This is a genomic window from Chromohalobacter moromii (assembly GCF_023091865.1).
In the GTDB taxonomy this organism is placed as follows: Bacteria; Pseudomonadota; Gammaproteobacteria; order Pseudomonadales; family Halomonadaceae; genus Chromohalobacter; species Chromohalobacter moromii.
The window spans coordinates 1,382,303-1,429,734 of the sequence record NZ_JAHXDI010000001.1 but is presented as its reverse complement, the minus strand read 5'-3'; the positions used below and the strand labels follow the sequence as shown (position 1 = coordinate 1,429,734).

42 protein-coding genes and 1 tRNA gene (1 of these 43 cut by a window edge) are annotated in these 47,432 nt (G+C 58.7%); 22 read left to right on the top strand and 21 right to left on the bottom strand.

Annotated elements, in window-relative coordinates; all coding sequences use genetic code 11:
- Positions 1-408: 408 nt before the first annotated feature.
- Positions 409-1,680, top strand: a complete 1,272-nt coding sequence (locus tag KZO83_RS06370) for an ATP-binding protein (protein ID WP_179000197.1) — start codon at positions 409-411, stop codon at positions 1,678-1,680.
- Between the two features lie 17 nt (positions 1,681-1,697).
- Positions 1,698-2,237 carry a response regulator transcription factor gene (locus KZO83_RS06365; protein WP_075368720.1) on the top strand — a complete coding sequence of 180 codons (540 nt, stop codon included), beginning with the start codon at positions 1,698-1,700 and terminating at the stop codon, positions 2,235-2,237.
- A 12-nt stretch (positions 2,238-2,249) separates the two neighbouring features.
- Here the strand turns inward: KZO83_RS06365 and KZO83_RS06360 are convergent, their stop codons facing one another.
- The gene (locus KZO83_RS06360) at positions 2,250-3,026 is read right to left on the bottom strand and encodes a 3-hydroxybutyrate dehydrogenase (protein ID WP_247620156.1); all 777 of its coding nucleotides are present in this window, start codon (positions 3,024-3,026) and stop codon (positions 2,250-2,252) included.
- Positions 3,027-3,181: 155 nt separating this feature from the next.
- Here KZO83_RS06360 and KZO83_RS06355 point away from each other — a divergent pair, with 155 nt between their 5' ends.
- From KZO83_RS06355 to KZO83_RS06345, 3 genes are all read left to right on the top strand, one after another.
- On the top strand, positions 3,182-4,015 hold the full coding sequence (locus KZO83_RS06355; protein WP_247620155.1) for an inositol monophosphatase family protein: 834 nt from the start codon (positions 3,182-3,184) through the stop codon (positions 4,013-4,015).
- Between the two features lie 122 nt (positions 4,016-4,137).
- The gene (locus KZO83_RS06350; RefSeq protein ID WP_075368723.1) at positions 4,138-4,410 is read left to right on the top strand and encodes a GrxA family glutaredoxin; all 273 of its coding nucleotides are present in this window, start codon (positions 4,138-4,140) and stop codon (positions 4,408-4,410) included.
- A 153-nt stretch (positions 4,411-4,563) separates the two neighbouring features.
- Positions 4,564-5,325, top strand: a complete 762-nt coding sequence (locus KZO83_RS06345) for a VOC family protein (RefSeq protein ID WP_179000200.1) — start codon at positions 4,564-4,566, stop codon at positions 5,323-5,325.
- Here the strand turns inward: KZO83_RS06345 and KZO83_RS06340 are convergent.
- Entirely contained in the window at positions 5,322-6,668 is a 1,347-nt protein-coding gene (locus KZO83_RS06340; RefSeq protein WP_179000201.1) for an MFS transporter, read from the bottom strand. The genes KZO83_RS06345 and KZO83_RS06340 overlap by 4 nt on opposite strands.
- Positions 6,669-7,149: 481 nt before the next feature.
- Here KZO83_RS06340 and KZO83_RS06335 point away from each other — a divergent pair, with 481 nt between their 5' ends.
- From KZO83_RS06335 to KZO83_RS06315, 5 genes are all read left to right on the top strand, one after another.
- Positions 7,150-9,099, top strand: a complete 1,950-nt coding sequence (locus KZO83_RS06335) for an acetoacetate--CoA ligase (protein WP_247620154.1) — start codon at positions 7,150-7,152, stop codon at positions 9,097-9,099.
- Between the two features lie 85 nt (positions 9,100-9,184).
- On the top strand, positions 9,185-10,072 hold the full coding sequence (locus KZO83_RS06330; RefSeq protein WP_247620153.1) for an acyltransferase: 888 nt from the start codon (positions 9,185-9,187) through the stop codon (positions 10,070-10,072).
- The gene (locus KZO83_RS06325) at positions 10,003-10,929 is read left to right on the top strand and encodes a LysM peptidoglycan-binding domain-containing protein (protein ID WP_247620152.1); all 927 of its coding nucleotides are present in this window, start codon (positions 10,003-10,005) and stop codon (positions 10,927-10,929) included. The genes KZO83_RS06330 and KZO83_RS06325 overlap by 70 nt, the downstream gene beginning before the upstream one ends.
- Positions 10,930-11,060: 131 nt before the next feature.
- Complete coding sequence (locus KZO83_RS06320) at positions 11,061-12,218, top strand: glycosyltransferase family 4 protein (RefSeq protein WP_247620151.1); 1,158 nt, start codon at positions 11,061-11,063, stop codon at positions 12,216-12,218.
- Complete coding sequence (locus KZO83_RS06315) at positions 12,190-12,756, top strand: phosphatase PAP2 family protein (RefSeq protein WP_247620150.1); 567 nt, start codon at positions 12,190-12,192, stop codon at positions 12,754-12,756. Before KZO83_RS06320 ends, KZO83_RS06315 begins: the two co-directional genes overlap by 29 nt.
- A 63-nt stretch (positions 12,757-12,819) precedes the next feature.
- Here KZO83_RS06315 and gcvT read toward each other — a convergent pair whose 3' ends face one another.
- Positions 12,820-13,935, bottom strand: a complete 1,116-nt coding sequence (gene gcvT, locus KZO83_RS06310) for a glycine cleavage system aminomethyltransferase GcvT (protein ID WP_179000207.1) — start codon at positions 13,933-13,935, stop codon at positions 12,820-12,822.
- Between the two features lie 55 nt (positions 13,936-13,990).
- Entirely contained in the window at positions 13,991-15,376 is a 1,386-nt protein-coding gene (locus KZO83_RS06305; RefSeq protein ID WP_179000208.1) for an alanine/glycine:cation symporter family protein, read from the bottom strand.
- A 575-nt stretch (positions 15,377-15,951) separates the two neighbouring features.
- On the opposite strand from KZO83_RS06305, the gene gcvH reads away from it, so the two are divergent.
- Together gcvH and gcvP are read left to right on the top strand one after the other, a co-directional pair.
- Positions 15,952-16,347 carry a glycine cleavage system protein GcvH gene (gcvH, locus tag KZO83_RS06300; RefSeq protein ID WP_179000209.1) on the top strand — a complete coding sequence of 132 codons (396 nt, stop codon included), beginning with the start codon at positions 15,952-15,954 and terminating at the stop codon, positions 16,345-16,347.
- Between the two features lie 107 nt (positions 16,348-16,454).
- Entirely contained in the window at positions 16,455-19,355 is a 2,901-nt protein-coding gene (gene gcvP, locus KZO83_RS06295) for an aminomethyl-transferring glycine dehydrogenase (RefSeq protein ID WP_247620149.1), read from the top strand.
- A gap of 101 nt (positions 19,356-19,456) precedes the next feature.
- On the opposite strand, the gene KZO83_RS06290 is transcribed toward gcvP, so the two are convergent.
- Positions 19,457-20,380, bottom strand: coding sequence for a LysR family transcriptional regulator (locus tag KZO83_RS06290; protein WP_040243441.1), 924 nt, complete (start codon positions 20,378-20,380; stop codon positions 19,457-19,459).
- 301 nt (positions 20,381-20,681) lie between these two features.
- On the opposite strand from KZO83_RS06290, the gene ppnN reads away from it, so the two are divergent.
- Complete coding sequence (gene ppnN / locus KZO83_RS06285) at positions 20,682-22,046, top strand: nucleotide 5'-monophosphate nucleosidase PpnN (protein WP_179000211.1); 1,365 nt, start codon at positions 20,682-20,684, stop codon at positions 22,044-22,046.
- 193 nt (positions 22,047-22,239) lie between these two features.
- Positions 22,240-23,373, top strand: a complete 1,134-nt coding sequence (locus KZO83_RS06280) for an alkene reductase (protein ID WP_247620148.1) — start codon at positions 22,240-22,242, stop codon at positions 23,371-23,373.
- A 485-nt stretch (positions 23,374-23,858) separates the two neighbouring features.
- On the opposite strand, the gene KZO83_RS06275 is transcribed toward KZO83_RS06280, so the two are convergent.
- The 11 genes from KZO83_RS06275 to KZO83_RS06225 form a co-directional block, all read right to left on the bottom strand.
- Entirely contained in the window at positions 23,859-24,320 is a 462-nt protein-coding gene (locus KZO83_RS06275) for a flavodoxin domain-containing protein (RefSeq protein ID WP_179000214.1), read from the bottom strand.
- 163 nt (positions 24,321-24,483) lie between these two features.
- A complete protein-coding gene (gene ihfA / locus KZO83_RS06270; RefSeq protein WP_040243453.1) occupies positions 24,484-24,792 on the bottom strand; it encodes an integration host factor subunit alpha in 309 nt (102 codons plus the stop codon).
- A 28-nt stretch (positions 24,793-24,820) separates the two neighbouring features.
- Positions 24,821-27,202, bottom strand: a complete 2,382-nt coding sequence (gene pheT / locus KZO83_RS06265; protein ID WP_247620147.1) for a phenylalanine--tRNA ligase subunit beta — start codon at positions 27,200-27,202, stop codon at positions 24,821-24,823.
- 26 nt (positions 27,203-27,228) lie between these two features.
- Positions 27,229-28,248: a phenylalanine--tRNA ligase subunit alpha gene (pheS, locus tag KZO83_RS06260; protein ID WP_075368738.1), complete on the bottom strand. Its 1,020-nt coding sequence runs from the start codon at positions 28,246-28,248 to the stop codon at positions 27,229-27,231.
- 147 nt (positions 28,249-28,395) lie between these two features.
- A complete protein-coding gene (gene rplT, locus KZO83_RS06255) occupies positions 28,396-28,749 on the bottom strand; it encodes a 50S ribosomal protein L20 (protein WP_040243460.1) in 354 nt (117 codons plus the stop codon).
- A gap of 52 nt (positions 28,750-28,801) precedes the next feature.
- Positions 28,802-28,996 (bottom strand): 50S ribosomal protein L35, encoded by a 195-nt coding sequence (gene rpmI, locus KZO83_RS06250; RefSeq protein WP_040243463.1) that lies wholly within the window; start codon positions 28,994-28,996, stop codon positions 28,802-28,804.
- Between the two features lie 82 nt (positions 28,997-29,078).
- Positions 29,079-29,618, bottom strand: coding sequence for a translation initiation factor IF-3 (gene infC / locus KZO83_RS06245; RefSeq protein WP_257125275.1), 540 nt, complete (start codon positions 29,616-29,618; stop codon positions 29,079-29,081).
- A 37-nt stretch (positions 29,619-29,655) separates the two neighbouring features.
- Positions 29,656-31,551 (bottom strand): threonine--tRNA ligase, encoded by a 1,896-nt coding sequence (gene thrS, locus KZO83_RS06240; RefSeq protein WP_247620146.1) that lies wholly within the window; start codon positions 31,549-31,551, stop codon positions 29,656-29,658.
- 271 nt (positions 31,552-31,822) lie between these two features.
- A complete protein-coding gene (locus KZO83_RS06235; RefSeq protein WP_040243469.1) occupies positions 31,823-32,704 on the bottom strand; it encodes an OmpA family protein in 882 nt (293 codons plus the stop codon).
- Positions 32,705-32,968: 264 nt separating this feature from the next.
- Positions 32,969-34,120, bottom strand: coding sequence for an amidohydrolase (locus KZO83_RS06230; RefSeq protein ID WP_052445071.1), 1,152 nt, complete (start codon positions 34,118-34,120; stop codon positions 32,969-32,971).
- A 21-nt stretch (positions 34,121-34,141) separates the two neighbouring features.
- The gene (locus tag KZO83_RS06225) at positions 34,142-34,609 is read right to left on the bottom strand and encodes a DUF2489 domain-containing protein (protein WP_247620145.1); all 468 of its coding nucleotides are present in this window, start codon (positions 34,607-34,609) and stop codon (positions 34,142-34,144) included.
- Between the two features lie 200 nt (positions 34,610-34,809).
- Here KZO83_RS06225 and KZO83_RS06220 point away from each other — a divergent pair, with 200 nt between their 5' ends.
- Positions 34,810-36,255 carry an SLC13 family permease gene (locus KZO83_RS06220; protein WP_247620144.1) on the top strand — a complete coding sequence of 482 codons (1,446 nt, stop codon included), beginning with the start codon at positions 34,810-34,812 and terminating at the stop codon, positions 36,253-36,255.
- Positions 36,256-36,379: 124 nt separating this feature from the next.
- Here the strand turns inward: KZO83_RS06220 and KZO83_RS06215 are convergent, their stop codons facing one another.
- Together KZO83_RS06215 and KZO83_RS06210 are read right to left on the bottom strand one after the other, a co-directional pair.
- A complete protein-coding gene (locus KZO83_RS06215; RefSeq protein ID WP_247620189.1) occupies positions 36,380-37,108 on the bottom strand; it encodes an LrgB family protein in 729 nt (242 codons plus the stop codon).
- Between the two features lie 2 nt (positions 37,109-37,110).
- Positions 37,111-37,494, bottom strand: coding sequence for a CidA/LrgA family protein (locus KZO83_RS06210; protein WP_247620143.1), 384 nt, complete (start codon positions 37,492-37,494; stop codon positions 37,111-37,113).
- A 248-nt stretch (positions 37,495-37,742) separates the two neighbouring features.
- On the opposite strand from KZO83_RS06210, the gene KZO83_RS06205 reads away from it, so the two are divergent.
- Positions 37,743-37,819 (top strand) — tRNA-Pro (locus KZO83_RS06205).
- A gap of 143 nt (positions 37,820-37,962) precedes the next feature.
- A complete protein-coding gene (locus KZO83_RS06200; protein ID WP_179000141.1) occupies positions 37,963-38,166 on the top strand; it encodes a hypothetical protein in 204 nt (67 codons plus the stop codon).
- 93 nt (positions 38,167-38,259) lie between these two features.
- On the opposite strand, the gene KZO83_RS16350 is transcribed toward KZO83_RS06200, so the two are convergent.
- The 3 genes from KZO83_RS16350 to KZO83_RS06190 form a co-directional block, all read right to left on the bottom strand.
- Complete coding sequence (locus KZO83_RS16350; RefSeq protein ID WP_261505544.1) at positions 38,260-38,394, bottom strand: hypothetical protein; 135 nt, start codon at positions 38,392-38,394, stop codon at positions 38,260-38,262.
- Between the two features lie 93 nt (positions 38,395-38,487).
- A complete protein-coding gene (locus tag KZO83_RS06195) occupies positions 38,488-38,919 on the bottom strand; it encodes a hypothetical protein (protein WP_179000142.1) in 432 nt (143 codons plus the stop codon).
- The gene (locus tag KZO83_RS06190; protein WP_247620142.1) at positions 38,916-39,602 is read right to left on the bottom strand and encodes a TetR/AcrR family transcriptional regulator; all 687 of its coding nucleotides are present in this window, start codon (positions 39,600-39,602) and stop codon (positions 38,916-38,918) included. Before KZO83_RS06190 ends, KZO83_RS06195 begins: the two co-directional genes overlap by 4 nt.
- 246 nt (positions 39,603-39,848) lie before the next feature.
- On the opposite strand from KZO83_RS06190, the gene xdhA reads away from it, so the two are divergent.
- The 5 genes from xdhA to KZO83_RS06165 all read left to right on the top strand — a co-directional run.
- Positions 39,849-41,291: a xanthine dehydrogenase small subunit gene (xdhA, locus tag KZO83_RS06185; protein WP_247620141.1), complete on the top strand. Its 1,443-nt coding sequence runs from the start codon at positions 39,849-39,851 to the stop codon at positions 41,289-41,291.
- Positions 41,275-43,698 carry a xanthine dehydrogenase molybdopterin binding subunit gene (gene xdhB, locus KZO83_RS06180; protein WP_247620140.1) on the top strand — a complete coding sequence of 808 codons (2,424 nt, stop codon included), beginning with the start codon at positions 41,275-41,277 and terminating at the stop codon, positions 43,696-43,698. The genes xdhA and xdhB overlap by 17 nt, the downstream gene beginning before the upstream one ends.
- Complete coding sequence (gene xdhC, locus KZO83_RS06175; RefSeq protein WP_247620139.1) at positions 43,695-44,561, top strand: xanthine dehydrogenase accessory protein XdhC; 867 nt, start codon at positions 43,695-43,697, stop codon at positions 44,559-44,561. The genes xdhB and xdhC overlap by 4 nt, the downstream gene beginning before the upstream one ends.
- Before the next feature lie 52 nt (positions 44,562-44,613).
- Positions 44,614-45,939, top strand: coding sequence for a guanine deaminase (gene guaD, locus KZO83_RS06170; RefSeq protein WP_247620138.1), 1,326 nt, complete (start codon positions 44,614-44,616; stop codon positions 45,937-45,939).
- A gap of 170 nt (positions 45,940-46,109) precedes the next feature.
- Positions 46,110-47,432 carry the 5' portion of a uracil-xanthine permease family protein gene (locus tag KZO83_RS06165; RefSeq protein ID WP_247620137.1) on the top strand. 60 nt of this gene lie beyond the right edge of the window, so 1,323 of the gene's 1,383 nt are visible here — the first part of the coding sequence; it begins with the start codon at positions 46,110-46,112; the stop codon falls past the right edge of the window.

The following is a 47,432-nucleotide window of genomic DNA, read 5'->3' as shown; positions in this document are numbered from 1 at the left end:
CATTCTACCGAAAGCGCCGTGATTGTCAAGGCGTTAGCCGAGGTGACAATCGCTGATAGCGGCCGATGCGACGGCGATATCAGAGGCCTTTCGAGGTGCGGCGCATTTTACCGAAACCGGCGTCACTGTCAAGCGAGAAAGCCGCCCGAAGGCTTGAAATTCTCAAGCAAGTCAGTCACTTGCGCTACCTCTCCACCGCTGGCCACGAGGTCCGTCGCCGGCAGCGGATGCGTACTTTACGGATCCACCGTCGCGAACGCAAGGGGTTTTCGTAGAGCGTAGAGATAGCCCCTACCCACTATTTCATATCGTGCAGACTGGGGTGCGGCATTATCACCCTCCCCGTTCGGCTGTCGCGCTTTCATCAATCAGTTATCATACCGTTCGTATCGCACGCCGGGAGCCTCCATGCATCAGCCCTTACCCCTATCCACCCCCAACCGTAACCTGGTGCGACTGACCATCGTGCGCGGCATCACATGGACCGGTTTTCTAGGGGCGATCATTTTCGGGATAGAAGTACTGAGCTTTCAGTTACATGTAATGCCCGTCATCTTGGTCATCATTGCAATGGGGTTGGTTAACGTCGCCACCTGGTGGCGACTGGGACGCCCCAGGGCCGTGACTGATATCGAATATCTCGTACATCTATTGATAGATGTGCTTGGCTTGAGCCTCTTGTTTTACTATACGGGCGGCTCCACCAACCCCTTCATTACCTATTATCTCGTCCCGGTCACCATCGCTGCAGCAACACTCCCCTGGCGTTTCGCCTGGATCATCGCCGCCGCCTCCTTGGCCAGTTACACCGCCATGATGCTGTTTTACGAGCCTGTCCCACAGCTAAGCAACGGCTTCGTGGGCACCGGTATTCGCTTGCATATCATTGGCATGTGGCTGAACTTCAGCCTATCCGCTGGTCTCGTGACATTCTTCATCTTCAAGATGGCACACGCATTGCGGCGGCGCGACCTCACGCTCTCGCGTACCCGCGAGACAGCCTTGCGCAATGAACAGGTACTCGCCGTGGCAACGCAGGCCGCGGGTACTGCCCATGAACTGGGAACGCCGCTATCCACTATGGCAGTGCTACTCAGCGAGATGCGGCAAGAAGCACGCGACAATACACCACTCGTGGAGGACATCGATTTATTGCGGCAGCAAGTCGATACCTGCAAGGCGCGGCTCCAGACTCTCGTGGCCAATGCCGACAGAAGACGTCTGGCCAAGCCAGAGATAGCCGCAGCCGAGACGTGGTTAAGCGATGTCCTGCAACGCTGGCTGGTGTTGCGACCTGACGTAAGCCATCGGATCGATATACAAGGCAAGCGCGGCACTCCTTATATTGCTACCGATACCACGCTCGAACAGGCGCTCATGAACCTGCTCAACAACGCCGCCGACGCCAATCCCATGGATATTTCCATCTTGCTCGACTGGACGCAGGATGACGTCATCATCGACATCCGCGACCATGGGCCCGGAGTCTCGATGAACATCGCCGACCAGTTGGGCGAAACCTTCATTTCAACCAAGAGCAAAGGCATGGGAATCGGCTTGTTTCTGACCCACGCCACCATCAACCGGTTTGGCGGCGGCGTCAGCCTCTACAATCACGAAGAAGGCGGCACGCTTACCGAGGTCAAGTTGCCACGGGCGACGGCAGACAATCCTGCTTGAAAGCGACGGAGAACATCATGTCAGCAGATGCTGAACGGCTATTGATCATCGACGATGACGAACAGTTTTGCTTTGTAATGGCACGCGCCATGCGCCGGCGAGGGTTCGAGGTTACGACCGCCATGACCGAAGAGGAAGCGTTGGCCAGCGTGCGGCAAGCGCCACCTCACATGGCAACGCTCGACTTGAAGCTCGAACACTCTTCGGGACTCAAGCTACTGCCTGAGTTGCTGGCGCTTGCTCCGTCATGTCGTGTGGTCGTGCTGACCGGTTATTCGAGCATCGCAACCGCTGTGGAGGCGATCAAACTAGGCGCCGTCAATTATCTGTGCAAGCCAGCCGACGCCGACGAGATACTGACGTCTCTGGAACGAGAAGGCGGCGACCCCGATATCGACATCGCCGACAGTCCGCCTTCCGTGAACCGGGTGACTTGGGAGCATATCCAGAAGGTGCTCCAGGAGCACGATGGCAATATCTCCGCAACCGCACGCGCACTGGGCATGCACCGTCGGACGCTACAGCGAAAACTGCAAAAGCGCCCCGTGAGACGCTAGTCGATATATGTATTACTGCGCGGTCCATCCCAGATCCATGCTCCAGCATGCCCCGGTCACCGCGCCGGCCTGTTCAGATGCCAGATAGCTGACCAACGCCGCCACTTCGTCGGGTTCGATGAGGCGTTTGATGGCGGCGTTTTTCAGCATGACCTCTTCTATAACCTGCTGCTCATCCATGCCATTGAGACGCGCCTGATCCGCAATCTGGCGTTCCACCAAAGGCGTGCGCACATAGGCCGGGCAAAGCGCATTGACCGTTATGCCTGCCGCACCACCCTCCAGAGCCGCCGTGCGCGTCAGACCCACCAAACCATGCTTGGCACTGACATACCCCACTTTGCCCGGCGATGCGACACTAGCATGGATCGATGCCATGTTAACGATCCGCCCCCACTGACCTTGACGCATATGGGGCCATACCGCCTGCGTCAGCAAGAACGGAGCCGTCAACATGAGGTCGATGATCTGATGCCATTTTGCTTCGGGGAAATCTTCCAGTGCCTCAACGTGCTGAATGCCCGCGTTATTAACCAGTATATCGACATGTCCGAAACGCTTGATGGTCTCCGCCACCGAGCCACGACAAGCCTCCGGGTCGGTAAGATCCGCTTGGTAGAAGACGGCCCCCGCAGCTTCTGCGATATCCAAGCCTTGCGGATTGGCATCCACCGCCAACACTTGCAATCCCTCTTGGCAGAACTGTTTGACTACCGCTTCGCCGATACCGCTGGAACTGCCGGTCACGATCGCGACACGCGGATGACCCAGTGTGGAAGGGGCTACCATGGCTCTCTCCTCGATAACGAGACGAACGATGCTAAGCATAAGACGTGAATTGCGAGGTATGCCAGCACGGCGAATCACTTACGCCAACCGGCAGGCCTGTTAGACTGAAGCTACCATTGAGCACTGGTAGCAACGCATTGACTCGAGGAGACTGCATGGAGCCTTCCCAACGGCTTGCCGAAGCCGAGCGTATCGCACGTCTAGCAGGAGAGCGCATCGTAGCGGCACGCGAGTCGCAAGCGTTTCAACAACGCTACAAAAGCGGTGACGAACTCGTAACGGATGCCGATGTCGAAATCGACCGGCTCATTGCTTCCGAGCTCGATGCTCATTTTCAGGACGATGCGCGCCTCACGGAGGAAATCTCTCCAGACCGCGATGTGCTCGAAGACAACGACGCCGTATGGATCGTTGATCCCATCGATGGCACGGTGAACTTTGCGTATGGACATCCCCATGTAGCGGTGTCCATCGCTTGGGCATCGGAGGGGAAGCTACGCTTGGGAGTCGTGCATGCACCCTTTCTAGGAGAAACGTTTACGGCACTACGCGGAGAAGGCGCCTGGCTAAACGGTGAGCCCATTCAGGCCAGCAATGCGAGCGAATTGTCACGCAGCTTGGTTGCTACGGGTTTCCCCTATCGCCGTGATGCACGCGCCCCTTTATTCCGCCGTCTTGCTGGCGTGCTCGCCAGTTGTCGCGACATACGCCGCAACGGATCGGCCGCACTGGATCTATGCCACGTCGCATGCGGCCGTCTCGATGCATATTATGAAAGCGTCTCACCCTGGGATTTTGCCGCTGGCTTGTTGGTCGCGCGTGAAGCAGGCGCCAAGACAGGGCATCTCTATCAGTGCCCCGATCGCATCCCGCCAGAGCTGTATGGAGAAAACATACTGGTGGGCGCGCCGGGCATATACAACGCACTAAACGATATCCTCTTGAAAGCCGACGAAGGCCGGCTTGACGAGATCGAAGCACAAAACTGATTTGCCATAGAGCACCCCAATAGCGTGCGTAGCAAGACTCTATTGGCACCTCATGAGCAATTCCGGAACAATGACATCATAAATTTCATGACATACAAATCCCTTAACTCAAGGAGTCCCCTATGTTGACGGTGATTTTCGGCCGCCCTGGCTGCCCTTTCTGCGTACGTGCCAAGGAGCTCGCCGAACAGCTGAGTGAAGCACGCGACGATTTCGGCTTCCGTTATATCGACATTCACGAAGAAGGCATCACCAAAGCCGATATGGAAAAAACCATCGGCAAGCCGGTTGAAACGGTCCCGCAGATCTTCATCGACCATACTCACATCGGTGGCTTCACTGAGTTCGATCAGCACGTTCGCGATAATGAATTGATGCCAGCGACTCAAAGCTAACGGTCCCTTAGCGCCAACCCACCAGCATGGTGTTGGCGCTGCCCATCTCTTACACCCTCTTCAAATACACGATCGAGCGTTGAATCCGCATCCGCCTACGCAATGAGAAAGCACTATACTGAGTGCATTGCGACAGGAGGCGAGGTGTCAGTCATGCAACGCGATGAATTCCTGCAGCAACTTTGGCTGGACTATATCCATTGTCATCCCGATATAGGGGCTCTATCGCTCTGGCCGCTTGAGAACCGCGCCGAGTATTGCGTGCTGGTGACACTCAACCGACCGCCTTACCAAGCACAGCGCTTGCTACCAGCGCTTTATCATTTCGGTTATCGGCGCGTTGGTCACCACGCCATGGCTGACCGAGGCATACTGGCCAATGTGCTAAGTCCAGGTAATGACGATGCATGGATTGTGCTCATCGAGCTGCAACTGGACACACTGACACAAGTGCCTCGCCAGCATCTGGAAGCGCTCATCAACCGATCTCATCCTCAAGACGGCCAAGGCCAGAACCTTCTTTCCCGCGGCCGCCCCTGGCCAATGCCCGATTGGCCGACTTACCAACAATTGCATGAAGCCCACCCACTCGCCGCCTGGCTGGCCATCATGGGCCCTCGTATGCATCACGTGGGCTTCGATTGTCAGCGGTTAGGACACGATATCGCCGAATATGCCGACGTGATTACCGAAGCGGGACTGAAACCGGGAAGTCAGACACTTCTCCCCATCTCCCCGCTACTCGACTACCGTTACTATGCGTGCTGTACGCAGCGTGCTGTCTTCGCCGCCGGTGATGAGCATCGCGTCACCACCGGAGGCCTTGCGCTCGTACAAAAGCGGCTTTCCGGCACCCGCGAGCGCGCGGCAGAACTCTTGTTACCACAACACACGCGCTGTGAACTCAGTGCCTAAAATTGCGCCTCTTCTTCGGCTTCCGGTCGTGGCTCACTATTGTCATACGCCGCCCAGTCGTCTTCGTAGGATGGTTCGAAATCGAGCTCGAATTGCTGAGGCTCGAAACGTGGATCCATCTCACTGAGATAATGCGTCGACTCCACCATGGGCACTGCTGCCACATAAGGCTCTTGCTCTACTTCTGGAGCAACCCCCTTATAACTATAGAGCCTCACCATGACGAACATCGCCAAGGCCAGCGCCGCGCCTCCCAAAAACAGCCACAACCCATCCGGGCCGGTCACTTCCATGATCACAGAGGCGCTATAAGGCCCGACGACCGAGCCGATGCCATACCAGATCAACAGCTTGGCATTGGCCTGAATGGTTTCCTCGGGCTCGAGCCAGTCGTTAGTGTGCGACAGGCTCAAAGAATACAGCGTATGCAGCATCGCAGTATGGAAGCAGGCCACCACGAGCAACACCCAGAAGTCGAAGCGAGCCGCTACCGAAATCATGGCACCGGATACCGCCATTACCAAGGCCATGCATAAGATCACCTTGCGGCGATCAAGTCGGTCGGAAATGCGCCCCAGTGTCCACTGCGCCACCAGCGCCACCAAGGTCGTAATAGCCATGAACTGTGCCGTTTGCGAGGTCGAAAGGCCGATTTCTTGCCCGTAGTAGGGCGTCATCGCAAAAAAGGACTGAACCATCAGCCCCGCCGTGAAGGCGCTGACCAACCCAACCGGTGCACGGCGATACAATTCTCGCAGCGAGATCTTGCTGGAAACCTCATGCGACGAGCGTGTCGGGCCATGTATCCGGTAAATCGACAATGGCACCAGCGATAGCGTAAACAGGATTCCCGAGATCGAAAACAGCACGAATGTCGCCGGATCGGCAACATTGAGCAGCCACTGGCCGACTGCCAGAGACGAGGTCGAAATGACCAAGTACCACCCCAGCACGCGCCCCCGGTTATCATTCGTCGACTCCCCCGAAACCCACGACTCCATGACCATCAGCAAACCCGCAGTCGCTGCCCCACCGAACAGGCGCCACACCAACCATGCCCAGGGATCCACCCATAATCCATGCAGCATCGCCGTCACCGCCAGCACGGCCGCACAAGCCGCAAAGACGCGAATATGCCCCACCGAGCGGATACGCTTCTCGATCAGATAACTGCCAATCACGAAACCCAACGAGAAGCTCGACATCAACAAGCCCGCCATCTGTGAGGGAAACCCCTCCAGCGACATGCGCACCCCAAGCAAGGTCATGATCAGGCCATGGCCGAGCAAGAAACTGATTTCACTGAGAAATAGAATGGGCAGGGTTGCGGGCAAGCTGCGCAAATCGACCTCCTGGCGATAGTGACATATGGGTTCGGCATGCCTCTCTTAGACACGCCCTGGCAATGCGTCGGGCAAGCCTACTAGTCTACCTGCTAGCGCGCATGACGACATCCACTCCCGTATCTAGCGCTGACCTACGTCCAGCATAGAAGGTCAGATATGCCCCTTTCAGGGGATGAGAAAAATCATCCACAAAAACTGTGGATAACGCTGTGCATGAGCGACGTCGAAGACGCCTTTTCGGCTTGTCGTTTCCCACCTCGCCTTGGATTGGTCAGATTTTCATCATCCCACTGTCATCATGATGCCAAATACATATGCCTCGCTATAACACTCCCCCTTTCGTCGAGTGGACAGCGCGCTACTGACTTGTTTTTAATAGCAACATGGTGCAATGCAACATCGTCGCGCGGCTCCTGCACGCCGCTCCATGTGATGTCGACCTGAAAACAGATGGCGTCATAGATGACTCGGAGGTCACATGACCACGCCCCTTTGGGAGCCGTCGACGACGGCCGTACAAAGCACGCAAATGTATGCGCTGATGCAGCGCATCGACCGCGAGCACGGCACATCGCTGACCGACTACGAGGCATTGCATGCCTGGAGCGTCGAGCACCTGGACGCTTTCTGGGAACTCTTGTGGGATGAGTTCGACATCGTCGCCGAACGGCGTGGCGATGACGTTCTGGTACGTCCCGATGCCATGCCCGGTGCGCGCTGGTTTCCGCAAGCACGTTTGAATTATGCCGCCAACATGTTGCACCGGCGTGACGAACATCCCGCCTTGATCGTTCGCGATGAACGCCTGCGGCGACGCGTCATCAGCTATGCCGAGTTATACGATAATGTCGCTAGACTGGCCCACGCACTCAAGGCTAGCGGCGTCACGGAAGGCGATCGTGTCGCCGGCTTCGTCCCTAATAGTGAACACGCCATCATCGCCTTGCTTGCCTCGGCCAGCCTCGGCGCAGTGTGGTCTTCCTGCTCGCCGGAATTCGGATTCAACGGCGTATTGGATCGCTTTGGGCAAATCGCCCCTAAAGTATTGATCGCCACCGATGGTTATACCTGGAACGGCAAGGCCATCGACACTCGAGAGCGCGTCGCCGATATTGCCAATGCCATAGACTCGCTCAAGCATGTCGTAGTCTTCCCGTTCCTCGAAGACGCTCCGGCTCTCGATGATATCCCTCGCGCCATCGCCTGGGCCGACTACCTGGATAACGATGCCAGCGAAATCGATTTCCAGGCACTGCCCTTCGAGCACCCGCTTTACATTCTCTATTCCTCGGGCACCACAGGTGTCCCCAAATGCATCATTCACTCGGCAGGCGGTACCCTGCTGCAGCATCTTAAAGAGCATCGTCTGCATACCGATATCGACGCCGACGATATCTTTTTCTATTACACCACCTGTGGCTGGATGATGTGGAACTGGCTGGTGTCCGGGCTTGGCTCCGGTGCCACGCTATTACTCTACGATGGCTCACCGTTTGCGCCACACCCCGACACCTTATGGCAAATCGCCAGCAATGAGGGCGTCACCGTCTTCGGCACCAGTGCAAAGTACCTCTCGGCCTGTGAAAAGGAAGGTTTGGCGCCCGGCAAGCAAGTCGACCTGTCATCGCTACGCGCGCTACTTTCCACCGGCTCGGCATTGCCCCATGAGTCGTTCGATTACGTCTATGACGAGATCAAGCGCGACCTCATGCTGGCCTCGATCTCAGGGGGAACGGATATCGTGTCCTGCTTCGCGCTCGGGTGTCCGATTCGTCCTGTCTATCGGGGCGAACTGCAATGTCGCGGGCTCGGCATGGCTGTCGACGTTTTCGATGACTACGGACAAAGCGTCACTGGCAACAAGGGCGAACTCGTCTGTAAACGTCCCTTCCCTTGCATGCCCACCGGTTTCTGGAACGATCCTGATGGGGAGCGGTATCGCGAGGCTTACTTTTCGACCTTTCCGGGTATCTGGGCACATGGCGACTACGCCGAACTGACACCCCACGGCGGTGTCATCATCCACGGGCGCTCGGATGCCGTCCTCAACCCCGGTGGCGTGCGTATCGGCACCGCCGAGATCTACCGGCAAGTCGAAAAGGTAGACGGTGTGCTCGAATCGCTATGCATCGGCCAAGCCTGGCAGAACGACGTGCGCGTGGTGCTCTTCGTCCGCATGCGCCCCCACGTCGCCCTCGACGAAGCCAAAAGCGACGAAATCCGGCGCATGGTACGCCTGCATACGACCCCGCGGCACGTGCCTGCCAAGATCATCGCGGTGGAGGATATCCCCCGCACGCTGTCGGGCAAGATCGTCGAAATCGCCGTGCGCAACGTCGTCCATGGCGAACCCGTCAAGAATCGTGATGCGCTAGCCAACCCCGAAGCTCTGGAGCTTTTCGTCGATCTCCCAGCGCTCGCCGAATGATACGCACGCCACCGCCTTGTCCGAGACTGGGCAGCCGCCATACGATCCAGTAGCATAAGTCGCCAAGTCATTGAAGGAGAACGGCATGGCGACCCTCAAGGGGCTGACAAGCGTGCTGTTGTTGATCGCTAATACGCTTTTCTGGGGCGTGCCGCTTTATCTACTGACGCTCCTCAAGCTCATGACGCCAACGCGGCGTTTGCGCCTACGTGTTCTGGCGGGACTCAACGCCATCGCTCTGGCCTGGATCGCCACCAATAACTGGTGGATTCGTCATTGGGTCAAGCCAAACATCACCGCGAACTTACCCGAGGGGTTGTCTCCCAGCCAGTGGTGGCTGGTCATCGCCAATCACCGTAGTTGGACGGATATCTTCGTCATGCAGTACGTGCTGTACGGACGGACCTCGATGCCCAAGTTCTTTCTCAAGCGAGAGCTGATCTTCGTGCCCATCATTGGCCTCGCCTGGTGGGCGCTTGAGTTCCCCTTCATGCGTCGCTATGCACGCAGCGAGCTTACCCATCGACCACAGTTGGCAGAACGCGATCGCCGCGCGACGCAGCGCATGTGCGAGCGTGCGCGGGAAATGCCGATGACGATCTACAATTTCGTCGAAGGCACGCGCTTCACCCCCACCAAGCGTGATCTGCAAGCGAGTCCGTTTCGGCATCTGCTGCGCCCCAAGGCGGGCGGCACTGCGCAGGTCATACGTCTAATGGGTGATCGTCTGAGCGGCATTCTCGACGTCACGCTTCATTATCGCCATGCGGCCCCGAGCTTTTGGCATTTTCTTTGCGGTCGCGACCTCCCCATACACATGGACGCACGTCGACTCAACGTGCCCGCCTGGATGGGCAATGGCGACTATCATCTGGACCCGCATTACAAGGAACGCTTCCATTCATGGCTGAACGCGCTATGGGAGGAAAAGGATCGTGCGCTCGAATCGTTCCCTTCCTCCTCTTTGTCTTGATCCTCGCCGGCTGCGCTGGCGGGCCTGGCGCCGGCGGCTATCGTGGCGGCAACATCGCTGGTAATTGGGTCTCCATCCAACGCGGCGACACGCTCGGACAAATCGCCAAGCAAGCAGGCGTCCCGTTGCTGCGCTTGCAACGGTTCAATCCGGGCGTCGATGCGCGCCGACTGGCCATCGGGCAGCGCATCCTGGTGCCCACCCATCGCGAACGCGCCCCCGGTAGCGGTCCTTATCGCTATCAGGTCCGTCCAGGAGACACTTATTCAAGTATCGCCCAGCGCTTTGGCAGCACTGCGCAGCGCTTGCAAACAGCGAACCCCGAGTTTTCAGCCAACGCCCTGAATGTGGGACAACTGCTCAAGGTGCCGTTAGGAGGCTCTGCCCGTACCACCACCGCCTCAGCGAACCAGGCCTCGTCTACGGCGTCCAAGTCCGCCGCGCGCAGTCGCACCCTTCCCGACCCAGGAGCGCTGCCCGATAGCGCTCAAACATGGCATTGGCCACTCAAACAATATGAAATAGCGCGTGCCTATGGCACCGATGCGCGCGGCACCCTACAGCCGATGTTGCTCTCGACCTCCGCGAACACCCAGGCACTTGCCGTTGCCGACGGCACCGTTCGCTTTGCCGATAGTATGCGGCAACTGGGACGGGTGGTGATCATTCACCACCGCGACAATATGCAAAGTGTCTATGCATTATGCCAGCGCCTACTCGTCGAAGATGGCGATAAGGTAAAACAAGGCACGCCCGTTTGCGATGTAGGGTATCGACACGACACAGGTCGTCACGACCTGTTATTCGATGTCCGCCATGGCGGGAAACCCGTGGATCCCAAACAGGTGCTACGCTAGACAAGCAATACCAGCCCTATCAACAACACGGTAATCCCGGTTGACGACATCGTATCGTCACGATGATGTCTCACTGCTGTCATCAGGATACTTGAACCTAGCACTGTCTTGATATGCCACGGAGGTGCATCATGCGAGTCGCACTGGTCAGTGAAACCTGGGCACCCGAGATCAACGGTGTGGCGCATACGCTGGACCGCCTGGCCCATCATCTCGTCACGCGTAACGTCAACCTGCAGCTAGTGCGCCCTCGGCCCCGGCAAGGCGGCCGAGAAGGTCGCGCCGAGCGTGACATGCAAGTTCGTGCATTTTCCCTTCCGGGTTACGCCGATGTGAATGTCGGCTTGCCCGCCTGGCGACGCTTGTCGCGCTTGTGGCGAGAGTCACGCCCAGATGTTGTCTATATCGCGACTGAAGGTCCTTTGGGCTGGGCGGCGCTGGCCACGGCGCGTCACTTATCGATTCCTGTCGTGGGCGGTTTCCACACCAATTTCGACCAGTACGCGGCAAGCTATCACTTGCGGTGGGCCAGCGGCATCGTGGGTGCCGGCTTGCGCTACTTCCACAACCGCTGCCAGATGACGCTCGTGCCCACGCGCGCCCAGGCCGAACGTTTACATCGGCGTGGCTTTCAGCGTGTCAACGTATTGGGGCGCGGCATCGACGCTCAGCATTTTTCTCCGACCCGGCGCGACACTAACCTAAGAGCTCAATGGGGCGTCGATGGCGACCAGCCCGTCATCCTCTACGCGGGACGCTTGGCCGCCGAGAAGAACACGTCGTTGCTCGTACGCACGTTGCGCGTAATGCAAGAAGAATACCCAACGCTACGCGCTGTGTTAGTGGGTGACGGCCCCGAAAGGCAGCACCTGGAGCGCCAGCTTCCCGAGGCAATTTTCACCGGTTTTCTAAGCGGTGAAGCCTTGGCCCGCCACTACGCCAGCGCCGATATGTTCCTATTCCCATCGCACTCGGAGACATACGGTAATGTGGTCCCCGAAGCCATGGCCAGTGGCCTGCCTGTCGTCGCGTTCGACCAGGCGGCCGCCAGCGAATTGATTGCGGATGGACGCGAGGGTCGCTTGATAGAGGCGATGGACGATGATGCATTTGTACGGGCCGCCGTGGACCTTTGCCGGCATCGGAATGCTCGAGTCCGCTCAGGTGTCGCAGCAAGAGAGAAAGTAGTCGACCAGGGATGGCATGTCATCGGCGAACACTTCTTGACGTATTTGATCATGGCGACTCAGGAGACCCCGCATGCGATCTCGTCCCCCGGTCACGTTTGAGCGCCTGGACTCTCTCGAATGGCAGCTCTGTCAGCGCATCGCCCGGCTCAGCCAGCGACGATTGATACACGGCTTGTTCCGGTTTTGCAGCCGTATCGGTGACTGGCCGGCCTGGGTGGCCTTGGCATTGATGCAACCGATCATATATGGACGCGAAGGCTGGCACCTAACACTGCTTTGGGGATTATGTGCTGCGTTTGGCGCCCTCTTTTACCGCCTAGTCAAGACGCGCCTCTGCCGTGAACGCCCCTATATCACGTTCTCGAGTATCCCATGCACCATGCCACCCTTGGATCGTTACAGCTTTCCCAGCGGGCATACTTTGCACGCCGTCATGTTCTCCACGTTTACGGCAGCGACGTCGCCCTGGTTACTCATCGTCGTCCTTCCCCTTACGGGGCTAATTGCCGCCTCACGGGTCATCCTTGGCTTGCATTACCTCAGCGACGTCATCGCAGGTGCATTATTGGGGTTCGTGATCGCCCAAATGGGGCTTTGGGGAGCGACTTACGGGCAATGGCTGCCTGCTTTGGACTAAATGGCAAAATAAAAAACCTCGAGTTTTACTCGAGGTTTGAAGGTCACAGCATAAACGGAAGATTTAACCGCGATAGTACTTGGCCTGAACGAACGGCATTCGCGACACCTGCATAGGCAAACGCTTACCACGGACATCGGCATAAAGCGTCGTTTCCAACGCCGCGAATTCGATATCGACATACCCCATGGCGACCGGCTTACCCAGGGTCGGGCCGAAGCTTCCCGATGTCACGCAGCCCACATGACTATCTTCAGCGTTATAAAGCTGAGTGCCTTCTCGCACCGGCGCTCGCCCTTCCCCCAGTAGACCGACACGCTTACGAGCAATCCGTTTGGTATCGATCTGGGGCAGAATGACATCTGCTCCCGGGAACCCTCCTTCTCGTTCGCCCCCGATGCGCCGGGATTTGCCCACGGCCCAGATAAGGCTCGCCTCAGCGGGCGTCGTCTGAGCATCCAGGTCATGCCCATACAAGCACAGCCCGGCTTCCAACCGCAGTGAGTCGCGTGCTCCCAGGCCAATGGGCTCGACTTCGGCCTGCTCTAGCAACCACGTCGCCAGACGTTCGGCAGCGTTTACGGGCACGGATATCTCGAAGCCGTCCTCGCCCGTATAACCGCTGCGGCTGATCCACAATTGAGTATCAAGCGCCTCGAATTGGCCATGATGCATGAAGACTAGGTCACAGGCCTCGGGACACAAGCGCGCCATGACGTCTTTGGCTTGTGGGCCTTGCAACGCCAGCAAGGCGCGGTCAAGCACTTCTACCTGATGCTCGGCGTCGAGCCCGGTACGCAGATGCGCCACGTCCTGGTCCTTACAAGCCGCATTGACGACGAGATATAAATCCTCGCCGCGATTGACGATCATCAGGTCATCGAGCAGACCGCCTTCATGGCCGGTAAAAAGCGCATAACGCTGCATGCCTGCCGGTAATCCGATGATATCTGCCGGCACTAGCGTTTCGATGGCACGCGCCGGTGACGGTCCCGAAACAATGAGCTGCCCCATGTGCGATACGTCGAATAAGCCGCAGGCATGGCGGGTATGCTCATGTTCTTTTTTGACACCCAAGGCATATTGCACCGGCATGCTGTAACCGGCAAAGGGCACCATCTTTGCCCCGCGCGAGACGTGCACGTCATGCAACGGCGTATGGTGAAGGTCGTCGGACATCGTCGCTTCCTCGTCGTTATCCGTGAAGGGGCGACGATGGTCGCCCCAAGACAGTTCAGCGTTTATCGTCCAAGTCTTCGCCCGGCAAGACGGTCTTGCCGGCAAAGTGATCATTGGTGAGTTTGAAAACCACCGGCGACAGCAGGGCCAGCGCGATCAGATTGGGGATCGCCATCATGGCATTGAAGACGCTGGCCATCAGCCAGACAAATTCCAGCGGCGCGACGGCGCCGACGAGTATCGCCAGGATATAAACCACCCGGTAGACCTTGATCGAGGCGACGCCGAATAGATACTCGAAGCACTTTTCACCATAAAAGGCCCAGCCGAGAATGGTCGTGAAGGCGAACACTGCCAACGCGAAGGATACGACATACTGGCCGATGCCCGGAAGCGCGCCATCAAAGGCCATCGCGGTCAACGCAGCGCCAGTCTCACCGGATGTCCACTCGGTGCTGGTCAAGATTGCCAACGCAGTAACCGAGCACACGATGATGGTATCGATGAACGTCCCCAGCATTGCCACCAGTCCTTGGCGAACCGGATTCTTGGTCTGCGCCGCGGCATGGGCGATCGGCGCACTGCCCAACCCTGCTTCATTGGAAAACACGCCTCGCGCCACGCCAAATTGAATCGCCTTGGCCACGGCGGCACCCGCAAATCCACCTGCGGCAGATATCGGCGTAAAGGCATGCCCGAAAATTAGCCCCAGCGCAGCACCGACATGATCGATATTGATGACCAGCACCAGCAAACCACAGACGATATAAGCAATCGCCATGACCGGCACCAGCTTGCCAGCCACCTTGGCAATACGCTTGATGCCGCCGAGAATCACGGCACCTGCCAGCAACATGATGATCATCCCGGTCAGCCAATGCGGCATCCCCAGTGACTCACTAAGGCCATCGGCGACCGAATTGGATTGCACGGTATTGCCGATCCCGAAAGCAGCAACAGCACCGAAAAACGCAAACAAGCCCCCCAGCCAGGCCCATTTCTTGCCCAGCCCATTGCGGATGTAATACATCGGCCCACCGACGTGGTCGCCCGCCGCATCGACTTCACGATAACGAACCGCCAGCACCGCCTCGGAAAATTTAGTAGCCATACCTACTAGTGCCGTGATCCACATCCAGAACACGGCGCCCGGCCCCCCCAGGAAGATGGCAGTGGCGACACCCGCGATATTACCGGTGCCAACGGTGGCCGAAAGCGATGTCATCAGCGCATTGAAGGGGGAAATCTCCCCCTCATCCTCATCGCCTTTTTCGGCTTTACGTCCTTTCCAGAGAAGGCTGAAGCCCGCTCCCAGTTTGCGAATGGGCAGCAACTTGAGCCCCAGTTGCAGATATACTCCCACCCCCAGCAACAGGATGAGCATCAAGGGGCCCCATACAACATCATTGATGGCGCTGAATACCGCATTGAGTGTTTCCACGAGATGTCCTCCCAGACATTTGTTGTTATCCAGCGCAGTGCCTGCACTGTCATCGACGGCGTTAGCTCAAGAAGATAACCGCCAAAACCCTCTTGACTTTAGCGGATCAGCTTGGCATTTCTCCATACCCGTAAAGCAAAGTAGTGCTTCAGCCATTATGGACAGAAATCTCGTCACTTACGCGCGTGGCCACGCCAGCAAGACACGAGCACAACAAGTTTCTTATTAGAAACGAAGGCTAATCGCTGTCCCCCAGCTTGGCAACCGATGGACATCCTTCCTTCCGACCTCTAAACAGCAGACTGGCATCCGCATTTTCGATACGCGTGGAGAGCCCCATCGCCAGCAAGCTTATCAAAGCAGGACGTCGCGACTGTGGTGAGCCCCCATAGCCCAAGCTTATAAGCAGTATGGCTTTTTGCTGGACGCTCGCCGGTATCCTGTCCACCCTTACTAGGCGGTCGAGCCGAATGGCATGAAGAAATGCATGATGACGATGCCAAGGGCGAACCAATGAGGCATAATGGCACTCATATTCCCCAAATCAGAAAATCTTTTCGTATAGGAAAATCACGATGAGCCACATCCCTGCCAATCTTCGCTATACCGACAGCCATGAATGGGTCCTCGACAACAATGACGGCACCGTCACGATCGGTATCACCGATCACGCTCAGGAATCCCTGGGCGACGTCGTCTTCGTCGAGCTACCCGACACGGGCCGACAACTCGACGCTGGTGAAGAATTCGGTGTCATCGAATCCGTCAAGGCCGCCTCCGACCTATACCTTCCGTTGAGCGGTGAAGTCGTCGCCGTTAACGAGTCGCTGGAGGATTCTCCTGAAGCCGTCAACGAGCACCCCTACGAAGACGGCTGGATCATCAAGCTCAAACTCGCCGAGCCCGACGCGCTCGACGCACTGCTCGATGCCACTGCGTATGACGCACTCGTCAGCGCCGAGGAAGGCTGACGCGTCTCGCACGTTGCACTTGTCCTGTTCTGCCGGCGACATCTTCGTTACATGTCGCCGCTTCGTGTCGAATCGGGCTCGACCGCCCGCCAACGCTTGAGGGTTTCATGGCAAACGACAACCGCAGCCTGGCCGAATTGGCCAATCACGACGACTTCTTGACGCGCCATAATGGGCCTGACGGGGACGATGTTCAGCACATGCTGGCGACCTTGGGTCTTCCCGACACCGAGTCGCTGATCGCCAAGACGCTTCCTGGCGATATTCGCCTGGAACGCAACCTGTCGCTCGAAGAGCCGCGTGGCGAAGCGGAAGCGCTTACCTATCTCAAGCAGTTGGCACGCCAGAACAAGACCTTCAAGAACTACATCGGTCAAGGCTATTATCCCACGCATCTACCAGCCGTCATCCAGCGCAACGTACTGGAGAATCCCGGTTGGTACACCGCTTACACGCCTTATCAGCCGGAAATCGCCCAGGGGCGCCTGGAAGGACTACTGAACTTCCAGCAAGTGGTCATGGATTTGACCGGTATGCCGATCGCCAACGCGTCCCTGCTCGACGAGGCGACGGCTGCCGCTGAAGCCATGGCCCTGTGCCGGCGCGCCAACAAGAAGGCCAAGACCGAGCGCTTCTTCGTGGCAGACGATGTGCTACCTCAGACGCTCGATGTCCTGCGTACCCGTGCCGCCTATTTCGGTTTCGAGCTCATTATCGCGCCCGCCGAGACTCTGGCCGATCACGATGTTTTCGGCGCATTACTGCAATACCCGGGAGCCACCGGACAAGTACGCGATATCAAGGCGCAACTCGAAGCAGCCCAGCAACGGCGCATCATGACCTGCGTCGCGACTGACCTGATGAGCCTGGTACTGCTCAAGGAACCCGGTGCGCTGGGCGCCGACATCGTCGTGGGCAGCTCCCAGCGTTTTGGTGTTCCCATGGGCTACGGTGGCCCGCATGCGGCGTTTTTCGCCGCTAGCGACGCCCTCAAGCGTTCACTCCCCGGGCGCATCATCGGCGTTTCCAGGGACAGCCGTGGCCAACGTGCCTTGCGCATGGCCATGCAGACGCGCGAGCAGCATATCCGCCGCGAGAAAGCGACCTCCAATATCTGTACCGCTCAGGCATTGCTCGCCAACATCGCTGGCTTCTATGCGGTCTATCACGGTGCCGAAGGGCTGCGCACCATCGCCACGCGGATCCATCGCCTCACGACCATTCTCGCTGAGGGACTCAAGCGTCACGGCGTGAAACTCGCGCACGAAAGCTGGTTCGATACACTCACGCTGGTCGGTCTCGATCACGGCCAGGTACATGGCCGCAGCCTGGCGCACGAAATCAACCTACGCTACGACACCAATGGTCATATCGGCATCAGCCTCGACGAGACCACTACGGCAGCGGACGTCGTCACGCTGTTCGACGTATTGCTGGGAGACGAGCATGGGTTGTCGGTACGCGAGCTCGATCGTCACGTCCACACACAGGGCATGACCGGCATCCCCGACGCTTGCGCGCGGGAAAGCGATTTCCTCACCCACCCCACATTCCAGCGTTATCGCAGCGAAACCGAGATGCTGCGTTACCTAAAGCGTCTCGAAAATAAGGATCTATCGCTTACACACGCCATGATCCCCTTGGGCTCATGCACCATGAAACTCAATGCCACCAGTGAGATGATCCCCATCAGCTGGCCGGAATTCGCCAATATCCATCCCTTCGCGCCGCAGGACCAGGTCGCCGGCTACAAGCAGATGATCGATGAGCTCTCGGCATTTCTCGTCGAGATCACTGGCTATGACACGATTTCCATGCAGCCCAACTCCGGCGCACAGGGCGAATATGCGGGCCTGGTTGCCATTCGGCGCTATCAGAAGTCACAAGGCCAGGGCCATCGCGATATCTGCCTGATCCCGAGCTCGGCCCACGGCACCAACCCGGCCTCTGCCGCCATGGCACAGATGAAAGTCGTCGTCGTCGAATGCGATAACGATGGCAACATCGATATCGACGACCTGCGCAGCAAGGCCGAAAAGCACCGCGAGGTGCTATCGGCGATCATGCTCACCTACCCATCGACGCACGGCGTGTTCGAAGAAAGCGTCAGCGAAGCCTGCCGTATCGTGCACGACAACGGTGGCCAGGTTTATATCGACGGGGCTAACATGAACGCCCAGGTCGGACTCTGCCGACCGGGTGATTTCGGGGGTGACGTTTCGCACCTCAATCTGCACAAGACATTCTGTATTCCGCATGGCGGTGGCGGTCCCGGAATGGGGCCGATTGGTGTCAAAGCGCATCTAGCCGCGTTCGTGCCCAACCACGTCATCACGCCTCTGCCGGGTGTCGAAACGGATTCCGGCGCGGTCTCGGCAGCGGCCTACGGCTCGGCGTCGATCCTGCCGATCTCCTGGGCCTATATCAAGATGATGGGCGGGCGCGGCATGAAACTCGCCACGGAGCTGGCGATACTCAACGCCAACTACATCGCCAAGCGTCTCGAAGCGCACTACCCCGTGCTTTATAAAGGACGCAACGGCACCGTCGCTCATGAATGCATCTTGGATGTCCGCTCTCTCAAGACGGCTTCCGGCATCAGCGAGGAAGATATCGCCAAGCGCTTGATGGATTACGGCTTCCATGCTCCGACGATGTCCTTCCCCGTGGCCGGCACCTTGATGGTCGAGCCGACCGAATCGGAATCGCGCTATGAAATCGATCGCTTCTGCGATGCCATGATCGCCATTCGTGACGAAATCCGGCGCGTGGAAACCGGTGAATGGCCAGCGGATAACAATCCCTTGTCCATGGCGCCACATACACAAGCGGACCTGATGGCAGACGACTGGGAACGGCCGTATTCACGTGAACTGGGCGCCTTCCCCACCGAGGCCACCAAAGCCGCCAAGTATTGGCCGACGGTCAATCGCGTCGACAATGTTCATGGCGACCGCAACCTCATCTGCAGTTGCCCGCCCATCGAGGCATATCGTGATGGCGACTGAGCTCGATTAGCGCCCACGACGCCATACGCAAAAAGGCCCCACCAAGGCAAACCTTGAGGGGCCCTTTTCAGGCGCGATGGTCACGCTCGAGGCGTCTAACGTCAGGCGTCTTCCTCGAGAGGCGGTGCCTCGGCGTAACCATAGAGCACATTGCGGCGCTGCAACCGAAACTCACCAAGCAGTTGCTCGTAACGGCGTGGCATCTCGACGCCGCGCTTGGTGACGACATACAGCGTTTCGTATACCGACTCCGTCACAGGCAGTTCCTTGACCTGACGCTGCCAAGGCGACGTCTCGAGTACAGTCCGGGGGATCACGGTAAAGCCCAAACCACGCGCCACCGCATCCAGCACCATGCTGATCTCGTTGGAAAAGCCCTGCTGTGGAAAGTGGCTCATCGAGCGAAACTCGCCGGCAAAATTGCGCCGCAACAGCAAGCTGGCGTTGTTGATGCCATCGGAATAGTTCATGAAGCCCAGCGCCATGAGTTCGCTGATCGTGGTGCCGGCGAAGTCCGCAGGGACGACCAGGCATAGTGGCTCTTGGTGCCAGGGCTCGAAATTGAGATCGGGATGCTTGGTAATGTCGGTGACGATGCCCACATCAAAACGCCCAGCCAGCACCGCATCGACGATCTCACCATTGAAGGCGAAATCATAGGTGACCGTCAGGCCCGGGTGCATCTGCTGATACCCCAGAATGAACGGATAAAACATCAACCCCACGCTACCCGGCGATGCCACGCGGCATTCCCCGGTATCCGGCGAGTCATTGTCCAGCGAGTGACGAAACTGTTCATGCTCGGCAAACAGCTTGACGGAATAGTCATAGGCACGCCGGCCCGCCTCGGTCAGCGTGAAACGGCGTCCGTGCCGCTGCAGCAAGGATTTGTCGAGATAGCGTTCCAGCTTACGTATATGTTGACTGACTCCGGGCTGAGTCATTTCCAGCTTGCGCGCGGTATGCGTGAAGCTACCCGTTTCGACAAGCGTGATAAAAGTACGAAAATATTGCGCGTTGAACATGAAGTGAGGGTCCACCGGCTGGCGTTTCGGGGCAGCTGCTTATGTGTCGAAGCCATGACACGATCAACGAAGGTTAGCGTGGCAATAACCGTGGCTTCGGTGGTTGTGATAACGACATCATAGCAAATTATGCTACACCTCACATCGCTGCGTGGCTGAAGATCGCGTGTTAGCATCGAAACATGAATCAGCTCCCAGCTCGTGTCGTGACCGAGTCAGATGCAAAGCGCGCCAGTGGCGTTCGGCACGACGCCCCATATGGAGCTTCCTCCGGCTTTCGGGCCGCCACAAGGATGCGTCAATGCCCCAGAAACTTTCTACCATCATCTCTCCCGAAGGGAGCCTGGAAGTCCTCTCGCAGCAAGAGGTCAACCGCCTGCGTGACACCTCCGCCAACGGCCTGCACGACTTATTGCGACGCTGCTCACTGGCCGTGCTCAACTGCGGCAACCCTACCGATGACAGCCGTGCGCTCATGCAGGCGCATCACGACTTCGAGATCGAAGTATTGCAGCAGGACCGCGGCATTCGTCTCAAGCTCGACAACGCACCGCACAGCGCTTTCGTCGATGGCCAAATGATCCGCGGGATTCGCGAGCACCTTTCCGCCGTGCTACGCGATATCGTCTACGTTCATAACGAAATCCAGCACACGCCCAAGTTCGACCTTCAGCGTGGAGATGGCATCACCAACGCCGTTTTCCATATCCTACGCAACGCCGGGACGCTAAAGTCGGCGCGCGAACCCAGCCTAGTGGTGTGCTGGGGCGGCCATTCCATCACCCGTGAGGAATACGATTACAGCAAGGACGTGGGCTATCACCTAGGACTCCGCGATCTCGACATCTGCACGGGATGCGGCCCCGGCGCCATGAAAGGTCCCATGAAGGGCGCCAACGTCGCACATGCCAAGCAGCGTCGTCACAATGGCCGTTATCTAGGTATTTCCGAACCCGGCATCATTGCCGCCGAATCGCCCAATCCCATCGTCAATGAACTAGTGATCATGCCCGACATCGAGAAGCGCCTCGAGGCCTTCGTGCGGGCCGGTCATGGCATCGTGATCTTCCCTGGCGGCGTGGGAACTGCCGAGGAAATCCTCTATTTGCTGGGCATTCTTCTACACCCAGACAACGCCGACGTCCCCTTCCCGGTCATCTTTACCGGCCCCCGCGACAGCGCCGACTACTTCAAGCGCATCGATGAGTTTCTGGCCTTCACCCTCGGAGAAAAGGCCCGTGAACGCTATCAGATCATCATTGACGACCCCACCGAGGTCGGTCGTGCCATGCGCCGAGGCGTGGACGACGTGGGCGCGTTTCGGCGCAGTCAGAACGACGCGTTCTATTTCAACTGGCGCCTCAACGTGGATGCCGGCTTTCAATTGCCTTTCGAACCCACCCACGAAAGCATGGTCGAGCTTGCCTTGCATCGCGAGCAGCCCGTCCATGAACTCGCGGCCAACCTGCGGCGCGCGTTTTCGGGCATCGTCGCCGGCAACGTCAAGGAAGAAGGTATTCGCGCCATCGAGGAGCGCGGCCCCTTCCATTTGCATGCCGAGCCGGAACTGATGGCACATCTCGACGCGCTCTTGACCTCATTCGTCGCCCAGGAACGCATGAAATTGCCGGGCAGTGAGTACGTCCCCTGTTATACGCTGGGCTGAGCGTCGACAAACGACAAAACCTTGCATGCAGGAAATGGCGCTTGACGCTAGATAACCTTTGCTTATGGGCTTGATCGTCTCATGCAATTGTTAAAAGGCTAACAGTCCTCTAGACTTTCGAACGTACGCGAGCCCCGTCCTGTGGCTCGCGTCTTCGTTTCCATTCACCGCCTGCCCGAAAGGAGAGCATCGCATGGCTTCACTCTTCGAATCCTTCGATCTCAATGGTACGCGCTTGAACAACCGCATCGTGATGGCCCCCATGACGCGTTCACGTGCGCCCGAGGACATCCCAACCGAGATGGGCGCCCTCTATTACCGCCAACGTGCCAGCGCCGGGCTGATCATCTCCGAAGGCACCCCCATTTCGCGGCAGGGTCAAGGCTATCTCTACAATCCCGGGATTTTTGGCCCCGACCAACTGGCCGGCTGGGCCAAAGCCACGCGCGCCGTGCACGAGCGCGGCGGTATTTTCTTCGCCCAGATCTGGCACGTGGGGCGCGTTTCCCATACCACAGTGCAGGTTGCAGGTGCGTCACCTGTCGGCCCCAGCGACAAACAAGGTGGCATGGCCTTTGGCTATAACGACAACGGTCAGCCAGATATGCTCAACGCTAGCCAGCCTCGGCGTCTCGATACTCATGAAGTACACGATATCGTGCGTGACTTCGCCCAAGCGGCGGTCAATTCCCGCGATGTCGGCTTCGATGGTGTCGAAATTCACGGTGCCAACGGCTATCTCTTCGAGCAATTCCTCAACCCAGAAGTCAACGACCGGAACGACGAATACGGCGGATCGCGCGAAAATCGCTGCCGTCTGTTGCTCGAGGTCATCGATGAAGTCAGCAAGATGATTGGCGCACGGCGCGTTGGGGTTCGCCTGTCACCGTTCGGCACGCTGTTCGACATGCCGGAATACGATGATAACGGCGAAACCTATCTCCACCTGGCACGCGAATTCAACAAACGCGGTCTTGCTTACGTGCATCTGCACGATCAGGGCGGACAAGGCATGCCCCCGATGCCGCGCGATTATCTGCGCCAGTTCCGTGATGTGTATAAGGGCAACCTGCTGCTCGCCGGCAACCTCGATCAGGCAGAAGCTGAAAAACTGGTGAATGAAGGCACCATCGATCTTCCGGTGTTCGGTCGTTATTTCACCTCGAACCCCGACCTGGTCGAGCGGATGCAAAACGGCTGGCCGTTGGCGGACTTCGATGCCAATACGTTCTATGGTGGCGATGCGCGCGGCTACGTGGATTTCCCTACCTATCCCGAGGAACAAGCACGCCTGGCGCGCGAAGAGATGATTCGCGAAAAGTCCTGACAGCGGCTAGAGCGTACTATCGAAACGAAAACCCCCGATCCACAGGACCGGGGGTTTCGCGTTCAAACCGAGCGCGACTCAAGATTCGGCACGGCGCGCAAAGAAGACTCACCGACGAGAACGCCAGCCTGTCGAGATAGCGTGAAGAAGCAAGCCGACCGTGGCACCATGCGACAACACGGTCGCCCACTCGGCCCGAGAGCTTGCAAGGCCATAGTACCACGTGGTCATCACCACACCACCGATCACGAATGACATGGCCAACCACTTGAGTCGTATCGGAAGCAGACGACGCTGGCTCGCGGTCATAAGTCGCCAATAGGCGACGATGACGACAGCCAACCCCACGGCAACCATGCCCAACAAACCACTGTGGGTGTCATAACCCCCTAGTTGATAGCGCGGCCAAGAGCACAGTGTTACGAGCAGAAGCCCAACCATGACGCTCAAGCGTGCAGCAGAGGGTGACGTCGTAGTCTCGTTCGTCACGTGGCCTGCAACCCTTGCTCGTCGATCCATGATTCGACCCAAGGAATGGCGGCATCATCGGCCATGAAAGTCTCCATGGCGTCGATTTCCAAACGCTCGCCCAAGCGTTGAGCTCCCAGATCTTCCAGCAAGGCATCCAGCGACCGACCCGCACCGCAGAACGTCTCACCATAGGAGCTATCTCCCAGGGCAATCAGCCCATAGCGACACTGGTTTAGCGCGGGCGGCGATTCACGGAGATCACGCGCGAAGGGCACGAAATTACCGGGAAAATCACCGCTACCGGTGGTGGAAACGCAGAATAAGGCGAGATCGGGTAAGGGATCGAGATCGCTTAGGGTCGGTTGCTCTACGATCGCCACTTCATAGCCCACTTGCTCGAAAAGCGGCGCCACCTGCTCGGCAACGTCCAGAGCACCACCGTACATGGTGCCTACGAAGATTTTGATGCTTGGCATGCAGTTCAGTCGTCGATTTAACGGTAAAGTGTGCGCGCCATGTTAGCACATGCATGACACGTCGTTAGCGTCTGGAAATGAAGATGAACGACACAATCCCGAGCACTCGCAAGTGCCCGAGATACCCGAGATTGTGACATTGCATGGGCAGAACGCTGCGGCGTCAGTGAATGACATCCGCGTCGTCGAAATCCTCGACCCGCGCCTTGAGCTTCTGTCCAGGGCGGAACGTCACCACACGACGCGCCGAAATCGGAATTTCTTCGCCGGTTTTGGGATTGCGCCCCGGACGTTCACGCTTGTCGCGCAAATCGAAATTTCCGAATCCGGACAGTTTAACCTGCTCGTTTTCGCGTAGGCAGCTGCGAATTTCTTCAAAGAAGGCTTCGACCATCGACTTTGCTTCGCGCTTGGAAAAACCCAGCTCAGCATGTAGATGTTCGGCCAAATCCGCTTTGGTCAGCGCCCCCATGCTCTCATCCTCGTAACGGCTAATGGGATTAACTCCTCAAGACCGCCGCGAAGCGCATTTTTGCCTCGCCGACGATGGCATCGACTAACTGATTGATTTCATCGTCATTCAGCGTGCGCGAAGGATGCTGCCAGGTCAAGCCCAAGGCAAGACTCTTGTGGCCTTTTTCGATGCCCTCGCCTTGATAGACATCGAAAAGTCGCATGTCGACCAGCCATTCCCCGGCCTGTTCACGCATGACATCCATCAAGGCCATGACCGGCACATCGTCACTCACGACCAAGGCGAGATCGCGACGCACATCCGGATGACGCGACAAGGGGGCGAAAGCCGGTAGATTACCTTGAGTCAGTGCCTCCAACTCCAGCTCGAATACAAAAGCATTGGTCTTGATACCCAAACTGGCACGCACCCCGGGATGCAAGGCACCTACCCAGCCCACATGACGGTCGTTACACAAAATCCGAGCCGTCTGACCGGGATGCATGCCCGGGTGCTCGCCGGCATCGAAACGCCATGCATCAGGCTGCTGAGTCAACGCCATCAGGCTTTCCAGATCTCCCTTGAGGTCGAAGAAGTCGACACTCTCGCGAGAAGAAGACCACCCTTCCGGTTGTCTCGGTCCACACACGATGCCACCGAGCATCGCCACCTGCTCAAGATCATCCAGCTCGCCACGGAACACGAGCCCCGTTTCGAACAGCCGGATACGCGCTTGCTGACGGTTGAGGTTGTGGCTCAACGCCTTGACCAGCCCAGGTAGTAAGCTCGCCCGCATGACCGACATATCGGATGAGATGGGATTGGCCAGATACGGTGCCACCGCCCCTGGAGTCAGCGCCTCTTGCAGCTCGGGCGCGACGAAGCTATAGGTAATCGCTTCTTGATAACCGCGTGCCACCAAGTGTCGACGCAGACGCGACAGGGGCTGGCGTGCCTCGTTGGAGGCACTCAACTTCAAGCGCGCGGAAGGTCGCCGTACGGGGACTTGGTCGTAGCCATGAATACGCGCCAACTCTTCGATGAGGTCTTCTTCCAGCGCAATATCGAAACGCCAGCTAGGCACCGTCACCCGCCAACCCGAGTCGATGGTGGATACACGCATGCCAAGACGCGACAGGATATCCACGACATCGTCACCGGCCATGACCAAGGCCAAGCATTGATCGAGACGCTCACGACGCAAGACAACGTCACGGCCTAGCGGCAAATGATCAGGGCTCATGATATCGGTCACGGGGCCCGGCTCACCCCCGACAATGCTCAACAACAGCTGCGTGGCCCGCTCGATGGCAATCTGCGCCAATTGCGGATCGACGCCGCGCTCGAAACGATGCGACGCATCGGTATGCAGGCCATAAGAACGCGCCTGCCCCGCCACCGCCAGTGGCGAAAAGAACGCCGACTCTAGAAAAATATCCCGCGTCGAGGCATTTACGCCGGAGGACTCGCCGCCCATGACTCCGGCAATCGCCAACGGTTGCTTCGCGTCGGCGATCACCAGAGTGCCCTCGCGCAGGGTAATTTGCTGTCCATCGAGCAACGTCAAGCGCTCTCCGTCTTGGGCTTCGCGAACCACGACGGCGTCATTCAAGTTTGCCAAGTCGAAGGCATGCATCGGCTGTCCGAGTTCGAGCATCACGTAATTGGTGACATCGACGATCGGGTCGATCGCGCGAACGCCGCTGCGACGCAGACGCTCGGACATCCATAGCGGTGTGCTCGCCGAGACATCGACACCCCGAATGATGCGCCCCGCATAACGCGGGCATTTCGCTGGGGACTCGACATGTACCGGAAACGACGCTTGATGCGACGCCGGAACCATATCGGTATCCGGCTCCGTTACCGGTAGACGGCTCAACACGCCCACTTCACGCGCCAGCCCTTTGAGGCTCAAGCAATCGCCACGGTTGGGCGTCAGATCCACTTCGATGGCATGATCGTCAAGCGCCAGCCACTCGCGCAGAGACGCACCGATGGGCGCCTCGCCAGATAACACCCAAATGCCGGCCGAGGTGCCTTCTTCCAGCTCGAGCTCAGACGCGGAGCAAATCATGCCACGCGATTCCACACCGCGTAGCTTGGCTTTCTTGATCTTGAAATCGCCGGGAAGCGTTGCATTCACCCGGGCGAAAGGTACCTTCTGCCCAACCGCTACGTTAGGAGCACCACATACCACCTGTACCGGTTCATCGCCACCATCATTGACCTGGCAGACATTAAGCTTGTCGGCACTGGGATGAGGCTCTTTAGCGACCACCTCAGCGACGACGACACCTTCAAAGTCGCCCGCTACGGCCTCGATAGCGTCGACTTCCAGCCCGGCCATCGTGATCCGGTCAGCAAGCGCCTGCGTCGTGAGTTCGGGCGACACCCAATCGCGCAACCATGTTTCGGAAAATCTCATGTTTCTTCCTGTGTCCTAGTCGCAGATCAGCCGAACTGGCGCAAGAAGCGCAAGTCGTTCTCAAAAAATAGCCGCAGGTCATTGACGCCATATCGCAGCATGGTCAAGCGCTCCGCCCCCATGCCGAAGGCAAATCCTGTATAACGCTCGGCGTCGATCCCCGAATGCCGAAAGACTTCAGGATGGACCATGCCGCAACCCATGACTTCCAGCCAGCCACTATGAGAACAAACGCGACAGCCTTCACCACCGCACATCACGCACTGAATATCGACCTCAGCAGAGGGCTCGGTGAAGGGAAAGTAAGACGGCCGAAAGCGTACGGAAAGCGCCTCACGTTCGAAGAAAGCCTTGAGAAAATCTTCGATGGTGCCCTTGAGATCAGCGAAGCTAACGCCTTCATCGACCAGCAAGCCTTCCACCTGATGGAACATCGGTGTATGCGTTAGATCGGAGTCGCTACGGTATACACGGCCCGGGCAGACGATGCGGATTGGCGGCGCTTGCTCTTTCATAGTACGCACCTGCACCGGTGACGTATGCGTACGCAACAACCGCGAAGCATCGAAATAGAAGGTGTCGGCCATGCCTCGCGCCGGATGATGCGCGGGAATGTTGAGTGCTTCGAAATTATGATAATCGTCTTCGATTTCGGGGCCCACGGCTACATCGAACCCAATATGCGCGAATAACGATTCGATACGTTCAAGCGTACGCGTCACTGGGTGTAAACCGCCCGTCGGCTCGCCACGGCCAGGCAGGGTCACGTCGATGCGCTCTCGTGCCAAGCGCGCATCGAGCTCGGCATCTTTAAGCGTCTGCTTACGCGCCTCGAGCTCGCCCGATAATGTCTGCTTGGCCTCGTTGATCCGCTCACCCGCCTTGGGCCGTTCCTCCGGCGGCAGTTGACCAAGACCTTTGAGAAGCGCGGTAATTTCGCCCTTCTTGCCCAGAAAATGCACTCGAACCTCGTCGAGCGCCTGGACATCCTGCGCGCTCTCGATGGCGGCGCGAGCCTCGGCGACCAGTTGTGGGAGGTGGTCCATCCGTCTAGCTCCGATGCTAAGTGCCCATGATAGACCATCGCATATGAAGTGATGATCCAGACAAAAAAACAGGGGAAGAGCGGCTGCTCTCCCCCTGCGGCTTCATGCGCATGATGAGACACTCATAAAGAACGTCTCACCCGGCCATTACTGAGCAGCCTTGGCCTTGTCGACGATCGCGGCAAAGGCAGACTTTTCATGGACGGCGAGATCGGCCAGCACTTTGCGATCGATCTCGATGCCGGACTTCTTCAGACCGGCGATGAAGCGGCTATAGGACAGACCGTTGGCACGAGATGCCGCATTTATACGCGCGATCCACAGCGCACGGAACTGACGCTTGCGCTGACGACGGTCACGATAGGCGTACTGACCAGCCTTGATGACCGCCTGTTTGGCAACGCGAAATACGCGCGAACGAGCGCCGTAATAGCCTTTGGCCTGCTTCAGAATCTTCTTGTGCCGACGACGAGCGACGACACCACGCTTAACACGAGTCATGGCTTACTCCTGACTTTTAAAATCGACAACCTGTACTTTTGAATACAAGTACTTAGAGGTTCGGCAGCATGCGTTGAACCAGTTGCTTGTCGGCATCATGAATCTGCTTCATGCCGCGCAGCTGACGCTTACGCTTGGTCGACTTCTTGGTCAGGATGTGACTGCGGAAGGACTGCTTGTGCTTGAAGCCATGGGCAGTCTTCTTGAAGCGCTTCGCAGCGCCACTGTTACTCTTGATTTTCGGCATGAGGGAAAACTCCACTCGGTTTCTTCAGAAAACCCGGGGCCGGCAGTCGGCGGTGCCGACTGCCCGTTCAACTGCCAACGGATCACTTCTTTTTGGGCGCCAAGATCATGATCATCTGACGGCCTTCCATCTTGGGGAAAGACTCGACAGACGCCATGTCTTCGAGGTCAGCCGCTATCCGTTCCATCAGCTTGCGACCGATGTCCTGGTGCGCCATTTCACGACCTCGAAAACGTAGCGTGACCTTACCCTTGTCGCCCGCTTCGAGGAAACGAATCAGGTTTTTCAACTTCACCTGATAGTCGCCCTCGTCAGTACCGGGCCGGAATTTTACTTCCTTGACCTGGATCTGCTTGGTTTTCTTCTTCTGAGCAGCTTTTTGCTTTTTCTGCTCGAAGATGAATTTGCCGTAATCCATGATCTTGCAAACGATCGGGTCGGCATTGGAAATCTGTACGAGGTCCATACCCTCCGCTTCGGCACGCTCCAAGGCATCGCTGGTCGGCACGATACCAAGCTGTTCACCGTCGCTGGCGATCAAGCGAACTTGATCTTCGGTAATCCGCTCGTTCATTGGTGGGCGCTTTTCCTGTGGGCGCCCTCTTGGGTTGCTTCTCTTGATGGTTCCGTCTCCACTTTTGCCTTGGAAGATGTCGCTATTACCGCTCGGCCTGCACCTTGTCGATGAAAGCGTCCACCGTCATACTGCCTAGGTCTTCGCCGCCGCGCGTACGCACAGCTACCGAGTCGGCCTCGACTTCCTTATCCCCAACCACAAGGAGATAGGGGACCTTCTGCAACGTATGTTCGCGAATTTTAAAGCCGATCTTCTCATTCCTCAAGTCTGTCTTGACACGCAGACCGAGTTTCTGCAAACGCAGCGACACCGATTCGGCGTGATCGCGCTGGGCATCCGTGATATTCAGGACCACTGCTTGCAGAGGCGAAAGCCACAACGGCATGGCCCCCGCGTAGTGTTCGATGAGGATGCCAATGAAACGCTCCATTGATCCCACGATAGCGCGATGCAGCATGACCGGTGCCTGACGAGACCCATCTTCGGCCACATATTGCGCCCCCAGACGAGTCGGCATCATGAAATCGACCTGCATCGTGCCAACCTGCCACTCGCGCCCCAGGCAATCACGCATATGATATTCGATTTTAGGTCCGTAGAAAGCCCCTTCACCCGGAAGTTCTTCCCACTGCACGTCACAGCGCCCTAAAGCGGTACGCAACGCTTCTTCGGCTCGATCCCAATTCTCGTCGCTCCCCAGACGCTTCTCAGGACGTAACGCAATTTTGACGGCAATATCATCGAAGCCGAAATCCCGATAGACCTCCAAAGCCTGGCGATGGAAGGCTGTCACTTCAGACTCGACCTGAGTCTCGGTGCAGAACACATGGCCATCGTCCTGGGTAAAGGCGCGAACACGCATGATGCCATGCAAGGCGCCAGAAGGCTCGTTGCGATGGCAACCACCGAACTCGCCATAACGCACCGGGAGCTCGCGATAGCTGCGCAGGCCGGAATTGAAGACTTGCACATGCCCGGGGCAGTTCATCGGCTTGAGCGCATACTCGCGCTTTTCCGATTCGGTGAAGAACATGTTGTCGGCGTAATTATCCCAGTGACCGGACTTCTGCCACAGCGAAACATCCATGATCTGCGGACAACGAATCTCTTGATACCCACTGTCCTTGTAGACCTTGCGCATGTATTGCTCGACGGTCTGCCAGAGCGTCCAGCCTCGTGGATGCCAGAATACCATGCCCGGCGCCTCTTCCTGCATGTGAAAGAAGTCGAGCTTGCGAGCCAACTTACGATGATCTCGCTTCTCGGCTTCCTCCAAGCGCTGGAGGTAAGTCTTCAACGCTTTTTTGTCTGGCCAGGCCGTACCGTAGATGCGCGTCAACATCGGCTTGGTGGCATCACCTCGCCAATAGGCACCCGCCAGCTTGGTAAGCTTGAATGCTTTCAAGTGCCGCGTATTCGGGACATGCGGCCCACGGCACATATCGATGTATTCTTCATGGTGATAGAGACGAACGATCTCACCATCGGCAATACCTTCGACGATTTCCTGCTTGTAGGGTTCATCACGCTCAGCGAAAGTCGCCAGGGCCTGCTCTTTCGTCACATACTCACGTACGACATCGTATTCACGCTCGATAAGCGTCTTCATACGCTTATCGAGCGCTTCGAGATCGTCCGGCGAGATTGACTGTCCGAAATCGATATCGTAATAAAACCCATCATCCACGACCGGCCCAATCGCCATTTTAGCGTCGGGATAAAGCTGCTTGACGGCATGCCCCAGAAGATGGGCGCAGGAATGGCGAATAATTTCCACCCCTTCATGGTCGCGCGCCGTCAGGATACTGACCTCGGCGTCACGCTCTATCAGGTCGGCTGCATCGACGGCAACGCCATCGATCTTTCCCGCCACACAGGCCTTGGCAAGACCTGTGCCGATGGATTCGGCGAGCTGCATGACGGTCAAGGATGAATCAAACGTTTTCTGACTGCCATCAGGCAGGGTCACGATGGGCATGCGAGGTCGTTCCTTATATTCAGTGGTGGCCCATACCAGGGACCACATGAAACGATGAAGATGAAAAGCAATGAGAGAAGTATCGGCTTACTTCTCCTTGCGCATCATACGCCTGCGGCCCCGCGACTGAGATGAAAGGCAACACAAACGCATGAAACGATGAACCGTGCACACTAGCAAGCCCGCGAAATGCCGTCCAGTCGTGCCTGCGGTACAAATAAAAAGGGGCGCCCGAAGGCGCCCCTTTCTTCGATCATGAACTGAGCAATCGTTACTCTTGCTCGCCCATTTCAACGCGACGGTTTTCAGCGCGGCCTTCAGCCGTCTCGTTGGTGGCGATCGGATCCTGCTCGCCATAACCCATGGTGGTGATGTTATCGCCATCCACACCTTGGGACACCAAGTAATCCTTCACGGAGTCGGCACGACGCTGAGAAAGATCCTTGTTATAGGAAGCGCTACCGACGGAATCGGTATAGCCTTCCAGGCGAACATTGACGCTCTCGTTGGCAGCCAGCTTATCGGCAATACCGTCGAGAATGGCTTCCGCATCGCTAGTGAGCGTGGCGGAGTCGAACTCGAAGTTCACGTCATGCAGAACCAAGTCTGCCGGGCAGCCCAGCGCATTGACTTCTTCGCCTGCCGGTGTGTTGGGGCACTGGTCTTGGTAGTCCGGAACGCCGTCACCGTCGCTATCTAGCGGGCAGCCCTGAGCGTTGACGTCGACACCAGCCGGTGTTCCCGGGCATTCGTCTTTATAGTCCGGAACGCCATCCCCATCACTATCAAGCGGGCAACCCTGCGCGTCTACCGCAACGCCAGCCGGCGTATTGGGGCACTGATCGCGGTCATCGGGAACGCCATCGCCATCGCTGTCCACTACCTTGTCGGAATAATCAGCGCAAAGCAAAGCTCCTGCCGTCGCACCGCCGACGCCACCAAGGGCAGCACCGGTATCTTCGTCCGAGTCACTGCTCGACGCATAGCCAATGCCACCGCCGATCAAGCCGCCGGCCAGGCCACAGACGAAAGGTGACTTGTACCATGCTTGATCATCGGAATGAGACATGGACTGAGAACCCGAAGTGGCACAGCCTGAAAGGCCGACCATCATCGCGGAACCGAGCAGCAAGCCAGTCGTAGATTTTTTCATATGTAAGACTCCTTCTTAACACAGCGCTAGTCGTAACGGGACGTTACCCAGCGGGGTCCGAGTATAGAAGCGGTTCCCGGTGGGAGAAAGACTTTTCGCCCTTCTCTCATCAAAAAAGAAAGCACAAAGCCTTTCGTTTAGCCAGTGCTTTACCTTCTACCAGCGCTTCTACCAATGAATGCCCCTTCATCATTATGCATTATCGGAATTGATGCAAACCCAAATGAACGGATGAGAGTCTGGTGTCTCATCCTTGTACAACTATCATTCACCACCCTGGTAGCGCCTAACCAGGCGTTCGAACAAATCGATACCCGGGGTCAACATGGCATCCGGGAAATCGTAGCTGGGATGATGCAAAGGATGGCATTGCTCGCCACTGCCCAAGGTCAACAATGCCCCCTCGCCTTGTGCCGCGAGCCATCCAAAGTCTTCCGACCAGCGATGAGCTGCGGACAACTCACGAAGCGGTAATGCCAAGGCACTCGCTTCCTCACGTATCGCCTCGACGGCCAGCGGATGATTGTGAGTTGCCTGAAAGACATCGCACCAATCGATTTCGATTCCGAGATCGTCCTCTTCGGCTTCGACTCGGGCCAGCGATACGGCCGCTTCCGCCAGCGCACGCATCATCGCATCATCCTCAGTGCGCAAAGTAGCCATCACCTCTGCCTGCCCCGGCGACGTGCCAAAAGCAACTTCCCCCAGCCGCGCATGAATCAATGTCACCATGACCAGCCCTTGATCGTCTGGCAACTGCTGCGGCAGACGTTTCAATCCCTGCAGAATCCGGCACATTGCCAAAGCCGGATTACGCCCCTGCTCAGGATGCGCCGCATGCGTACATAACCCATTGAGACGTATGATCAACCCTCGTGAGGCGCACGTGAACGCCCCCGCCCGTACTGACACCTCACCTAACGGTTCACCTGGCAAGTTATGCAGCGCGAAAACATGATCGGGGGCGATTTCCTCGAAACGTGACGACTCGACGACTCCCCGTGCGCCCCGCCCGGTCTCCTCGGAGGGCTGAAACAATAATATCGTTTCACCACGTTCAGGTGGCTTTTCCGACAAACGCTGCGCAAGCCCAAGCAATGTCGCCATATGGCCATCGTGACCGCAGCTATGCGCCACGTGTTCGCATTTCGACCGCCATGCCACCTCCGCGGTCTCGCCGATGGGAAGCGCATCGAGCTCGGCACGAAACATGACTCGTGGCCCGGGGCATTCAGCAGCAAAAATTCCCGCTACGCCATGGCCTCCCAAGCCAGTCACGATACGCGTCGCCCCCGCCTCCTCAAGCCATTCGACGATGCGTCGCGCCGTAGCGACTTCTTGCCCGGACAACTCCGGCTCAGCGTGCAAACGCCGGCGAATTTCCGTGGGGTCAAGCGACATAAATCGATCTCCCATGCCCTTCTCCTACGTCATGGTTCACTGCAAGCCTGCCGGCCACTCGCTCTTGAGTACCAGAACCTTCTGCGCCGCCTCATGGAGCGCCGTATAACGCTCTTCTTGTAGCGCTATCCGCTCGCGGTCCTCCGCAAAGCGCTGTTTTGCCGACAAGTCTTGGCGAGAGGAATGGGTGTGCAGATGCTCCGTACGCCGATAAACCTCGGCAAAGACCTTGAAATCTTCGCGCTCAAGCAGCGCGGGATCGATGATATCGAGCAGTACCTTACAGCGCAGCGCCCCTTCCACCAGGTCGACTTGGTCCCCTAGCATCGCCGTCGCGATCGCTTCGAGGCTCTCGAGACAATTGCGATGAGCTCGCTCGAGTTCCTCACGGCGTGCCACTTCACGGCGCTGCACTTCCCGCCATAATCGCCATGCATATCCCACCAAACCAGCGACGACCAGCACCGCCAACACCACCAAGCTCCAGCCCACCACTACGGACATGGTCGCACCTCTATCGAATACGTTTAATTAATCGGCAACGAGCGCGGACATTACCGAGCTTGCCGCGTTGCAACAAGCCATGCGGGCAAGGACGCACAAACGGCTTAGACCAATGACTAAGCCACCAAGCATTAATACTTTAGTAGCATCACAAATATCATAAGCCAATTAATCATTCGCCACCTTCAAGGAGGCAGTCCATGAGCGAGACTACTCACGACACCCGCGGCCTCAGCGCCGCGCAAATCGGCCTATGGCTGGGGCCATTATGGGTCATTCTATGCCTGGTGGTGCCCGCGCCAGCCTCCATGTCGTCACCGGCATGGGCGTGCGTCGGCTTTGCATTGCTGATGGCCACATGGTGGGCCACGGAGGCCATTCCCATCCCCGCGACCTCGTTGCTGCCCATGGTGCTGGCCCCCTTACTGGGCATCGACGAACTCGATGCCGTGGCGGCCAATTACGCCGACCCTATCATCTATCTCTTCCTAGGGGGCTTCTTACTGGGCATCGCGATGCAGCGCTGGAATCTGCATAGACGCATCGCCTTGAAGGTTCTCAGTATCGTCGGCCAGAAACCGCGGCAGCAAATTGCGGGATTCATGATCGCCACAGGCTTCATCAGCATGTGGGTCTCCAATACGGCCACCAGCATCATGATGTTACCCATTGGCATGTCCGTCGTCAGTTTGTTGGGCGATGGTGACTCACGTGAAGTCTCGCGATACGCCACCGCTCTGCTGCTTGCCATTGCTTATTCCGCCAGTATAGGCGGCGTCGCCACGCTCATAGGCACCCCTCCCAACGCCCTGCTTGCGGGGTACCTCTCCGGCGAAGGCATCGATATCGGCTTCGCCCAATGGATGACCATCGGCCTGCCGGTCAGCATCGTGATGATGGTCGTGACATGGTGGTGGCTGACTTATAAAGGGTTCGATTTGCAACAAAGCGACGATGGCGGGGAAATGATTCGCCGCGAACTCGAATCGCTCGGCACCATGACCGCCGCCGAGCGCCGGGTCGGCCTGGTTTTTCTCATGGCGGCTGCCGCCTGGATGTTTCGCCCTCTCTTGAATCAGGCCGGGCTCGACTGGTTATCGGATACCACCATTGCCCTGACGGCAGGTGTTGGGCTGTTTCTCATCCCTAGTGGAGATAAGGCCCGCGGTGCGCTGCTCGACTGGGATAGCGCCAAGGAGCTTCCTTGGGGTGTGCTGCTGCTCTTCGGAGGTGGGCTGGCGTTGGCAGGGATGATAAAGAGTTCCGGGTTGGCCGAATGGATCGCTCAACAGCTGTCGATCTTCAGTGTATTCCCGGTGCTAATGCTGGTAGGCATCATCGTGCTGGTCATCATCTTCCTGACCGAAGTCACCTCGAACACAGCCACGGCAGCGGCCTTTTTGCCACTTCTCGGCGCGCTTGCCATCTCGTTGGACATGGACCCGCTACTGATCACGGTTCCTGCCGCCATTGCCGCCAGCTGCGCCTTCATGATGCCGGTTGCAACTCCACCCAATGCTATCGTGTTCGCGACGGGGCATATGAAGATCCAATCGATGATCCGCGCCGGGTTACTGCTCAACATCGTCGGCACACTGCTCATCACTTTGATTACCGTGACCTTGCTTCGCCTTTTATGGGCATGAACATCTAAGCTGGGCAATCGATCAAAAACGCGGGCACGCCTTGTCGGCGTGCCCGCGTTTTACATGGACTGAACCGCCCGATTCTATTTATTCAGGCATAATTGAGATAACGGTATAAAAATGCTTAAAGCCCGAAAAGATGCACCAGAGGCGGCAGAATGAAAGCCGTCAGCAGCCCTGTAAGGCCCATCGCCAGTCCCGCAAAGGCACCCGCCACCGCGCCAATCGAAGAAAAGGAATAGGCCGTCCCGAAGCCATGCGCCGCTACCCCCATGGTAAAGCCTTGAACACTGGGGTCGCGCACCCTGACTAAGCGAAAGATGACAGGTCCCAAAGCACATCCGATGGACCCTGTGATCAGCACCAGACCCGCCGCCAGTGACGGAATGCCGCCCAGCTTCTCTGCGATCCCCATCGCGATGGGAGATGTCACCGACTTGGGCGCCAGGGTCAGCACGGTTTCGCGACTGGCCCCCATGAGCATCGCGACCCCCACTGCAGAGGTCACCGCCGTCACGATCCCCGCGACGCAGCTAAGCAATATTGGCACCAGCAAACGCCTGACACGTTCCCGGTAGTCATACAGGGGAATTGCCAAGGCAACGGTCGCGGGCCCCAAGAGGAAATGAATGAACTGAGCGCCTTCGAAATACGTCGCATAATCGGTATCCGTCAGCGTCAGAAAGGCAATGATCAGCACGATGGTAAGCACGACCGGATGCAAGAAAGGCGTGCCGCCCAGAAGACGATTGATGTAACTCGCCCCCATGAAGGCCAAAAACGTTACCAGCAAGTGCAGTAACGGGCTGGCGGAGAGATATACCCATAATTGATCAAGCACGGGAACGGGCATGCTCATGAACGCTCCTCCCGCCATTCGTCACGCGGATCTTTGGGTATCGAGCGCGTCAACCACGACATTACCTTGGCCGTCACGGCCAAGGTCAAAGCGGTCGACACCACGAGCGTGACGGTGATGGGCCAGAAGTCCGCCTTGATGAGATCGAAATGCACCATGATGCCCACCCCCGCGGGCACGAAGAGCAGCGTCAAGTAGCGCAGCAGCCCTTCACCACTCGTACGCAGCCCCGTGGGTACGCGTCCATTGATCATCAGCCCGACCAACAGTACCACCATACCCACGACAGGGCCCGGCACCGGAAGCTGGAGACCATGCACCAGGATTTCGCCGAGAAACTGACACCCCAGCAGCACGCTCATTCCTACAATAAGAGGCATTGCGTCATCTCCACATGAAACGACCACATTCTACATCTTTCGTCTATACCATGCCACCTCTCACCTCAGTTCATGCAGTGCCACCACACTGCCTTATATCTTTCATGGTGGGACATTAATCATCGCCAGGCACGGGCAACCAGTTGAAAAAAAAGCGCTATCAAGGGTTTTCATTTCCTGGAAGCCACGGTAGTATACGCAGCGTTCCACGGGCGGCACCTATTTGGAGGCCTTCCGTAAAACGTTAACGGAGCGTGGCGCAGCTTGGTAGCGCGCTGCAATGGGGTTGCAGAGGTCGCTGGTTCGAATCCAGTCGCTCCGACCAAAAGATTCAAGAAAAACCGCCGCTTATGGGTCAACCATAGCGGCGGTTTTTCGTTGTGTTAGCATCAAGGTGATGAGTGCTTGGAACACTCGTCGACATGACGAGTCCCACGTTCAGTTACCGCCCTTCCAATGAGGCCCAATATGCTGCATGACGCCATTGAGATACGGAAAATCGCCGGCCCTGATGAGAACGACGTCCGTTATGAAGTCTACGATAGCGATACGGGGGTGAGTCTGGGGCTTTACCAAAGCATGGAACATGCCGAAGCCGAGCGTCAGCGAATGAAGGCGTCCGACAACGAGGTCAAATCAGGCGACGCGGATGACGACCCTAGCGTGGAATGAGCATTCCAAAACGGCTTGGTCATGTCTGCCAAGCCGTCTCGACTTTACACAAGGCGCTTCAGTGCCAAGCGGTCATTCATGACGCCTCTGCCCCTACCGATGGCGCCATAGATCCCACCCGATCCCGCCAGCGATGCCAGCAATGACGCCCGCCAACACACTGCCCATCACTAACCACGTGACCAGCCCAACCATGATGCCGAGCAATGCGCCGGGTAGTTCCTTCATGGCATCTCCAAAACCGTTAGATTCGGTACGGCACTGAGTTACATAGGGCTGAACGCATCCTGATGCACACAGGCCCATGTATCCCAGTACCGATCAAACCATCTTCTGCCACTCGATCAAGGCTGCCGCCACGGCGTTAGGGTCCCATCCGCTGCGATGCAGACTCGACGACATGATCGCAGCCTGCGCACCTTGACGTGCCACGAACAAGCGATACCCCAGATAATCGCCACGCTCGCAACGTGCATTGACCTGCCCGCACACCACACGATTGGACGGCCCACCGACGCGAGGACCAACGGCGCGGATATCGCGAAAAACCGCGGTAGCGGGATATTTGAGCAGCTTCCGGACGCTTGCCTGAGCCAGATACATCTCTTCATCGGTCGCCGACGTCCATTGCAAGTGATCGCGTGCAATCTGCGCCGTGATCGCTCCTGGTTTATCGGGGGGCTGCGCTGGCAGCGACGATGAATCGTCGAGTAAGCCGCCGCTGACCAGGAGCAAGATGCCCCAAAGTTTCATGTTGTCTCCTTACCTTGAATACTTGGATAGTGGCGCTCGCTGTTAACGTCGGATGTCGATCGGACGCCACATCCCTTGAGAATGACGTGACACAAGAAATCGGTGATCGCACGATAATCGCTTTCCCCAAGCGCCCCCTGGTCGGTGATGCTCAGTATCTGCGCCTCGAAATCTGCATAATGTTGAGTGGCCGACCAGATCAAGAAAATCAGCCACACCGGATCGACGGGATCCATCAAGCCTTTTTCCGCCCAGCGCTCGAAGACACGCGCCCGCGAGCGCACCCACTCGCGCAGCTCGCCGTGCAAGTATTCCTGCAGAAAAGGCGCGCCTTGAAGCACTTCGGCGGCGAACAACCGAGAGCCTTGGGGATGTTGCCGCGTCAGGCGCATCTTGCTGCGGATGAAGCCTTCCAGCACCTCGCCCGGATCGTCGTCCTCGCCAATATCGTCAAGCATAGCGTTCCAGCGCGCCATCATACGCTCGAGCAGCGCCACGTACAGCTTACGCTTGCTGCCTACATAATAAAGCACGTTGGATTTAGGGAGCCCTGCCGCTTCAGCGATGGCCTGCACGCTCGCACCTCGATAACCATGAGACGCGAACACACGCTCGGCCGCCTCGAGAATCACGCTTTCATTGCGTGCCCGCGTTCCCAATTCGGGTGAATTCATCGATGTCATGGCCGCTCTCTTTGTCTGCCGGTAGAGAAGTCTGCCCCAGCGAGCGTCGCCAGTGCAACGCACACTAACGCCCTGCCGCCGCAGTCGAGCGATCAATTTAGCCCACCTCGGCGCGCGATAAACAAGCGCAAAAGGGACTTGTCATACGCGCTGTTTTGATTAAGGCTTAACAGAGTTGACCATATGGTCATATCGGCATGCGCAGTGCGCGCCTCGGATCACAATGACAACCCGATGGACACTCCGATGATCGAGTTTTATCTCAATGGCGAAGCGCAACGCTGCGCATCGCTAGCGCCGGAGACCAGCATTCTGGAACTCTTGCGCAACGAATTACAGCGAACCGGCACCAAGGAAGGCTGCGCCTCGGGCGACTGCGGTGCGTGCACGGTCGCCATCGGAGAGCCAGGCCGCGGCGGTCGTCTTGACTATCACAGCACTAATGCCTGCATCACCCCAGCCCATCAACTGCAGGGTCGGCATCTCGTCACCGTTGAGGGGCTCGCGCGCGGCGATGCCTTGCATCCCGTCCAAGCCGCCATGGTCGAATGCCATGCTAGCCAGTGCGGTTTCTGCACACCCGGCATCGTCATGTCACTGTTCACACTCCACGAACGCCAGCGCCAGTCACCGGTAGCGCTAGACGATGCATGCCTCGAAGCAACGCTGGGCGGCAATCTATGCCGTTGCACGGGATACCGCCCCATCCAGAAAGCCGCACGCCATATGGCCGATCAACCCGACGTGCGACCGCCCTGGGCGGATGACTCAAGGCTCGACGACAATGTCGCAGCCCTGGGTGACACGCTCGAGGCCACCGGCTATGCCATCCCGAACACATTGGAGACCTTGCACGCGCTGCGTCGCCAATATCCGACAGCGCGCCTGGTGGCCGGCGCCACCGACCTGTGGCTCGAGGCCACGCAACGGCTCGAGGCCTTCGAGACCCTGATCGACGTCAGTCGCGTCACCGAATTGCAGGCAATCGACGAGACACCCGACGGCTGGTGGATCGGGGCTAGCGTCACCTACGCCCGCCTCGAACCGCTGCTCGATGCGCATTATCCCGCGTTCGCCCGACTATTGCGGCGACTGGGCTCCGCACAGATCCGTAATCGCGGCACTCTAGGCGGTAACATCGCCAATGCTTCGCCCATTGGCGACACGCCACCGATCTTGCTCGCGCTCGATGCCCACTTGGCACTGGAAGGCCCCAATGGCGCCCGCACACTGCCCCTGGACGCCTTCTTTCTGGATTACAAGCGCACCGCCCTCGAGTCCGGCGAGTTCATCCGCGCCATTTTTCTGCCGCGTCCCGAAAACGACCAGCATCTCGAGGTCTGGAAACTCTCCAAGCGCCGTGAGGACGACATTTCGGCGGTGCTCGGGGCCTTTGCCTGGCGCGAGGAGAATGGCTGCCTGCGCGATGTTCACCTGGCCTTCGGTGGCATGGATGCCACGCCACGACGTGCCCAGGCTACCGAAGCCGCCCTGGAGGGGCATCCACCTGATGTAGCGACCTTCGATACCGCTCGCCAAGCGCTAGCGCGTGACTTCAGTCCACTCGACGACGTGCGTGGCTCCGCCGCCTACCGCCGGCTCGCGGCTGCCAATTTGCTCGAACGCCTGCGCCTGAAAATCGATCACGGCGCCGTCCAGGAGGTCTGCCTCGATGCGTACGCTCACTGATCTCGCCCGCCCGCCGGCCGACCCTGAAGGCCCCAACCACTCCGCCACGCAGACGGATGTCCGGCATGCCCCCGCCCATGACAGCGCCACGTTGCATGTTACCGGTCGCGCGCGATATCTCGACGATCAGCCCGCACCGGCGGACGCACTTCATGTCGCGGTGGGGCTGAGCCCGACCGCACGCGGCCGGCTTACGCAGTTGAATCTCGACGCGGTTCGCCGTGCCCCCGGCGTCATCGATGTCATCACCGTCACCGACATTCCCGGCAAGACCGACGTCGGCCCCGTATTTCCGGGCGATCCGCTACTCGCAGATGCCGAGGTGCGCTACGTCGGTCAACCGCTATTCGCAGTGGCCGCCACCGATTTCAAGGCGGCCCGCCGTGCCGTGGCATTGGCCGAGATCGAGATCGACGCTCAGCCGGCGCAGCTCGACGCCGTGGCTGCCGCCGAGGCCGAGGAATGGGTCCGTCCGCCACATGTTCAGCAAAGCGGCGACTGGCAACAGGCACTGGCCGGAGCCGCGCATGTGCTCGAGGCCAAGCAATTCGTCGGTGGGCAGGAGCATTTCTACCTCGAAGGGCAAGCCTGCCTGGCGCTTCCTAACGAGGACGACGGCGTCATTGTGCATACGTCAAGTCAGCACCCCAGCGAAGTGCAGAAACTCATTGCCGAGGTGCTGGGCGTGTCGTTTCATGCTGTGACTGTCGAAGTGCGACGCATGGGCGGCGGCTTCGGCGGCAAAGAGACCCAGGCTGCGCCATGGGCGTGTCTGGCCGCGCTGCTGGCCCGCCGCACCGGGCGTGCCATCCGCCTGCGCCTGCCGCGCGGCGATGACATGCGCGCCACCGGCAAACGCCACCCCTTCCATAACCGCTACCGATTGGGATTCGACGCCCAAGGCGTGCTGGTGGGAGGTGACATTACCGTCATCGGCGACTGCGGCCACTCGCCGGATTTGTCCGAAGCCATCGTCGACCGCGCCATGTTCCACGCCGACAACGCCTACTCGCTGGGTGATGCTCGGGTCACCGGGATTCCCGCGCGGACGCACAATCCGTCCAATACCGCTTTTCGCGGCTTCGGCGGCCCGCAGGGCATGATGATCGTCGAGCGCGCCATGGACGATATCGCCCGGCATCTGGACGAAGATCCACTGACGATCCGCAAGCGCAACCTCTATCGTCCGGGCCGAGACATCACCCATTACGGCCAACACGTCGAGCAGACCGCGCTGCTTCATGAGATCGTCTCACGGCTCGAAACCGACAGCGGCTACTGGGCACGACGCGACGCCATCCGCGCTTACAACGCCAGCAGTCCGGTGCTCAAGAAGGGCCTGGCGCTGACACCGGTGAAATTCGGCATTTCGTTCACCGCCAAGCACCTCAATCAGGCCGGGGCGCTGTTGCACATCTATACCGACGGCAGCGTGATGATCAATCACGGCGGCACCGAAATGGGCCAAGGCTTGCACACCAAGGTCGGGCAAGTCGTGGCGCGTGAACTGGGCCTCGACAACAGCGCCGTGCGTATTTCCGCCACGCGCACCGATAAGGTACCCAACACCTCGCCGACCGCAGCGTCGAGCGGCGCCGATCTCAACGGCATGGCGGCCCGCAACGCAGCCATGCAGGTGCGCGAGCGACTTTTCGATTTCGCCGCCAAGCATTTCTTTTCAGACCAACTTCCAGAACAGTCACTCGTCCGAGATAGCATGCGCTTGGAAGGCGGTGAGTTGATTGCTGACCACGGCGAGAACGCGCGGCGCATCAGTTGGGGCGAGCTCATCCAAGCCGCCTATCTAGGCCGCGTCTCGCTCTCCGCGACGGGCTTCTATGCCACGCCGTTGATTCACTATGACCGCACCACGGGCCAGGGTCGTCCCTTCTATTACTATGCCCATGGCGCCGCCGTCTCGGAGGTCGTCGTCGACACGCTGAGCGGCGAATATCGCGTCACGCGCGTGGATATCCTGCACGACGTCGGCGACTCGCTGAACCCAGCGATCGACACGGGCCAGGTCGAAGGCGGCTTCATTCAAGGCATGGGTTGGCTGACCAGCGAGGAGCTCAAGTGGGATGCCTCCGGTCGTCTGCTGAGCGACGGACCGGCGACCTACAAGATCCCCACCATCGGCGATACACCGCCCGACTTTCGCGTCTCGCTGCTCGAAGGGCACCCCAATTCACAGGCCAGCTTGTACCGCTCGAAGGCGGTGGGCGAGCCCCCCTTCATGCTGGCGATTTCGGTATGGTCGGCGCTCCGCGACGCACTATCGAGCCTCGCCGATTATCGCGTGAGCCCCGCCCTGGATACGCCGGCCACGCCGGAGCGCGTGCTCTTCGCCGCGCAGGCTTTACGCCGGGCGCCTGAAACGAAGACGCCAGCGGAGACGCCGCGATGAGCGCCGAGACCTGGCACAGCGCCTTGCACCGCCTGCAAGACGAAGCCGCGCCTCACGTGCTGATCAGCGTCGTTGGTGCCGAAGGCTCCACGCCGCGCGAGCCCGGCGCCAAGATGGTAGTGACTGCCGATGTCTGCCACGACACGCTCGGCGGTGGCCACTTCGAGTACCAGGCCATCGCTTGCGCACGCGAGATGCTCACTGCCAGCGCCCGTGGTGAGCAGACAACCACGCCGCGTCTAGAAGCTTTCCCCCTGGGCGGACGCAGCGGGCAGTGTTGCGGCGGGCATGTCAATTTGCTGTTCGAGTGCTTCGCGGGCGCCGAGAAGCACATCGCCATATTCGGTGCCGGCCACGTCGCACAGGCTCTCGTGCCCTTGCTGGCACCGCTCCCATGGCGGGTACACTGGTTCGACAGCCGCGACGATGCTTTCGCGGCACTTGCGCCCTCATCTCGCGTCGATTGCCACCGCCTCGATGAGAACGCCATCGCAATGGCACTCGAGGGGCTCCCGCACGGTGTCCATGCGCTCGTCATGACCCATGACCACGCCCAGGACCGCCGCCTCATCGATGCCTTGCTCAGCCATGCCGGCGTGGCCTCTATCGGCTTGATCGGCTCGCAAAGCAAGTGGGCGAGTTTCCAGCGCCCCCTGCGCGAGGCCGGACACGATGCGACCGCGCTGGCGCGTGTACGCTGCCCGATCGGCATTCCCGGCGCGGGCGGCAAACGCCCCTACGAGATCGCATTGGCCATCGCCGCCGAATTACTGACCCTGGCCCCGGCCGAGGCCCACGCGCCGCAGCGTGGGGTGATGCCCGCCACTTGGCGCCACGTCACCGGCCAAAATGTACGCCTGTGAGGCCGATGCCAGGACATCGTTTTCGTCATTCTCTGTTTACAAGAGCTTTTTCATGACCGATTCCCAACTATTGCGCGGCGCCGTGCTGACCTTCGATGCCGATCCCGGCGAAGCGCCTACCCCAGACGCCGATAGCCTACGCTATTGGGAAGACGGCGCCGTATGGGTGGAAGACGGTCGCATTCGCGCCGTCGATACCTTTGACGCCCTCGCCCCGCATGTGTCCGAAGAGATCGAGATAATCGACTACCGCGGCAAGCTGATCATGCCCGGGTTCATCGATAGCCACGTGCATTACTCCCAGCTCGATATCATCGCCTCGTTCGGCCGCGAACTGCTCGACTGGCTCAACGACTATACCTTTCCCGCCGAATGTCGCTTCGCCGAACGCGCCCATGCCATAGACGTCGCCGAACGCTTCCTCGACGAAATGCTGCGCGGCGGCACCACTACCGCTCAAGTATTCTGCACCTCGCACCCCGGCTCGGTAGACAGCATCTTCAGTGCCGCCCAGCAGCGCCGGCTGCGCTTGCTGGCAGGCAAGGTCCTGATGGATCGCCACGCCCCAGAGGCGCTCACCGACTCCGCGACCGGCGGCGTCCGCGATAGTGAACGGCTCATTGCCGACTGGCACGGCAAGGATCGTCTGGCGTATTCGCTGACGCCGCGTTTCGCACCGACATCGAGTCGCGAACAGCTCGATGCCGTGGGTGGCGTACTGCGCAACGATCAAAGCCTGTATTTACAAAGCCATCTCTCGGAAAACCGTGGCGAACTCGCCTGGGTCGCCGAGCTGTTCCCCGAATGTCGTGATTATCTTGCCGTCTACGAGCGTTATGGGCTGGTCGGCCCGCGCAGCACCTACGCACACGGCATTCACCTCTCCGAGGACGAGCGCGCGCGTCTTGCCGATGCCGGCGCCAATATCGCCTTCTCACCGACATCCAACCTGTTTCTGGGCAGCGGACTCTTCGATCGCCTCGCCACCCGCGAAGCTGGCGTCGTCACGTCGCTGGCCAGCGACGTGGGCGCCGGCACCGGACTATGCGGGCTGACCACGCTGCAAGGCGCCTATCAGGTCGGCGCCCTTCAGGGGCAGCCGCTGACTGCTTGGCAGGGGTTCTATCGGCTAACGCTTGGCAATGCCAAGGCGCTGCACCTCGATCACTGTATCGGGCGCATACAAGCCGGGCACGAAGCCGACTTGGTCGTCCTGGATTTTGCCGCCACGCCCCTGCTGGCACGTCGTACCCAGGTGGCCGACACTCTCGGCGAGCGTCTCTTCGCGCTGATGATGCTGGGTGACGACCGCTGCGTGTACGCTACCTGGGCCGACGGGCGTCCCGTGCACCAACGTAATGCAGTCGCTTTCCGCTAAGCACCACAGGAGCGCACCTCTGTGCACTCGTAAGGCATCGATCCTTGTCAGCGCCCCTGCAATCGCAAGCGTAGCGATGACAATGACTTGGCACTCCTATTGCTTAAGTATTGCAACGCAATTTTGTATACATAAAGCCCGCCGCACGATCGGGCACAAGGAGCCAAGCCATGTCAGTCGATCAACCCCTCTATCGTCTCGAGGATCGCCCCGGGCCTCTGGCCTCGCTGCTCGCCGCCATACAACACGTACTCGCCAGCTTCGTGGGCATTATCGCGCCCAGCCTGATCGTGGGCAGCGCCTTGGGGCTCGATCAGTACATGTCGTATCTGATCAGCATGGCGCTGTTCGTCTCGGGCGTGGCGACATGGGTGCAGTCCCAGCGTCTCGGGCCACTCGGATCGGGACTCCTGAGCGTTCAGGGTACCAGCTTCTCGTTCGTGGCCGCGCTGATCGCCGCCGGACAAGCCGCGCAAACCGGCGGCGCCAGCGACGAAGCCGTCATCGCGACGTTGCTCGGGGTCTGTGCTGTGGGCAGTTTCATCGAGATCGCACTGGGCGGCATGCTGCACCGCCTCAAGCGCATCATCACGCCCACCGTCACCGGTGTGGTCGTGACCTTGATCGGTCTGTCGCTGGTCAAGGTCGGCGTCACCGACATGGCCGGAGGAGTCGGCGCCGAGGATTTCGGCAGTCTTGCCAACCTGGGGCTGGCGGCACTGGTGATCGTCGTGGTACTGGCCTGTCAGATGTCGCGACACATCTGGCTGCGCATCGGCTCGGTCTTCTTCGGGCTGGTGACCGGCTGTCTCGTGGCCGCGCTCACCGGCCAGTTCGAGGGTCGCCCCGAAGCACTTGAATGGTTCGCCCTACCGCAACCGCTGCGCTTTGGCATCGGCTTCGACTGGACAGCCTTCGTTCCCGTGGCATTCATCTTCCTGGTCACCGCCATCGAGACCGTCGGCGATCTCACCGGCACGTCACGCGCCTCGGGCGAACCCATCAGCGGCCCGATCTATCAACGTCGAATACGCGGCGGCGTGCTGGCCGATGGCGTCAACTCACTGCTCGCCGCCTTTTTCAACACCTTCCCCAATACCACCTTCAGCCAAAACACCGGCGTGGTGCAGTTGACTGGCGTAGCTAGCCGCCATGTGGGGCGCTACGTCGCGGTCATCCTGCTGCTACTGGGGCTTATCCCCGCACTCGGTACTCTGCTGCAGTTCATCCCACGTCCCGTGCTCGGCGCCGCGACGACTTTGATGTTCGGCCTAATCGCCGTCTCCGGCATCCGCATCCTCAGCGACCAGGAGATGACCCGCAAGACGATCATGACTATCGCCGTTTCGGTGGGAATGGGGCTCGGCGTCCAGCTCGTTCCCGAAGCCCTATCAGGGCTTCCCGAAACCGCCGAACGCATCTTTTCCTCGCCCATCACCACCGGCGGGTTGACCGCCATCCTGTGCACCCTGTTGCTGCCCGGCAGTACCGGG

What these genes read in the sequence shown, in the direction of transcription:
- KZO83_RS06370 (WP_179000197.1), top strand. Translation starts at nt 409, where the DNA reads ATGCATCAGCCCTTACCCCTATCCACCCCCAACCGTAACCTGGTGCGA.
- KZO83_RS06365 (WP_075368720.1), top strand. Translation starts at nt 1,698, where the DNA reads ATGTCAGCAGATGCTGAACGGCTATTGATCATCGACGATGACGAACAG.
- KZO83_RS06360 (WP_247620156.1), bottom strand. Translation starts at nt 3,026, where the DNA reads ATGGTAGCCCCTTCCACACTGGGTCATCCGCGTGTCGCGATCGTGACC.
- KZO83_RS06355 (WP_247620155.1), top strand. Translation starts at nt 3,182, where the DNA reads ATGGAGCCTTCCCAACGGCTTGCCGAAGCCGAGCGTATCGCACGTCTA.
- KZO83_RS06350 (WP_075368723.1), top strand. Translation starts at nt 4,138, where the DNA reads ATGTTGACGGTGATTTTCGGCCGCCCTGGCTGCCCTTTCTGCGTACGT.
- KZO83_RS06345 (WP_179000200.1), top strand. Translation starts at nt 4,564, where the DNA reads ATGCAACGCGATGAATTCCTGCAGCAACTTTGGCTGGACTATATCCAT.
- KZO83_RS06335 (WP_247620154.1), top strand. Translation starts at nt 7,150, where the DNA reads ATGACCACGCCCCTTTGGGAGCCGTCGACGACGGCCGTACAAAGCACG.
- KZO83_RS06330 (WP_247620153.1), top strand. Translation starts at nt 9,185, where the DNA reads ATGGCGACCCTCAAGGGGCTGACAAGCGTGCTGTTGTTGATCGCTAAT.
- KZO83_RS06325 (WP_247620152.1), top strand. Translation starts at nt 10,003, where the DNA reads ATGGCTGAACGCGCTATGGGAGGAAAAGGATCGTGCGCTCGAATCGTT.
- KZO83_RS06320 (WP_247620151.1), top strand. Translation starts at nt 11,061, where the DNA reads ATGCGAGTCGCACTGGTCAGTGAAACCTGGGCACCCGAGATCAACGGT.
- KZO83_RS06315 (WP_247620150.1), top strand. Translation starts at nt 12,190, where the DNA reads ATGCGATCTCGTCCCCCGGTCACGTTTGAGCGCCTGGACTCTCTCGAA.
- gcvT (WP_179000207.1), bottom strand. Translation starts at nt 13,935, where the DNA reads ATGTCCGACGACCTTCACCATACGCCGTTGCATGACGTGCACGTCTCG.
- gcvH (WP_179000209.1), top strand. Translation starts at nt 15,952, where the DNA reads ATGAGCCACATCCCTGCCAATCTTCGCTATACCGACAGCCATGAATGG.
- gcvP (WP_247620149.1), top strand. Translation starts at nt 16,455, where the DNA reads ATGGCAAACGACAACCGCAGCCTGGCCGAATTGGCCAATCACGACGAC.
- KZO83_RS06290 (WP_040243441.1), bottom strand. Translation starts at nt 20,380, where the DNA reads ATGTTCAACGCGCAATATTTTCGTACTTTTATCACGCTTGTCGAAACG.
- ppnN (WP_179000211.1), top strand. Translation starts at nt 20,682, where the DNA reads ATGCCCCAGAAACTTTCTACCATCATCTCTCCCGAAGGGAGCCTGGAA.
- KZO83_RS06280 (WP_247620148.1), top strand. Translation starts at nt 22,240, where the DNA reads ATGGCTTCACTCTTCGAATCCTTCGATCTCAATGGTACGCGCTTGAAC.
- KZO83_RS06275 (WP_179000214.1), bottom strand. Translation starts at nt 24,320, where the DNA reads ATGCCAAGCATCAAAATCTTCGTAGGCACCATGTACGGTGGTGCTCTG.
- ihfA (WP_040243453.1), bottom strand. Translation starts at nt 24,792, where the DNA reads ATGGGGGCGCTGACCAAAGCGGATTTGGCCGAACATCTACATGCTGAG.
- pheT (WP_247620147.1), bottom strand. Translation starts at nt 27,202, where the DNA reads ATGAGATTTTCCGAAACATGGTTGCGCGATTGGGTGTCGCCCGAACTC.
- pheS (WP_075368738.1), bottom strand. Translation starts at nt 28,248, where the DNA reads ATGGACCACCTCCCACAACTGGTCGCCGAGGCTCGCGCCGCCATCGAG.
- rplT (WP_040243460.1), bottom strand. Translation starts at nt 28,749, where the DNA reads ATGACTCGTGTTAAGCGTGGTGTCGTCGCTCGTCGTCGGCACAAGAAG.
- rpmI (WP_040243463.1), bottom strand. Translation starts at nt 28,996, where the DNA reads ATGCCGAAAATCAAGAGTAACAGTGGCGCTGCGAAGCGCTTCAAGAAG.
- thrS (WP_247620146.1), bottom strand. Translation starts at nt 31,551, where the DNA reads ATGCCCATCGTGACCCTGCCTGATGGCAGTCAGAAAACGTTTGATTCA.
- KZO83_RS06235 (WP_040243469.1), bottom strand. Translation starts at nt 32,704, where the DNA reads ATGAAAAAATCTACGACTGGCTTGCTGCTCGGTTCCGCGATGATGGTC.
- KZO83_RS06230 (WP_052445071.1), bottom strand. Translation starts at nt 34,120, where the DNA reads ATGGGAGATCGATTTATGTCGCTTGACCCCACGGAAATTCGCCGGCGT.
- KZO83_RS06225 (WP_247620145.1), bottom strand. Translation starts at nt 34,609, where the DNA reads ATGTCCGTAGTGGTGGGCTGGAGCTTGGTGGTGTTGGCGGTGCTGGTC.
- KZO83_RS06220 (WP_247620144.1), top strand. Translation starts at nt 34,810, where the DNA reads ATGAGCGAGACTACTCACGACACCCGCGGCCTCAGCGCCGCGCAAATC.
- KZO83_RS06215 (WP_247620189.1), bottom strand. Translation starts at nt 37,108, where the DNA reads ATGCCCGTTCCCGTGCTTGATCAATTATGGGTATATCTCTCCGCCAGC.
- KZO83_RS06210 (WP_247620143.1), bottom strand. Translation starts at nt 37,494, where the DNA reads ATGCCTCTTATTGTAGGAATGAGCGTGCTGCTGGGGTGTCAGTTTCTC.
- KZO83_RS06200 (WP_179000141.1), top strand. Translation starts at nt 37,963, where the DNA reads ATGCTGCATGACGCCATTGAGATACGGAAAATCGCCGGCCCTGATGAG.
- KZO83_RS16350 (WP_261505544.1), bottom strand. Translation starts at nt 38,394, where the DNA reads ATGAAGGAACTACCCGGCGCATTGCTCGGCATCATGGTTGGGCTGGTC.
- KZO83_RS06195 (WP_179000142.1), bottom strand. Translation starts at nt 38,919, where the DNA reads ATGAAACTTTGGGGCATCTTGCTCCTGGTCAGCGGCGGCTTACTCGAC.
- KZO83_RS06190 (WP_247620142.1), bottom strand. Translation starts at nt 39,602, where the DNA reads ATGACATCGATGAATTCACCCGAATTGGGAACGCGGGCACGCAATGAA.
- xdhA (WP_247620141.1), top strand. Translation starts at nt 39,849, where the DNA reads ATGATCGAGTTTTATCTCAATGGCGAAGCGCAACGCTGCGCATCGCTA.
- xdhB (WP_247620140.1), top strand. Translation starts at nt 41,275, where the DNA reads ATGCGTACGCTCACTGATCTCGCCCGCCCGCCGGCCGACCCTGAAGGC.
- xdhC (WP_247620139.1), top strand. Translation starts at nt 43,695, where the DNA reads ATGAGCGCCGAGACCTGGCACAGCGCCTTGCACCGCCTGCAAGACGAA.
- guaD (WP_247620138.1), top strand. Translation starts at nt 44,614, where the DNA reads ATGACCGATTCCCAACTATTGCGCGGCGCCGTGCTGACCTTCGATGCC.